At 70.2% G+C, this 53,975-nt stretch carries 58 protein-coding genes and 1 pseudogene; 29 read left to right on the top strand and 30 right to left on the bottom strand.

Annotated features, from left to right (window positions below; translation table 11 throughout):
• Window positions 1-124: 124 nt before the first annotated feature.
• The 4 genes from ETD85_RS18160 to ETD85_RS18145 all read right to left on the bottom strand — a co-directional run bounded on the left by ETD85_RS18160 (window position 125) and on the right by ETD85_RS18145 (window position 3,197).
• On the bottom strand, window positions 125-328 hold the full coding sequence (locus ETD85_RS18160) for a hypothetical protein (protein ID WP_138690904.1): 204 nt from the start codon (window positions 326-328) through the stop codon (window positions 125-127).
• A 349-nt stretch (window positions 329-677) separates the two neighbouring features.
• Complete coding sequence (locus tag ETD85_RS18155) at window positions 678-1,019, bottom strand: hypothetical protein (RefSeq protein WP_138690903.1); 342 nt, start codon at window positions 1,017-1,019, stop codon at window positions 678-680.
• 293 nt (window positions 1,020-1,312) lie between these two features.
• A complete protein-coding gene (locus tag ETD85_RS18150; RefSeq protein ID WP_138690902.1) occupies window positions 1,313-2,257 on the bottom strand; it encodes an ADP-ribosylglycohydrolase family protein in 945 nt (314 codons plus the stop codon).
• Between the two features lie 442 nt (window positions 2,258-2,699).
• Window positions 2,700-3,197 (bottom strand): winged helix-turn-helix domain-containing protein, encoded by a 498-nt coding sequence (locus ETD85_RS18145; protein WP_138690901.1) that lies wholly within the window; start codon window positions 3,195-3,197, stop codon window positions 2,700-2,702.
• Between the two features lie 349 nt (window positions 3,198-3,546).
• Here ETD85_RS18145 and ETD85_RS18140 point away from each other — a divergent pair, with 349 nt between their 5' ends.
• Window positions 3,547-3,960, top strand: coding sequence for an RNA polymerase sigma factor (locus ETD85_RS18140; protein WP_206058386.1), 414 nt, complete (start codon window positions 3,547-3,549; stop codon window positions 3,958-3,960).
• The gene (locus ETD85_RS18135) at window positions 3,957-4,517 is read left to right on the top strand and encodes a hypothetical protein (protein ID WP_138690899.1); all 561 of its coding nucleotides are present in this window, start codon (window positions 3,957-3,959) and stop codon (window positions 4,515-4,517) included. The genes ETD85_RS18140 and ETD85_RS18135 overlap by 4 nt, the downstream gene beginning before the upstream one ends.
• A gap of 337 nt (window positions 4,518-4,854) precedes the next feature.
• On the opposite strand, the gene ETD85_RS18130 is transcribed toward ETD85_RS18135, so the two are convergent.
• The 3 genes from ETD85_RS18130 to ETD85_RS18120 all read right to left on the bottom strand — a co-directional run bounded on the left by ETD85_RS18130 (window position 4,855) and on the right by ETD85_RS18120 (window position 8,057).
• Window positions 4,855-5,682 carry a hypothetical protein gene (locus ETD85_RS18130; RefSeq protein WP_138690898.1) on the bottom strand — a complete coding sequence of 276 codons (828 nt, stop codon included), beginning with the start codon at window positions 5,680-5,682 and terminating at the stop codon, window positions 4,855-4,857.
• Window positions 5,683-6,026: 344 nt separating this feature from the next.
• A complete protein-coding gene (locus ETD85_RS18125; protein WP_138690897.1) occupies window positions 6,027-6,452 on the bottom strand; it encodes a hypothetical protein in 426 nt (141 codons plus the stop codon).
• 309 nt (window positions 6,453-6,761) lie between these two features.
• Window positions 6,762-8,057 carry an MFS transporter gene (locus ETD85_RS18120; RefSeq protein ID WP_206058385.1) on the bottom strand — a complete coding sequence of 432 codons (1,296 nt, stop codon included), beginning with the start codon at window positions 8,055-8,057 and terminating at the stop codon, window positions 6,762-6,764.
• Between the two features lie 159 nt (window positions 8,058-8,216).
• Between ETD85_RS18120 and ETD85_RS18115 the strand changes: the two genes are divergently transcribed.
• Window positions 8,217-9,089, top strand: a complete 873-nt coding sequence (locus ETD85_RS18115; protein ID WP_138690895.1) for a winged helix-turn-helix transcriptional regulator — start codon at window positions 8,217-8,219, stop codon at window positions 9,087-9,089.
• 156 nt (window positions 9,090-9,245) lie between these two features.
• A pseudogene (locus ETD85_RS65790) lies at window positions 9,246-10,355 on the top strand (BTAD domain-containing putative transcriptional regulator); the annotation flags it as partial.
• Between the two features lie 2,043 nt (window positions 10,356-12,398).
• On the opposite strand, the gene ETD85_RS65785 reads toward ETD85_RS65790, so the two are convergent.
• Complete coding sequence (locus ETD85_RS65785) at window positions 12,399-13,235, bottom strand: ABC transporter permease (protein WP_138690894.1); 837 nt, start codon at window positions 13,233-13,235, stop codon at window positions 12,399-12,401.
• A complete protein-coding gene (locus tag ETD85_RS18100) occupies window positions 13,232-14,266 on the bottom strand; it encodes an ATP-binding cassette domain-containing protein (protein ID WP_138690893.1) in 1,035 nt (344 codons plus the stop codon). Before ETD85_RS18100 ends, ETD85_RS65785 begins: the two co-directional genes overlap by 4 nt.
• 250 nt (window positions 14,267-14,516) lie before the next feature.
• Between ETD85_RS18100 and ETD85_RS18095 the strand changes: the two genes are divergently transcribed.
• The 3 genes from ETD85_RS18095 to ETD85_RS18085 all read left to right on the top strand — a co-directional run bounded on the left by ETD85_RS18095 (window position 14,517) and on the right by ETD85_RS18085 (window position 16,962).
• A complete protein-coding gene (locus tag ETD85_RS18095) occupies window positions 14,517-15,620 on the top strand; it encodes a serine hydrolase domain-containing protein (protein WP_170246732.1) in 1,104 nt (367 codons plus the stop codon).
• Between the two features lie 42 nt (window positions 15,621-15,662).
• A complete protein-coding gene (locus ETD85_RS18090; RefSeq protein ID WP_138690891.1) occupies window positions 15,663-16,274 on the top strand; it encodes a hypothetical protein in 612 nt (203 codons plus the stop codon).
• Window positions 16,275-16,359: 85 nt separating this feature from the next.
• The gene (locus ETD85_RS18085; protein WP_206058383.1) at window positions 16,360-16,962 is read left to right on the top strand and encodes a hypothetical protein; all 603 of its coding nucleotides are present in this window, start codon (window positions 16,360-16,362) and stop codon (window positions 16,960-16,962) included.
• 336 nt (window positions 16,963-17,298) lie between these two features.
• Here the strand turns inward: ETD85_RS18085 and ETD85_RS18080 are convergent, their stop codons facing one another.
• The 3 genes from ETD85_RS18080 to ETD85_RS18070 form a co-directional block, all read right to left on the bottom strand.
• Window positions 17,299-18,726, bottom strand: a complete 1,428-nt coding sequence (locus ETD85_RS18080) for a caspase family protein (RefSeq protein ID WP_138690890.1) — start codon at window positions 18,724-18,726, stop codon at window positions 17,299-17,301.
• Window positions 18,723-19,070, bottom strand: a complete 348-nt coding sequence (locus ETD85_RS18075; protein ID WP_138690889.1) for an effector-associated constant component EACC1 — start codon at window positions 19,068-19,070, stop codon at window positions 18,723-18,725. Before ETD85_RS18075 ends, ETD85_RS18080 begins: the two co-directional genes overlap by 4 nt.
• A 574-nt stretch (window positions 19,071-19,644) precedes the next feature.
• Window positions 19,645-20,481, bottom strand: coding sequence for a helix-turn-helix transcriptional regulator (locus ETD85_RS18070; protein WP_138690888.1), 837 nt, complete (start codon window positions 20,479-20,481; stop codon window positions 19,645-19,647).
• A 102-nt stretch (window positions 20,482-20,583) separates the two neighbouring features.
• On the opposite strand from ETD85_RS18070, the gene ETD85_RS18065 reads away from it, so the two are divergent.
• From ETD85_RS18065 to ETD85_RS18055, 3 genes are all read left to right on the top strand, one after another.
• Window positions 20,584-21,309 (top strand): SDR family oxidoreductase, encoded by a 726-nt coding sequence (locus tag ETD85_RS18065; RefSeq protein ID WP_138690887.1) that lies wholly within the window; start codon window positions 20,584-20,586, stop codon window positions 21,307-21,309.
• An 8-nt stretch (window positions 21,310-21,317) separates the two neighbouring features.
• The gene (locus tag ETD85_RS18060) at window positions 21,318-21,689 is read left to right on the top strand and encodes a hypothetical protein (protein WP_138690886.1); all 372 of its coding nucleotides are present in this window, start codon (window positions 21,318-21,320) and stop codon (window positions 21,687-21,689) included.
• A gap of 188 nt (window positions 21,690-21,877) precedes the next feature.
• A complete protein-coding gene (locus ETD85_RS18055) occupies window positions 21,878-22,837 on the top strand; it encodes a TAXI family TRAP transporter solute-binding subunit (RefSeq protein ID WP_138690885.1) in 960 nt (319 codons plus the stop codon).
• Window positions 22,838-22,853: 16 nt separating this feature from the next.
• Here the strand turns inward: ETD85_RS18055 and ETD85_RS18050 are convergent, their stop codons facing one another.
• Together ETD85_RS18050 and ETD85_RS18045 are read right to left on the bottom strand one after the other, a co-directional pair.
• Complete coding sequence (locus ETD85_RS18050) at window positions 22,854-24,374, bottom strand: HAMP domain-containing sensor histidine kinase (RefSeq protein ID WP_138690884.1); 1,521 nt, start codon at window positions 24,372-24,374, stop codon at window positions 22,854-22,856.
• 6 nt (window positions 24,375-24,380) lie between these two features.
• Complete coding sequence (locus tag ETD85_RS18045; protein ID WP_138690883.1) at window positions 24,381-25,064, bottom strand: response regulator transcription factor; 684 nt, start codon at window positions 25,062-25,064, stop codon at window positions 24,381-24,383.
• A 143-nt stretch (window positions 25,065-25,207) separates the two neighbouring features.
• On the opposite strand from ETD85_RS18045, the gene ETD85_RS18040 reads away from it, so the two are divergent.
• The 4 genes from ETD85_RS18040 (at window position 25,208) to ETD85_RS18025 (ending at window position 28,919) form a co-directional block, all read left to right on the top strand.
• Window positions 25,208-26,245 carry a tripartite tricarboxylate transporter substrate-binding protein gene (locus ETD85_RS18040; protein ID WP_206058381.1) on the top strand — a complete coding sequence of 346 codons (1,038 nt, stop codon included), beginning with the start codon at window positions 25,208-25,210 and terminating at the stop codon, window positions 26,243-26,245.
• 1 nt (window position 26,246) lies between these two features.
• Window positions 26,247-26,708, top strand: a complete 462-nt coding sequence (locus tag ETD85_RS18035; protein WP_138690882.1) for a tripartite tricarboxylate transporter TctB family protein — start codon at window positions 26,247-26,249, stop codon at window positions 26,706-26,708.
• Window positions 26,709-26,729: 21 nt separating this feature from the next.
• Window positions 26,730-28,235 (top strand): tripartite tricarboxylate transporter permease, encoded by a 1,506-nt coding sequence (locus tag ETD85_RS18030; protein WP_138690881.1) that lies wholly within the window; start codon window positions 26,730-26,732, stop codon window positions 28,233-28,235.
• Between the two features lie 75 nt (window positions 28,236-28,310).
• Window positions 28,311-28,919, top strand: coding sequence for a helix-turn-helix transcriptional regulator (locus ETD85_RS18025; RefSeq protein ID WP_170246731.1), 609 nt, complete (start codon window positions 28,311-28,313; stop codon window positions 28,917-28,919).
• A gap of 3 nt (window positions 28,920-28,922) precedes the next feature.
• Here ETD85_RS18025 and ETD85_RS18020 read toward each other — a convergent pair whose 3' ends face one another.
• Window positions 28,923-29,831, bottom strand: a complete 909-nt coding sequence (locus tag ETD85_RS18020) for an alpha/beta hydrolase family protein (protein WP_138690879.1) — start codon at window positions 29,829-29,831, stop codon at window positions 28,923-28,925.
• 265 nt (window positions 29,832-30,096) lie between these two features.
• On the opposite strand from ETD85_RS18020, the gene ETD85_RS18015 reads away from it, so the two are divergent.
• Entirely contained in the window at window positions 30,097-30,684 is a 588-nt protein-coding gene (locus ETD85_RS18015; RefSeq protein ID WP_138690878.1) for a hypothetical protein, read from the top strand.
• Between the two features lie 2 nt (window positions 30,685-30,686).
• Here the strand turns inward: ETD85_RS18015 and ETD85_RS18010 are convergent, their stop codons facing one another.
• Window positions 30,687-31,076 (bottom strand): YybH family protein, encoded by a 390-nt coding sequence (locus tag ETD85_RS18010; protein ID WP_138690877.1) that lies wholly within the window; start codon window positions 31,074-31,076, stop codon window positions 30,687-30,689.
• Window positions 31,077-31,176: 100 nt separating this feature from the next.
• On the opposite strand from ETD85_RS18010, the gene ETD85_RS18005 reads away from it, so the two are divergent.
• Window positions 31,177-31,716 (top strand): GNAT family N-acetyltransferase, encoded by a 540-nt coding sequence (locus ETD85_RS18005; protein ID WP_138690876.1) that lies wholly within the window; start codon window positions 31,177-31,179, stop codon window positions 31,714-31,716.
• Between the two features lie 44 nt (window positions 31,717-31,760).
• Here ETD85_RS18005 and ETD85_RS18000 read toward each other — a convergent pair whose 3' ends face one another.
• From ETD85_RS18000 to ETD85_RS17980, 5 genes are all read right to left on the bottom strand, one after another.
• Window positions 31,761-32,006 (bottom strand): DUF6289 family protein, encoded by a 246-nt coding sequence (locus tag ETD85_RS18000; RefSeq protein ID WP_138690875.1) that lies wholly within the window; start codon window positions 32,004-32,006, stop codon window positions 31,761-31,763.
• A 38-nt stretch (window positions 32,007-32,044) separates the two neighbouring features.
• Entirely contained in the window at window positions 32,045-32,281 is a 237-nt protein-coding gene (locus tag ETD85_RS17995) for a DUF6289 family protein (RefSeq protein ID WP_138690874.1), read from the bottom strand.
• Between the two features lie 325 nt (window positions 32,282-32,606).
• Entirely contained in the window at window positions 32,607-34,835 is a 2,229-nt protein-coding gene (katG, locus tag ETD85_RS17990; RefSeq protein WP_138690873.1) for a catalase/peroxidase HPI, read from the bottom strand.
• Between the two features lie 32 nt (window positions 34,836-34,867).
• Window positions 34,868-35,305 carry a Fur family transcriptional regulator gene (locus tag ETD85_RS17985; RefSeq protein ID WP_138690872.1) on the bottom strand — a complete coding sequence of 146 codons (438 nt, stop codon included), beginning with the start codon at window positions 35,303-35,305 and terminating at the stop codon, window positions 34,868-34,870.
• A 56-nt stretch (window positions 35,306-35,361) separates the two neighbouring features.
• Window positions 35,362-35,631: a hypothetical protein gene (locus ETD85_RS17980; protein ID WP_138690871.1), complete on the bottom strand. Its 270-nt coding sequence runs from the start codon at window positions 35,629-35,631 to the stop codon at window positions 35,362-35,364.
• 77 nt (window positions 35,632-35,708) lie between these two features.
• Between ETD85_RS17980 and ETD85_RS17975 the strand changes: the two genes are divergently transcribed.
• A complete protein-coding gene (locus ETD85_RS17975) occupies window positions 35,709-36,557 on the top strand; it encodes a hypothetical protein (protein ID WP_138690870.1) in 849 nt (282 codons plus the stop codon).
• A 37-nt stretch (window positions 36,558-36,594) separates the two neighbouring features.
• On the opposite strand, the gene ETD85_RS17970 is transcribed toward ETD85_RS17975, so the two are convergent.
• Window positions 36,595-36,981: a DUF5655 domain-containing protein gene (locus ETD85_RS17970; protein ID WP_138690869.1), complete on the bottom strand. Its 387-nt coding sequence runs from the start codon at window positions 36,979-36,981 to the stop codon at window positions 36,595-36,597.
• A complete protein-coding gene (locus ETD85_RS17965) occupies window positions 36,968-38,203 on the bottom strand; it encodes an MFS transporter (protein ID WP_138690868.1) in 1,236 nt (411 codons plus the stop codon). The genes ETD85_RS17970 and ETD85_RS17965 overlap by 14 nt, the downstream gene beginning before the upstream one ends.
• Before the next feature lie 203 nt (window positions 38,204-38,406).
• Between ETD85_RS17965 and ETD85_RS17960 the strand changes: the two genes are divergently transcribed.
• Window positions 38,407-39,465, top strand: coding sequence for a Glu/Leu/Phe/Val dehydrogenase dimerization domain-containing protein (locus ETD85_RS17960; protein WP_138690867.1), 1,059 nt, complete (start codon window positions 38,407-38,409; stop codon window positions 39,463-39,465).
• Between the two features lie 62 nt (window positions 39,466-39,527).
• Window positions 39,528-40,112, top strand: coding sequence for a cadmium resistance transporter (locus tag ETD85_RS17955; RefSeq protein ID WP_138690866.1), 585 nt, complete (start codon window positions 39,528-39,530; stop codon window positions 40,110-40,112).
• A 6-nt stretch (window positions 40,113-40,118) separates the two neighbouring features.
• Here ETD85_RS17955 and ETD85_RS17950 read toward each other — a convergent pair whose 3' ends face one another.
• From ETD85_RS17950 to ETD85_RS17940, 3 genes are read right to left on the bottom strand one after another with little or no spacing between them, the layout of a single operon-like run.
• Window positions 40,119-41,078, bottom strand: a complete 960-nt coding sequence (locus ETD85_RS17950) for a hypothetical protein (protein WP_138690865.1) — start codon at window positions 41,076-41,078, stop codon at window positions 40,119-40,121.
• On the bottom strand, window positions 41,075-41,410 hold the full coding sequence (locus ETD85_RS17945; protein WP_240779214.1) for a PadR family transcriptional regulator: 336 nt from the start codon (window positions 41,408-41,410) through the stop codon (window positions 41,075-41,077). The genes ETD85_RS17950 and ETD85_RS17945 overlap by 4 nt, the downstream gene beginning before the upstream one ends.
• Window positions 41,411-41,453: 43 nt before the next feature.
• Window positions 41,454-42,791, bottom strand: a complete 1,338-nt coding sequence (locus tag ETD85_RS17940; protein ID WP_138690864.1) for a hypothetical protein — start codon at window positions 42,789-42,791, stop codon at window positions 41,454-41,456.
• A gap of 150 nt (window positions 42,792-42,941) precedes the next feature.
• Here ETD85_RS17940 and ETD85_RS17935 point away from each other — a divergent pair, with 150 nt between their 5' ends.
• From ETD85_RS17935 to ETD85_RS17910, 7 genes are all read left to right on the top strand, one after another.
• On the top strand, window positions 42,942-44,801 hold the full coding sequence (locus ETD85_RS17935) for a flavin-containing monooxygenase (protein WP_138690863.1): 1,860 nt from the start codon (window positions 42,942-42,944) through the stop codon (window positions 44,799-44,801).
• Between the two features lie 18 nt (window positions 44,802-44,819).
• Window positions 44,820-45,272 (top strand): hypothetical protein, encoded by a 453-nt coding sequence (locus tag ETD85_RS17930; RefSeq protein ID WP_138690862.1) that lies wholly within the window; start codon window positions 44,820-44,822, stop codon window positions 45,270-45,272.
• Window positions 45,273-45,325: 53 nt separating this feature from the next.
• The gene (locus ETD85_RS17925; RefSeq protein WP_138690861.1) at window positions 45,326-45,970 is read left to right on the top strand and encodes a TetR/AcrR family transcriptional regulator; all 645 of its coding nucleotides are present in this window, start codon (window positions 45,326-45,328) and stop codon (window positions 45,968-45,970) included.
• 3 nt (window positions 45,971-45,973) lie between these two features.
• A complete protein-coding gene (locus ETD85_RS17920) occupies window positions 45,974-46,402 on the top strand; it encodes an acyl-CoA thioesterase (protein ID WP_240779213.1) in 429 nt (142 codons plus the stop codon).
• A gap of 87 nt (window positions 46,403-46,489) precedes the next feature.
• Window positions 46,490-46,660: a hypothetical protein gene (locus tag ETD85_RS63170; protein WP_170246730.1), complete on the top strand. Its 171-nt coding sequence runs from the start codon at window positions 46,490-46,492 to the stop codon at window positions 46,658-46,660.
• Window positions 46,661-46,706: 46 nt separating this feature from the next.
• Window positions 46,707-47,873, top strand: a complete 1,167-nt coding sequence (locus ETD85_RS17915) for a sensor histidine kinase (protein WP_138690860.1) — start codon at window positions 46,707-46,709, stop codon at window positions 47,871-47,873.
• A complete protein-coding gene (locus tag ETD85_RS17910) occupies window positions 47,861-48,502 on the top strand; it encodes a response regulator (protein ID WP_170246729.1) in 642 nt (213 codons plus the stop codon). Before ETD85_RS17915 ends, ETD85_RS17910 begins: the two co-directional genes overlap by 13 nt.
• On the opposite strand, the gene ETD85_RS17905 is transcribed toward ETD85_RS17910, so the two are convergent.
• Window positions 48,503-48,934 (bottom strand): VOC family protein, encoded by a 432-nt coding sequence (locus ETD85_RS17905; protein WP_138690859.1) that lies wholly within the window; start codon window positions 48,932-48,934, stop codon window positions 48,503-48,505. It lies immediately after the preceding gene.
• 42 nt (window positions 48,935-48,976) lie between these two features.
• On the opposite strand from ETD85_RS17905, the gene ETD85_RS17900 reads away from it, so the two are divergent.
• On the top strand, window positions 48,977-49,768 hold the full coding sequence (locus tag ETD85_RS17900) for an MBL fold metallo-hydrolase (RefSeq protein WP_138690858.1): 792 nt from the start codon (window positions 48,977-48,979) through the stop codon (window positions 49,766-49,768).
• Window positions 49,769-49,809: 41 nt separating this feature from the next.
• Window positions 49,810-50,769: a GNAT family N-acetyltransferase gene (locus ETD85_RS17895; RefSeq protein WP_138690857.1), complete on the top strand. Its 960-nt coding sequence runs from the start codon at window positions 49,810-49,812 to the stop codon at window positions 50,767-50,769.
• Here ETD85_RS17895 and ETD85_RS17890 read toward each other — a convergent pair.
• The 3 genes from ETD85_RS17890 to ETD85_RS17880 are packed head-to-tail and all read right to left on the bottom strand — an operon-like array spanning window position 50,756 to window position 53,479.
• Window positions 50,756-51,184, bottom strand: coding sequence for a Rieske (2Fe-2S) protein (locus tag ETD85_RS17890; RefSeq protein WP_138690856.1), 429 nt, complete (start codon window positions 51,182-51,184; stop codon window positions 50,756-50,758). The two genes, ETD85_RS17895 and ETD85_RS17890, sit on opposite strands and share 14 nt — an antisense overlap.
• A gap of 46 nt (window positions 51,185-51,230) precedes the next feature.
• Window positions 51,231-52,811: a sensor histidine kinase gene (locus ETD85_RS17885; protein WP_206058380.1), complete on the bottom strand. Its 1,581-nt coding sequence runs from the start codon at window positions 52,809-52,811 to the stop codon at window positions 51,231-51,233.
• On the bottom strand, window positions 52,808-53,479 hold the full coding sequence (locus tag ETD85_RS17880) for a response regulator transcription factor (RefSeq protein ID WP_138690855.1): 672 nt from the start codon (window positions 53,477-53,479) through the stop codon (window positions 52,808-52,810). The genes ETD85_RS17885 and ETD85_RS17880 overlap by 4 nt, the downstream gene beginning before the upstream one ends.
• A 133-nt stretch (window positions 53,480-53,612) precedes the next feature.
• Between ETD85_RS17880 and ETD85_RS17875 the strand changes: the two genes are divergently transcribed.
• The coding region (locus tag ETD85_RS17875; RefSeq protein ID WP_206058379.1) for a hypothetical protein at window positions 53,613-53,975 on the top strand (363 nt) is incomplete at its 3' end.

Raw genomic sequence — 53,975 nt, 5'->3', positions numbered from 1 at the left:
CCGCCTGCACTCGGCCATCGGACACCTTCCACCTGAGGAATTCGAGGCGATCTACTACGCTCAACACCAGCCCAACGATGCCCTGACCATCAACCGCTGAGGTCTCCATCAAACTCGGGGCGGTTCATTGCGGTTTTGGCGCCGCCAACGCTTCCCTCGCCTGCTGCCCTCCGCAAACCCAGTTCTCCTGGAGATCAGCAAATGCGTCAGCGAGTGCCTGGACTCCGGCGCCGTCTTCACGGAAGCGCAGCGCGATCTTCTTGGCGCCCGAGTAAGCGAGCTTGAGCAACGTCTGGACTCGGGGGATCTCTTGCTCGTCGTTCGGCACATCAAGGTGGCATCGGGCCTGCGGTAGCTCGAAGCGACGAGAGACCGAACCGAACCGTGCGGTTGAGGCGGTGGGCTCGGCCGGCGCATCGTCAGACGGTGTCGGCGTTCGGGCGTGCCGGGAGAGTCGTGAAGGTACACATTGAAGCGAGTGCTACCGCCGCCCGGGGTGGCCAACAAGACGGCCTGGGCGCGTGAGCGGGAACATACGACAGTGAGGATCAGCTTGTACTGCGGGCGAGACGGCGACGACCATGGACCATCTCAGCTGAGATCGTCGCTGAATAGCGCCTATAAGGATCAAGCGGCAGCGCGCCGCGCCGCTGAGGGCCCTCCGCCGCATCGCCGCACTAGTCTTCGGACTCGTCCGGCCAAGCAGTCCAAGTCAGCGACTCCCGCCACCCAGGCAACCGGTAGAGCCACATGGTGAAGATCTGCGCCAGAATCGGCAGTGTCCGGCTGGAAGCGCGAAAGTGCGCCTCTACGCTGCCGTCGCGATACTCCAGCCGGTAGGCCCCGTCGTCCCGTAGGTAAGCCTGCATGTAGTAGTCATCATTTTCTGCGTCCAGGCGCTCGACCACGAGGAACCGGTTGGACATGGTCAATCCGCGCAGCAGAGCATGCAGGTCGTCAGAGATCGGGTTCTCCACAGAATCGCCGCGTTCATTGAACGCCCGCGCCGTTAAACTCATGGCGCTCAAGGTAACAATGCTCTATGAACCAGGGCGTGAAATAGCAGGGCGGTCAACGGCCCGGCGAATGCATGCGGTCGTGGCACTGGGAAAGCCATCCTCGGAAGGGATGGCCATCAGCGATCAATCTTGTTCCAGCGTTCTAGATGATCTTCTGGGTGCTTGGGTGCCCCGCATGTCTGCTCTGAGGACACTTCGCTGTAGATGGTCATGGTCACCGCGAATCAGGGATCCAACAAAGCGACCAACTCCAGTCCGACGAGCACCCACGCCTAAGAGGTCAGGCTCCGTCGTCAGTCTGTACTCTGGCGCTCTGCGAGGTCGCGAGCAAGATTGAGCAGGTGGGGCAGGCGCAGGGTTCGCCCGCCGCTTCCGGGGAGCGGAACGTGTAAGGGTTCGGTCCAGTTGGCTGGTATTGCTGCCGGCCCGTAGACGGCTCCGGCCAGGCCGCCGGTGACCGCGGCGACTGTGTCGGTGTCGCCGCCCAGGTCGATGGCGGCGCGGATGGCATCTTCATAGCTCTGGGTCGTGCGCAGTGCCCAGACGGCTGAGCCGAGACAGGGCCAGACGGCGCCGTTGAACTCGGTGGCGTGATCGGGATGCCAGTCGGCTGCGAGGACGGCGGCGTAGCGTCGACGATGGTCGGGTTGGACAGCGGTGAGGGTCTGCGAGAGCTGGTCCAAGGGGTCCCCGCCGTTCAGGGCGACGCGTATCAGGTCGTGGAAGATCGCGGTGCCTTCCCATGCCGCCGGGTCGCCGTGGGTGAGGGCGGCGATGTGCCGGGCGGCGGCCATGGTGGTCTGCCGGTCGTCGCGGGCGAAGTACACCGCCGATGGGGTGGCGCGCATGAGCGCGCCGTTGCCGGCGGCTAGGTGGCTGCTTCGGTAGTGGGCGGCGGCGGCCTGGTCCCAGGGCAGGCCGCGGGTCAGAACGTCTTCGGTCTGCAGCCCGATGTCTTTGGGATCATCGGCCGCCCACCGCTGGAAGCGGGCGAAGATGTCCGGCAGGTTCAGGCGGCCGTGCTCCAGCAGCGACTCGGCTACGTGTACGGCCATTTGCGTATCGTCGGTGGCCTCGCCGGCGTCCCAGCCGCCGCCTCCGCTCATCTCGCCGCCGGCACCCGGTAGCGGGAAGCGGGAGGAGAACGCTCCCGCCGGGCCGAACTCGAATGGCGCACCCAGCGCGTCGCCCACAGCCGAGCCGACGACCGCACCAACGGCACGCTGCGCGAGGTTCACTACAGCAGGCTACCGAGCTGGTCGAAGGAGAGGGCAGGCGGCGAGATCAAGTCAGGTCACGTCGCCGGGCGGAGGGCTGTGTACGGCAGCGGAATTCAGCAGCAGCGTCGGTGACTGCACACCGTCCGACAGAGGTCCGGCGGGACAGACCCCGTGACCACACGTGATTGCCGCGCGCGCCATCAGCGTGTTAGCGAGGGTGGTCAGCAGGGGCTGGTCACGGTCACTGGCGGACTGTCGGTCGCCCAGGTGGAGGCCGTAGCAGTCGAGGGCCGGACCGACCTGGAAGCAGGAAGCCAGGCGACCCTAGCTGGGCCGCGCGCTCGCCGTACTTCCCGCCTCGGCGGTTCTCGGCCCGCTGCCGAGCCGCGCTTACGATCAAGTCGGCGACGCGATCGGGCCGTGATCTGCCCGGCCGTACGTCGTCTTCCTTACCCTCGTGTTAGTTCGAGCCGTCGTCCCCATCGCGCCAGCTAGAGGACATATTCATCCGTGCTGGGAAGAGATCATCCGTATCGCAGAGGATTCCCTGCTGGAAACGGGGCAACTCATCGCGATGTTGGGGGACGATGCCCAGCTCATCGATGGCGAGTTGATCGCCTGCAACGCAGACGGGACGAGCGCCGGCCTGGCAGTACGCGCCTCGGACAGCACCTGGTGGGACGTGGAGACATCCATGCAGAAGGTCTTGGACAGGGTCTCTCTGCTCTACCCGGACGCGGAGGAGGTTCTGCCCGCGCACCTGCTTGATGGTGGCTGAACTCCGTCCCGGACCGGGGGCGATCGACGGTGCAGGGCGTCGCTCCTCAGCCACGGCCAACCAGACCCCGAACTCGTGGCGATGCGGCAGCTTGCCCATGCCTTCGATGGTGCAGCCGATGGGAAACAGCCGCCCGATCAGCGTCTTGACCTGGCCCGGCCTCCAGCGCTGGTCGTCCATGTAGCTCCAGGCCAGCGGTCGCCGCCGTAACTCGACGTCCAGCTGCGCCCACTGTAGCCGTGCGGCGACTGCCCTGACGCTCCCGCCGCTCCTGCTCCGCGGTGACGCGAGCGCGGCGATCCCTGGACGCGCTCTGAACCGGTTACCAGCGGATATGTCCCGGCGCCATCGACAGCCAGAATGTCCTGACCCAGTGGTTTGTGAGCCTTCGGCCGGTTCTCACCAAGTACGGGTGTAGATCGACGAAGGGGAGCAAGGCCGGTGCGTCTCAGACGGGGGAAGCTCGCCACCGACCCCGCGGCGTTCGAAGCCTTCTACCGGAGGCACGGTCGCCGACCTGACGGCCGATGTGTTCCTCGCGGTGTTCGACTCGGCGCACACGTACCGCCCGGGCAAGGGCAGCGAGATCGCGTGGCTGTACGGCGTCGCGCGCAACACGCTGTCGGCCGAGCGGCGGCGGGCGCTGCGGGAGTCCCAGCTCACCCATCGAGCGAGCGGGCGGCGTCCGCTCGACGGCGACGACGTCTCCCGGCTGGAAGAGCAGATCGACGCGGAACGGCCCGCCAGGGCGGCCTTCCACGCCATGGCCGGATTACCCGACGGAGAGCGCGCTGTCCTGGAACTGGTGGTTCTGGAGCAGCTCACGCCGTCGGAGGCGGCGGTGGTGCTGGGCATCCGGCCGGGGACCGCCATGGCACGGCTGCACCGCGCCCGCAAGACGCTCCGCGACCTGCCCTTCGTCATGGAAGGAACCCCACGATGAGATTCGAGGAGCAGTTGCTGACGGACCTCAAGAACGAGATGAACGCCCGGAACGAACGCAGCCGCCGCGTCGGCCGCCGCCTGCTCACGGGGGCGGCGGTGGCCGGACTGGCGGCGGTGGCGGGGGTGGCGGTGCCGCTGCTGACCGGGTCTGAGCCGGCGTACGCGGTGAGCAAGAACGCCAACGGCACCGTCACGGTGGAGCTCAAGGAGTTCAGGGATGCCGACCAGCTGGAGCAGGACCTCAAGGACATGGGCGTGACCGCCGACGTCACGTACCTCAAGCCCTACACCAAGTGCCAGAGCGACCGGGGCACGCTCGTCGGCGGCGGATACGACACTCCGGAGGAGTGGCGCGAGTCCGTGCACTACAAGGTCGCCAGGCCGGGACCGAAGAGCTTCGTCATCGATCCCCGCTATGTCGGGAAGGGGCAGACGGTGGTGCTGGAGTTCACCGAGAACCCGAAGGGGCCGATCAAGGCGCAGCTCAATGCGTCGGTGATCGAGGGCTCGGTCAAGCCGTGCGTCCCGGCGCACGAGCCGACCCAGCTCGGCTGACCTGCGGCGGTACGACGCTGGACGTACCGCCGCCCGGCCGCTCGCCACGACCGGCCTCCGCCGACCCGCTCAACCGGCGTACGGCGCTCTTGCCGGCGGACTGGGGCAGGGCCTCGTAGGCCCGCAGGGCGTGGTGCCGGGGGCCGGTAGCCGGTGTGTCGTTCCGGGAAGGTGGCGGCGCGTGGCGAGGTCCTGTTCCGGGACGTTCGGTGGAGGGTGCGGGCGGGGATCCGACGGTGATGGTGTCGCCGTCCCGGACGAGGGCCAGGGTGCCGCCCGCCCCTCGGGAAGGATGTACGCGGGTCGCCCGCCGGCGTCGGTTCCTTCTTGGCGCAGGTCAGAAGGGGCCGGTCTCCGGATAGCCGGCCTTGATGACGGCCTTGCGGGTCTTCGCGTTGAGTCTCTTCTCGCTGATGACCTTGCCGGCCGGTGGTGCGGAGATCTTCACCTTGGCGCCCCAGCCCGAATACTTGGTATCGGAGTGGAAGATCATCTGGTCATAGGCCGTGGTGTCGCCGTCCGGCAAGATCGTCGTGTCGACGACCGAGCGGGTGAGCAGGTTGCGCTTGTCGAAGTACAGGTGGAACTTGACGTCGCCTTCCCCGGCGGACTTGTCGTGCCGGAACTCGGCGAGTGTGGCGGTGCCCTCATATTCGCCGGTCGCCACTTCTGATGCGTTGCTCAGCATGAACTTCAGGTCCGCCGGAGTGACGCCCATATCGAGGATGACGTTTTCGCGCGCACTGGTCTTCGACTGGATCCAGGACCGTCCGGAAGGCAGTGCATTGGCGATGCCGGCGTTGGTCACGTAGGCGTTTTTGCCCTCGGCGATGACCCGATAGGGAGCGCGGGTCACTTTCGGGCGCGAGGACGTGCGGACACTGAGGTCGGCAGCCGCTACATTGCCTTTACCGAAAGCCAGGGTGCCGACCGTGCGGGTGTTCACCCGTACCTGCATGGTTTGGTCGTCGACGGTGAAATCGACGGTGATGCCGCTTGACTCGGTTACTTTTACGCCTTTGCCCGGGACCAGCTGGGCTTTCAGGGCTTTCACCGGATCCACTGGAGCGGCCTGCACGGATGCGACGGATGCCGCCTGAGCGGGTACGGCTACCGCGCTCACGGTCACGGCTGTTGCTATGAGGCCTGCGAAGAAGAGCTTCATCAGCGTCCTTGCTCGGGGGGATACAGCAGGAAAAGATTAGGAGGGTGCTGTCAACGAGATAAGAGATATCTCGTAACGATCCGATGCAGGCTGCTGATGCGAAGTGGTGGTGATGACCGTTGTTGACGGCGGAAAGGGGGGGTCTTTTGCGTCCGCTCGTTGTTCAGCTACACGCTCCGCTCGGTCGGGCGATCGCGGAGCTTCTACTTCTCGGGCCCGGAGGCCCTGCCTCCAGGCCCGGCGAAGGGCCGGCGAAGGGCCGGGTAGGCCGGCCCATGCCTACCCACCCGTTGCCTGTCTGTATGGGTTGTTCCCGGTAGAGGCAGTTGCGTATGCCGGGCAGCTCAGTTGTAGGGATTGTCGTAGGTCACGGACTTGGTGCGGCTGTTGTAAGTGTTGCCGGGGTAGAACCAGCCGCCCGTCACGTACAGAGTGACGTTCGCGAGGGTGGTGGAGTGGGTGTATTCACCGTCGTAGAGGAATAGGTACAACTGGCACCCGGCGGGAGCGGTTGTCGTGCCCGTCTGGCTCGGATAGAAGACGCTGCTGCCGTTGACGGAGACGTAGAAGTTCGGCATGGGATAGGACCCGCTTCCCCAGCAAAGCCGGAGCGAGTACTTGAACTTCGTGTTCCCGTCGTCGAACGCCAGCGTGCCGGTCAGCTGGGCGAGCATGATTGACGGTCCGGCGTTCGAGGTCACCGTGAGGGACACGGGCTGGTCCGGGCCGTAGGCGGCGTGCGCGGGAGTGACGGGGAGCAGAAGTGCCACGAGCGTTGCGATGGCGATGGCGACAGAGCCGGCCGCACGACGTGCTTTGGAGCGTGTCAATTCCAACCTCATCTCTTATGATGTCGGCGGAGCCCGCACGGAGACTATTGTCGAGGCCCTCAGGCGTCCAGAGAGACGATTTAGCGGCACTGATTCGGTCCGGTAGTAATTTGTGTCATGGCAGCTCTCGCCAGGATGAACGAGGCGTGTCACCAGGGCTGGGATTAGCTCGGCAGAGCCGTAATGCCGGGCCTGCCGGGTGAAATTTTCATTCCATCAGGACGTGGCCGGCTCCGGTGCCGGAGACGACTACGCCGATTCGGCTGTGGGCCTCGACGACGCCGTTGGTGAGCCGGTCGCTTCGTAATCAGTCAGATCGCGCAGGTGCCGGACGGGGGAGGCCAGCAGGACCAGCGGCATGCAGGCGGCCGCCGCGACGAAAATGATCAGGGTCACCCGGCCGCTGAGGATCCCGGCAATGGCTCCGGCGATCAACCCGCCGATCGGGATCGCGCCCCACGACACGAACCGGACCGTCGCCATCACCCGGGGCAGCAGCTCGGGCGGGCTGGCGATCTGCCGGTAAGTACGGGTCACCACGCTGATCACCACCACACCGATGGAGAAGACGGCGTTGCCGATGGCGAAGGCGGCGAAGCCCTGCCAGCCGGTGCCGAGCGGGACGACGAGCGCCCCGGCGACCGAGACGAAGCCGGCGACGATCAGGGCGCGGGCGGTCCCGAGCCTGGCCGTGATCCGGTTCGTCAGGGCCGCGCCGATCAGCGTGCCGGCCCCGTCCGCCGCCAGCAGCAGGCCGACGAGGCCGGGCGCAGCGTGCAGCTCCCGCACGAGGTACAGCGCGTAGAGCGCGAACTGCGCTCCGGAAACCGTGTTCGCCGCGGTGGCGGCCCACATGCACGGGCCCATCACCGGATGGCGTACGACGAAACGCCAGCCTTCGCGGATCATCGCGCGCACCGGCGGCCAGCTGTCGGGGGCCTCGGCACGGCGTTCCGGGAGGGTGCGCAGCAGAAGGGCCGAGACCAGGTAGCTGACCGCGTCGAAGAGGAGGGTGGGCACCGCCCCGAGCACCTGGACGATGACGCCACCGACGGACGGGCCGCCGAGCTGGGTGGCGGCCTGGGTGCCGGAGGTCAGGCTGTTACGGGACTGCAGCTGCTCCTTGCTCACGATCGACGGCAGGAAGGTCGAGTTGGCGACGTCGAAGATGACGTTCGCGAAGCTGATCACGAGGGCCACGATCACCAGCTGGGCGATCGTCAGGCAGCCCAGCCACCAGGCCGGCGGGATGGAGCTGATCGCCGCGGCGCGGGCCAGGTCGGCGCCGATCTGGACCCTTCTCATGGGCAGGCGCTGGACCATCACCCCGGCGGGCAGGCCGATCACGATCCAGGCGACGTAGCCGGCCGCGGCGATCAGGCCCATCTCGAACGCGGAGGCGTCGAGCACCGTCAGCGCCGTCAGCGGCAGCGCCACCGCGCCTACCGCCGAGCCGACCGCGCTGGTCGTGCCCGCCGTCCACCACCGCCAGAAGACGGACGACCCATGCGCGCCGGTCGTCCACCGCCGCCATAGGACGCTCACGCCACGCGCGCCGGTCGTCCACCGCCGCCAGAAGGCGCTCGCCCCACGCTTCCCGGTCGTCCACCGCCGCAATAAGGCGCTCGCCCTCCGCGCACTGTCGACTGCCATCTCAACGCCCTTCGAGTAAGTTCCAAAATGGAACGTACTATACTGATGCGCGTGAAGCGAGCAGATCTGACCGACGCCGACTGCGGCATCGCGCAGGCGCTCGGAGTGATCGGCGACTGGTGGACGTTCCTGGTGGTGCGCGACATCGCCGGCGGCACCACCCGCTTCGACGGCCTTCAGCGTGAGCTCGGCGTCAGCCGCCGGGCTCTGGCCGAGCGCCTGGCCGGTCTCGTCGAACATGGGGTGCTGGAGAAGCGGCCCTACTCCGATCGCCCCCCGCGCTTCGACTACCTGCTGACCGCGAAGGGCGAGGGCCTGTTGCCGGCGCTCATCGCGCTGCAGGACTGGGGCACCCGACATGTGATGGGCGACGGGGCACTGACCGCGACCAGCGAGGACGGGTCGGCGGAGAGCCGTCGCGTGCATGAGCTGATCAATCGGAAAGTGCCGGATCTCATGCTGGAACGGCACGACGGCGAGCGGGTCGCACCCGGCGTGCCGGGCGTCTGGACCGTGCTCTACTTCTTCCCTGGCGCCTTCGCCCCCGGAGCCCAGAGCTATCCGCCTGGCTGGGGCGACATCCCGGGTGCCCCGGGCTGCACTTTGGAGTCCCTCACCTACGCCTCGCGGCATGCCGACTTCGAGGCGTCCGGTGCCGCGATCCGCGGCGTCAGCACCCAGCGGCCCGACCAACTGGCCGCCTTCGTCGCGCACGCGAGGTTGCCCTACCCTCTTCTGTCCGACCAGGACAGCAAGCTCGCGGCCGGGCTGCTGCTGCCGACCTTCCGGGCGGCCGGCGTCGACCGCTTCAAGCGGCTCACGTTGCTGGCCGACCCCGACGCGATCATCCGGGCGGTGCAGTTCCCGATCAGCGATCCGGCCGGCTCGGTGGAAGAGATGCTCGCCCTCGTCCGCGGTCGATGACAAGGCGGTGGCGCCGGCCTGGTCGGGGGTGCGGAAGTGCTGAAAAGGGCAAAGGCGTACAGAAAGGTCGTATTACCCAATCACCTGGCACTCTTCGGGAAGCACATGTCCTCGTGGTCACGCTCCCCACTCACCACTCGTCCGTAAGCTGGAGCTATGTCCCCCGCACTCGTCCTCCTCGACGGCGTTCGCTGGCGGGGTGTACGCGTGGTCGGCGATCGCGCGCACACCCTGCTGTCCGTGCTCGCCCTGCAAGGACGTGCGGGCGTAAGTGACGAGCGCCTGGTCGAGGAGCTGTGGCCGGACGAGGCGCCGGCCAACCCGACGAAGGCGCTGCAGGTGGTCGTCTCGCGGACCAGGGCGGTGACCTGCGCCGACGTCGTGGTACGGATCCCGCGTGGCTACCGGCTCGGGCTGCCCGCCGATCAGGTGGACGTGCTGCTGCTCGGCGCGCTCGTGGAGCAGGCGCGGGCCGCACTGGGCGAGGACGACATGGCGCTCGCGTCCCGCCGCGCCGAAGAGGCCGTGAACCTCCTGAACGGCGGCCTGGACGGCGCCACGGGCGCCCTCGCCGCGCTGCGGGACGTCGCCGCGAAGGCGGTGGCCGAGGCACGACGGGTGGCGGCGATCGCGCGGGGCCGCAGCGGCGCGCACGAAGGCGCGCTGCCGCTGCTGGAGGAGGCCGCGGCCGAGCGGCCGCACGACGAGGAGCTGCTCGTTTGCCTGCTGCGCAGCGAGGCCGCCGTACGGGGTGCCGCCGCCGCTCTGGAGCGTTATGAGCGGTATCGAGCGGACCTGGTCACCCGGCTCGGCACCGACCCAGGGCCCGAGCTCGCCCGCGTGTACGCCGAGCTCCTCGTCGCCGATCGGCCGGTGCGCGCGGGCATCCAGTTCGACGGCTCCTCGCTGCTCGGCCGCGACGGCGACATCCGTGCGGTGCACGCCCTGCTGCAGACCAACCGGGTGGTCTCGATCATCGGCCCCGGCGGACTGGGCAAGACGCGGCTGGCCCATGTCGTCGGCAGGAACGCCACGCAGCCCATCGCCCACTTCGTCGAGCTCGTCGGCGTCTCCTCGCCGGAGGGCGTGGTGGGGGAGGTGGGCTCGGCGCTCGGGGTCCGGGACTCGGTCAGCGGCCGGCACGTCCTGACCGCCGAGCAGCGTTCCGACGTCCGTGCCCGGATCGCCCAGCATCTCGACCAGGCTCCGGCGCTGCTGATACTGGACAACTGCGAGCACGTGATCGAGGCCGTCGCCGACCTGGTGGCGTTCCTGACCGTGACGACCCGCGACCTGCGGGTGCTCACTACCTCGCGCGCCCCCTTGTCGATCCCCGCCGAACGCGTCTACCTGCTCGGCGAGCTGCCCACGGGCGACGCGGTGGAGCTGTTCCGCCAGCGCGCCACGGCCGCCCGCCCGGGGGTGCGGATCGACGAGGCAGCGGTGGGGCAGGTCGTCGCCCGCCTCGACGGGCTGCCGCTCGCGATCGAGCTGGCCGCGGCCAAGGTGCGGGTGATGTCGGTGGAGGAGATCGCGCGGCGCATGGCGGACCGGTTCGCCCTGCTGCGCGGGGGGAACCGTACGGCCCCGGACCGGCACCAGACGCTGCTCGCGGTCATCGACTGGTCGTGGAACCTGCTGGCCGAGCCCGAACGGCAGGCGTTGCGGTGGTTGTCGCTGTTCGGCGACGGCTTCACGCTGGCCGCGGCCGAGCAGGTGCTCGGCCCGGACGCCCTGCACGTCGTGGACGCGCTGACCGAGCAGTCGATGCTCAGCGTCCGCGAGGCGGCGTACGGCCTGCGCTACCGGATGCTGGAGACCGTCAGGGAGTTCGGGCGGATGCGGCTGAAGGAGGCCGGGGAGGAGGAGCCCGCCCGGGCGGCGCAGCTGGCCTGGGCGACGGCGTACGCGCTCGAACACGCCTCCCGGCTGTTCGGCCCGGCGCAGTTCGCGGCGGCCGACGCGCTGCACGCCGAGGAGAGCAACCTCGCCGAGCTGCTCCGGCAGGCTCTCGGCGAGTCCGATCGCGTCACGACGTTCCAGCTGCTGGCTGGGGTCGGCGCGCTGTGGTCGATCCGAGGCGAGCACTTCCGGGTGTTCGTGCACCGGGAGGCGATCACCCAGCTGGTCATCGGCTGGATGCCGCCGCCGTACCTCGCCGATGTGGTCAGGGCCGGCCTGCTGATCACGCTGATGAACATCATGATGGTCACCGACCGCCGCGACGATCCGCTGCGCGATCTCCTCCGCAGGCTGCCCGTCACCGAGACGACGAATCCGCATCTGACGGCGCTGGCCACGGTGCTGGTCGCGTGCGACGTGGCCGATGGCGCCGACATGCGCCACCAGCTGGCGGAGCTGTGCCGGAGCGCCGACCGCGACCTGGCCCGGGCGGCGATGCAGACGTACGTCCACGTCCTGGAGAACGCGGGAGACGTGAGCGAGGCGATCGAGACCGCCGAACGAGCCCTGACGCTGCTCCGCGAGGACGACGGGCCGTGGGCCGCCTCGATCATGCACGCCGTGCTGGCCCACCTGATCATGCAGCTCGGCGATCGCCGGCGGGCGATCGGGCACGCGCGGGCCGCGCTCCCGGTGCTGAGCCGGCTCGGCGCGACGGACGACGAGACCCAGCTCCGCGCGCTGCTTCTGGTCTCCGCGCTCGCCGACGGCGACCTCGGCACCGCGGAGGCCGAGCTCGCCGAGATCACCCGGACCCACGACAACGAGGCGGTGTTCGGCGGGGTGGCGATCGTCTCGTTGTGCGCGGCCGAGTTCGCCCTCGCCCGCGGCGAGACGGCCGCCGCGCTCGCGGAGTACCGCCTGGCCGTCCAGCGGGCGTACGACCTGCGCGTGCCCGGGGTGCCGCACACGGAGCCCACGCCGTGGTCGCTCGTCGCGGTGTCGGTCACCCTGACGGCGTACGCGCACTACGCCCGTCCGGAAGACGTCTGGTACGGCGCGGAGTTGTTCGCCACCGCCCGGGGCTATGACCTGCTGAGCGCGGCGAACCCCAACCTCGACTACCCGGTGTGCGGCTCGATGCTCTTCGCGCTCGGTGCCTGGGGGCTGCTCCGGGGAGCCATGGCCCCCCGGGACGCGATCGCGTTGCTGGTGCTGGCCGAGCGGTTCGCGTACAACGCCAGCATGCCGTGCATGACCTTCGAGCGGATCGAACCGCACGCGGAGCGGATCGCGCCCGGGACGATCGCGGCCGTGCGGGCCGAGTACGGCGATCGACGTGGCTCGGACCTGCTCGACGAGGCGCGCGGTCTCGTGGAGCAGGTCTCCGGACGGAACGGGCGGAGGTCACATGTGCCGCTTGTAACTGCGTACCGACAGCGGGGCGAAGATCGCGATGACGATCAGGCACGCCAGGAGCGTCCAGGCCACCTCTCCGCTGACGAGGGCGTTGTTGGCGAGGTCGCGGGCGGCCGTGACCAGGTGTGAGACCGGGTTGATCCGGACGAACGCCGCCAGCCACCCGGGCAGGGTCTCGACGGGGACGAACGCGTTCGACAGGAACGTCAGCGGGAACATGATCATCATGGAGATGCCCTGGACGGCCTGGGCGCTCCTCGCGATCGTGCCGACCCAGGTGAACACCCACGCCAGCGACCAGCCCGTGATGATCGACAGCAGGATCGCGGCGAGCACGCCGCCCGCTCCGCCGCCCGGGCGGTAGCCCATCACCAGGCCCATGCCGAAGGTCAGGGTGGCCGCGGTCGTGTAGCGCAGCAGGTCGGCCACCATCGGGCCGGCCAGCGGCGCGATCCGGGCGATCGGCAGCGACTTGAACCGGTCGAAGACGCCCTTCTCCATGTCCTCGCGAAGCTGCGTGCCGGTGGCCATGCACGTCGTCAGCACGGTCTGGGCGAGGATGCCGGGGATCATCAGGGGGAGATAGCTCTGTACGTCGCCCGCGATGGCGCCGCCGAAGATGAAGGCGAACATCGCGGTGAACAGGATGGGCTGCAGCGCCACGTCGAAGAACTGCTCCGGGTTGCGGCGCATCTTCTTGACCGCCCGCCACGCCATCGTCAGGGTCTGGGCCAGTGTCTCCTTCATGGAGACGCGCCGCCGGGCGGCCGCCACGCGATCGGCGGCCCGGACCGCCTCGCGAGGGGGCGCGATCATGGTGCTCATCGGTTCTCCTCCGCGAGGTCCGCGCCGGTTTCGTCGTTTCTGTCTGTCTCGTGGCCGGTGAGGGCGAGGAACACCTCGTCCAGGCTGGGCTTGGCCACGCTGACCGAGGAGATCGACACCCCGGCGGTGCGCAGCGCGATCAGCACGTCCGCGGCCAGGTCGGCCTGGTCGAGGGCGACGTTGAGGCGGCCCTGCTCCGGGCTGAGCACCGGGTCGGAGCCGAGGACGCGCCGTACGACCTCCACGGCGACGGGCACCTCCTCCGGCCTGGCGAGCAGCAGCTGGAGGGCGGAGTTGCCGACCGCGGTCTTCAGCTCGTCGGGAGTGCCCTCGGCGACCTTGCGGCCGTGGTCGATGACGGCGACGCGGTCGGCGAGCTGGTCGGCCTCGTCCAGATATTGCGTGGTAAGCAGCACGGTGCAGCCGTCGGCGACCAGGCCGCGGATGGTGTCCCACATCTGGCCGCGCGTACGCGGGTCGAGACCGGTGGTCGGCTCGTCGAGGAAGATCAGCGGCGGCCTGGTGATCAGGCTGGCTGCCAGGTCTAGGCGCCGGCGCATGCCACCGGAGAACTGCGCGATCGGTTTGTCGGCGGCCGCCTCCAGGCCGAACTGGCCCAGCAGCTCGCCGGCGATGCGCCGGGCGCGCGGCGCGGCGATGCCCTGTAGACGGCCGAAGAGCCAGAGGTTCTCGCGGGCGGTCAGGTTCTCGTCGACCGACGCGTACTGTCCGGTGACGCCGACCAGCTGGCGGATCATGTGCGGGTTGGCGGCCACGTCGACCCCGAAGATCTCGGCGCGGCCGGCGTCGATCTTCAGCAGGGTGGCCAGCATTCTCAGGGTGGTGGTCTTGCCCGCGCCGTTCGGGCCGAGGACGCCGAAGATCTCACCAGGGCGTACGTGCAGGTCGATCCCGTCCACGGCCCGGTGCCCGCTGAACGTCTTCACCAGCCCTTCCGCATGTACGGCCAGGTCGGTGCCCCCGTCGGAGGGCGGGCCGCCCCCGAGACGTCCGAGTTCTGTGATACTCATGGCTCCACTTTCGGGGGTGCCGGTTTCACGGTGCCCTCAGCCGGTTTCACCGGTTGCCGGGAGCCGGGAAGTCGCCTTCGGGGCCAGGCCCGGAGCCGGTAGCCGCCTCCGTGGGCCATGCCCGGAGCCGGAAGCCGTCTCAGGGGCTAGGCCGCGGAAACGGTGCGGAAACACCGCCCTCGCTAGAACTTGTGGTCCGACAGCCGAGCATTCGGACTTCGAAGAGGGAGAATTCGTGATTCTGCGTCGAGTGACATCGACTGGCGTGGCCTCGCTGGCGTGCGCGGCGCTGGTCCTGAGCGCGGCCACGCCCGCCACCGCTGCCAACGTCAAGGTGGGAGACGTGCAGCAGGCGCTGGAGGCCCTGGTGAAGACGGGCCACGTGGTGGGCGCCATCGGCGCGGTGTACGTGGACGGCAAGCGGATCAAAACGGGATCGGCCGGGTCCCGCCTGCTGGGCGGCAAGGGCGGCGCGATCCCACCGACCGCCCGCTACCGGATCGGCTCGCAGACCAAGGCCATGACCGCCACCGCGGTGCTGCAACTGGTCAGGGAGGGCAAGCTGAGCGTGGACGACAAGCTCAGCGCGGTCCTGCCGGAGGTGGCGGAAAAGGACCTGGTGGAGCGGGCCGACGAGATCACGGTACGCAACCTGATCCAGCTGACCTCGGGCATCCCCGACTACCTCGGCCCGGACACCAGCAGCCCCACGCGTGACTACCGACCGGCCGACCTGCTGGCGGCCTCGCGCAGGAACCCCCGGCCCGTGGAGGTCGGGACCTTCAACTACTCCAACACCAACTACATCCTGCTCGGCATGATCGTCGAGAAGCTGTCCGGCCGGTCACTGGCGGCCGAGCTCGACCGCCGGCTCTTCGCCCCGCTCGGAATGCGCGCCACCTACCTTCCTACCAAGGCGACCGAGGGCATCAAGGGCCCGCACGGGCACGGCTACGCCCCGGACGCGTCGGGCACGATGCGCGACGCCGACCAGCTCAACGCCACCACCATGCTCGGCGCCGGCGGCGTGGTCTCCACCCTGCACGACGTCAGCGCCTTCCAGCGCGCCTTCCGCCAGGGCAGGCTCCTGCCGCAGTCCCTGAGCAAACTGATCACCGACCCGCCGCCCGGCCAGTCGCCGCCGCCGTCGGGCGGCCCGTGCGCCGGCAACCCCGAGTTCGCCGCAGGAGGTGGGGGCAGCGCCCCCGGCTTCACCGCCGCGACCATCACCTCCTCCGACGGCCGCCTGCAGTTCGCCGTGTCCCTGACGCTGGCCATGGACGATGCCGAGCGCGCCAGCACGCCGTCACGCATCACCAACGCACTCAAGTCGGTGTTCTGCCCCGCGACCTGACATCGCTCCCGGCCCGCTCGTGCGGCGTGTTTCACTGATGGGGTGACCTCGCCCGCATCCGACGAGGAGCTGTCGGCCCGGCAGGCGGCCCTGCGGGCCGAGGCGGCCGAAGCGCTCGCCGAGCTCGACCTGGCCGCGCTCGTGGCCGGCACCGGCCCGATGCTGTTCACCGGCAGCTACGTCTCTCACCTGATGTGCTGGCCCGAGGTGGACGTCATGGTGCACGCGGGCGCCGGGTTCGCCCCGGACGATGTGCTGCGGTTGCTGCAGCGCATCGTCGAGCATCCCGGCGTGGTCGGGTTCGACTACCGTGACGAACGCGGCCCACGGTCGCCGACCGGGACCACTCGTGACGAGCGCTACCACGTCCCCATCGCCTTCGCCCGCAACGGCCGGGACTGGCGTATCGACCTGACCCTGTGGCTCAACGACCCGCACACCAACCTGCCGGCCTGGCACGAGACCCTGCGCGACACCATCACCGCCGGCCAGCGCAGCGCCGTCCTGCGGATCAAGGACGTGTGGCACCGGCTGCCCGGCTACCCGGACCGGATCGGCGGCCTGCAGATCTACACCGCCGTGATCGACGACGGAGTCCGCACTCCCGAACAGTTCGGCACCTGGCTGGTCGCCCATGGCTACCCCGAGTCCTGATGCCTGCCGAAAGGGCGTACCCGGCTGATAGAACTGGGACGGCGCGAAGCCACAGCGCCGGTCTACAGCGCGGAGGAAGCCCGGCATGAGCCTGAAGTATCCGCTGGCGCTGGCCGGAATGCTGCTGTTGACGGCAGTCGCGGGGTGCGGCGGTCAGGATCCGGCGATCACGCGGACGGATCCCACCCCATCGGCAGCCGAGCCGACCACCACTCCGACTGCGAAGGGCTATTCGTACGAGCTACGCAAGAGCGACATTCCATGGCCCGGCTCCGGAGACCCGTACAACGCCGTGGTCGGGCTGGACGACGGGCGACGGGTGGCCATGCACTACCGGCGCGGCAAGGGTCTCTACGAGCAGCACTCCAGCGGGCAGGCCGGCGGGTGGACGGAGCCGCGCCTGATCTACGGCACGAAGACCGAGGCGTGCCAGGGAATCCACCTGCGGGCCTTCGGCGGGACCGTTGCGGCCATCGCGGACTTCGGCCAGTACTGCTCGGACGGCGAGCCACCGATGGAGTCCGTCGCGGCCGTGGCCGCAGGGAACCTGCGCTCCTGGGACCTCAACCTGAGGAGAAGCTTCGACGGCTGGGAGCGGGTCTCGGCGGGCGAGGACGGGACGGAGATCACCTTCCGACGCGGGTCCTCCACGCTGGTGTGGCGCAGGTCCGGCGGGTTCTCGAAGTAATTCGGCACCGGGCCGGTGCCGGCGCAGGAAAGGGGCCCTCAATCCGGCGACCGCTCGTACCAGGGGCCGATCGGGCCAGGGATGTTGACGCTGTCAGCAACACCGATCGCGTCCTCCGCCGCCTCGGCGTGCCGCCGGAACGCGGCGACCGGCTCTCCCCCCCCCCCAGAAAGATGGGGCGACGAGACTGCGAAACTCTCGGGCACCGGCGTGCCGCCGCTCGTGCTCCTTCACCGGCATCAACTGGCCACGCCCTCGCCCAGTGGCTGCAGGACTCTTCCGGACCAGTCGCCGGGGTCCACCTCGCGGGGCTCAGGAGTCCGGATCGCCTTCTCATCAAGGCTCGCTCGATCGGACAGAAGCCTCGTCCGCTCGGGAAGCGCGGAGCTTGTGGAGGGCGCGCTGGCACACGGCGTGCCAGGTCTCTCCACCCCGATCACGAACCAGGACACTGGCCACAACTTCATCGTCGCAAGTGCTTCCATGCCAGGAACACTTCGCCTCGGCTGCCCGCGGGCCGCCCACGTGATAGGCGGCGTCGAAGTCGCGCTCCTGAACCAGCTGTGATTTCACGGCGGCTTCGGTCCTCGGCGGATCAGGCGGCACGTAGCCATACTCTTCAAGACGTGCCCGCGCCTGTTCTCGCTCGTCCTCGGTGAACAGCGATGCGAACCTGCTCTGCAGGACGACAGCTTCCACACTGAGGTCAAGACGGTTGCGCTCCCATAGCGCGGTGAATCCATCGGAGACGCTGGATGCGCACAGCAAGTGGCGTGCGCTGGCGAGCCCGCCACGCTCGGAGATCATTTTGAGGAAATAGGTCGCGGGATATCCTGCCTCCTTTTTGGCGCGCTTGTAGACCTCGACCATGGCCGCGTGGAATTCGCGCTCCAGGCCCTGATCGTTCGTGGCGGGAGAAGTACTCGGCCTGGGCCTCGACCTGATCAAAGGGGGGCTCGATGGACCTGTCCTCAGCTGTGCCGAGGTGACCGGAGGCGGTTGCTGCGGAAGAACGGGAGCGCTGTGCGACGCGTAGGCTCTGTTCCGGATCAGAGTCAATTGCCCTGCGGTGTTGCGATCGCGCTTTTGCGGTATCGGACGTCCCTTGCCGCGCATGACCGCGCGGACGTGGTTGTAGATGGTGTCCAGGTCCAGCAGTGGGCCTCGCCCGTCAATCCCGTTCTGGAAGATTCGCAGTAGTTCGGCGGTGAAAGCGGTATGGGACTCGCCCGCGGGTGCGAGCGCCTTCTGATTCTCTGCCGTTGCGGCCAGAACGTAGGTGCCCTCGGCGCTGGCCTCATCGACGGCGGCAGTGATGGGGTCGGCCATCGTTCCCAACGCCCGCCCGCTGTAGCAGCAGTCCAAGATGACGATGCGGCGGGTAGCACGGCTCCCCAGCAGTGCGTCTCTGATGTGAGCATAGGCCACGGCCGTGTACATGCGCTGAGAATCGGACCCCACCAAGGCCAGGTGCAGGTCTCCACGCAGATGATCGATCAGTCCGTGACCCGCGTAGTAGAGGACCACGGTGTCGGTGGCCTCGTCCGCCGCGCGCACAACCGGATCCAGCAGGTCTGCGCTCGTCAACGGATCAGGAACGATCGCCACATGTGCGGCGGGAAGCCCCCAGACCTCATGCGCGGTCAAGACTTCGGCGAGGGACAACAGGTTGTCCTCCACCGAGGCCAGAGCGGGAAGGAGGTCATAGCGAGCCGTCCCGATCAGCGCGACCCGAGATCGGCTGGGATCCGGAACCACATTCATGATTGACCTGATTCAAGCATGCGGACGATCTTTTCGACTGCCTCAGGATCGCTATCCGATAAGACGATCTTCATCCCGTTGTGCTCAATGGTGACGGATGGCTTTGCCGGGCGGGTTGAACGCCAGGAAACATAGGCGAGCGCAAAGGTGAGCGCTTGAAAGCCGCTGTTCGTGATCAGCTCGATCACTTCCAGCGCGGAGCCCATCTCCCCGTCTTCGATGGGAGCCGCGCTCAGCCGGATCTTTGCATGCGTGCGTACCTCCGGGTCATCCATCAGCCACCCGCGGAAGGAGCGTAGCTCCTGTTCGGAACCGCTGCCATCGAATTGAATGCAGATAGACATGCTGATCCCTCTCTACGCCGTGACCAGACTACGCTCGATCGACTTTTCCCGCAGGACATCATGTCTCTCACACCTATCGGCGCAAAGCCCGAATGACGTGGTCGCCGGCGGAAAGCCGTGTCGGAAACCTGCGGATTACAAGAACGCCCACTGTCCGGGAAGTGTTGAGTCTCGTCACCATTCAGGCAGGGCTGGTTGGGTTCGGATGGTATGTGTTTCTCTGCCTTGAGAACGTGAAGCCGGCGGACGTCGTGGCAGGCGTCGGCGTCGTAGGAGATGCGCGGCGCGGCTGAGGCGCCCCGGCCGATCAGGTCGTAGCGCAGTACGCGACAGCCGCTGGCGGTGTCTCCCAGACGGCCGGCTGCGGAACGCCGTGGCCGCGCATCCTGGCCGAGAGTGACGTTTCCGCCGGCTCCCGAGCAGACATCATCTTTGCGGACCATGGTGGGCCGTCCGATCGATCGACGCCCCCCGAAAACCCGGAAGCCGCTACCAATCAGCGCGAACTCCCGTGGCAGCCGCTTGACCGCCGCCACGCTCGTGTTCGACTCAAGGGCGGTACGAGTGTGGCGACTCAGAACCGCTGTAATCCGGTCACCCGCAGGAGATCGAGCGCTGCCGCTTCGGAAGAACCCGGTTCGGCGGAGTACATCAGCACCGTCTGGTTGTCGTCGGGGAGCAGGAGGGTGTCGCAGTCGAGTGTGATCGTACCGAGCGCCGGATGGTTGATGCTCTTGGCCGCCGAACGCCATGCAGCAGAGCGTCCCTCCTGCCAGAGCTCGTCGAAGGGCTTGCTTCTGAGCCGCAGCTCATCGATCATCCGGGTGAGGTCCGGGTCCTGGGGATAGCGGGCCTGGGCGGCACGCAGGGTGCCGACCGAGGCGCGGGCGGCGGCGTCGTCATCGCTCGCGCTCAAAGCGGCCTGGCAGCGGCTGCTGCCGAGGAATCGCTGCCAGATGAGGTTGCGCCGGTGGCGGGGCCAGGCGGACATGTCACCCTGCAGCGCCGCCGCCAGCGGATTCCAGGCCAGTACGTCGCCCTTGGCGGACAGCACCAGTACGGGCAGGTCCGACATGCGATCCAGCAGCCGCAGCACGCTCGGCCGGACGACCATCTGGATGCGCCCGGACTGGGGCGGCTCGTGTCCGGCCAGCCGGAACACCAGGTCGCGGTCGTCGTCGTCGAGCCGCAGCGCCTGGGCCAGCGCGGCGACGACCTGACTCGACGGCCGGGGACCGCGGCCCTGCTCCAGGCGTACGACGTAGTCGACACTCAGGCCCGCGAGCATGGCCACCTCCTCCCGGCGCAGACCCCGCACCTGGCGACGCGGTCCCGTCGACAGCCCGACGTCCTGAGGACGCAGGCGCGATCGAGCCGTACGGAGCACTGCGGCGAGTTCGGCTCGGTTCATACCTCGATCATGCCTCAGCGTCCGGCCCGGCCGGGTGGTACGGCGAGTCCCAGGCCACACCGGTCCTGGCAGGCCACGCGGGGCTGCCCCATGATCGAACCCATGACAGCAGACCTGAGAACGGTGGCCCTGGTGACCGGGGCGAACAAGGGGCTGGGCCTGGAGACGGTACGCCACCTGTCGAGCCGCGGCTGGCGCGTCTTCCTGACCGCCCGCGACCCGGAACGGGGCAGGCAGGCTGCGGACTCACTGGCGCGCGAGGGCCTCGACGTCGCGTTCGTCGAGCTGGACGTCACCTCGGACGATTCCACCGCGACGGCCGTGAAGGCGGTGACCGAGCAGGTGGACCGCCTGGATGTCCTGGTCAACAACGCGGGAGTCGGCGGCCCGCTCATGAGTCCGGCCGACATGGACGCCGGCATGCTGCGGCCTTTGTACGAAGCCAACGTGTTCGGTCCGGTACGGGTGACGCACGCGTTCCTTCCCCTGCTCCGCCGGTCGGAGCACCCCCGGGTCGTCATGGTTTCCAGCGCTCTGGCCTCCCTCGCCAACGCCGCCGACCCCGCCCGCCCTGAGCACGGTTTCCTGGCCTTGGACTACGCCTCGTCCAAGACGGCGCTCAATATGATCGTGTCCCAGTACGCCCGGGCGCTGCCCACGTTCAGGATCAATGCCGCGGACCCGGGCAACCCCGCCACCGACATGAACCATCACACTGGCATCCACACCGTGGCCGAGGCCGCGGAGGTGGTCGTCCGGTTGGCGACCCTGGACCCGGACGGGCCGACCGGCGGCTTCTTCGGCAGCGACGGCCCGATCCCTTGGTAGGAGACGACATGACCAAGATCATTTCTATTGGCCTGCACCCGAGTGCGATCGACTACACCGGGCTTCCCGGGCTCGACGAGCAGACTCTCGCGGCCCGCATCGAGCAGGGCGACGCGGCCCTGCGAGCGGCAGGTCTCGACGTGACGTCCTGTCTGGTCGAGGCTGACCCGGAAGCAGCGGAGAAGACCGTGCGCGAATGGCTGCGGTCCGAGCCGTCCTTCGGCGTGGCCATGATCGGAGCGGGCGTACGGACGATCCCCGAGCACACCCTGCTCTTCGAACGGCTGATCAACGTACTGGCCACCGCGGCGCCCGGGATCCGGTTCTGCTTCAACACCTCGCCAGAGACGACGATCGACGCGATCCGCCGCCAGCTGTAGCCGCGGGCATGGCCGTCGTGCCGGGCGAGGCATGTACGGCGGCTCGAAGCCCGAGGCCGGTGCTGAGATCGCGACTGCCGGGCAGCTTTCGGGTGTGCCCTCGCCGAGATCCCTTTCTCAACGCTCGGCACGCTTCACAGCGGCCCAGCGTGCTGCTCATCCAGTAGCGCCGTCCGTATCATCTCGGCATGGTGCTGAACCGGGAGCCGCGGCTCGGCCGGCGGGTGGTGCTCCTGGCCGCCGGAGGGTTGCTCGCCGGTTGTTCCCGGGAGCCCGAGGTCGGCAAGGTCCACCTGCGGCTGGCCACCGGGCCGGCGGGGGCGGTGTACCGGCGCATCGGCGGCGCGCTGGCCGTGCACATCTCCGAGCAGGTGCCGGGTGCCACGGTGAGCACCGTCCCGAGCGGGGCGTCCACCGACAACATCCGGATGCTGCGGGCCGGCGAGGTGCACCTCGGGCTGACGAGCCTGGACGCGCTGATCACGACCGACGGCAGCGTGCCGGACGGGCTCTCGGCGATCTGCCGGCTGTACGACAGTCACCTGCATCTCGTGGTCATGGCCGGTTCGGCGATCGACGAGTTCCGGGACCTGGCGGGAAAGCGCATATCGCTCGGAGCCCGCGACTCCGGCACCGAGTTCACGTCGTTACGGGTTCTGGAGCTCGGCCGGGTGAAGGCCGACGGCCGGTATCTCAGCCAGGCCGAGTCGGCGGCGGCACTGCGGGACGGCGAGATCGACGCGATGTTCTCCCTGACCGGCGTCCCGACCCCCGCCATCACCGAGCTGGCGCAGCGGCACCCGATCCGGCTGATCCCGCTGGACGCGCAGGCGGACGCGCTCTTCACGGCGTTCCCCGGCCCCTACACCCCGGCCATGATCCCCACGACCGCCTACCCCGGCGTCCCGGCCACCCGCACCGTCGCCGTCCCGAACGTGCTTCTCGTACGCGACGACCTGCCCGGCGACCTGGTCCACGCCATCACCGACACGATCTTCACGCACACCGGCACGATCACCTCCGGCGGTCGCGACGACGCGGAGGCCGTTCCGGAAGCGTGGCAGATCAATGTGCGGACCGGGATCTCCACGGCGTCCATCCCGCTGCATCCCGGCGCGGCCGCCTGGTTCCGCGACCGCAAGCGCTGACTCGGGACACCCGAAGTCAGGACGCCCGGCCGGGTGGGTCCGGATCGGACGACGACGATGATGATGATGAGGCCGTGCGCGGAACGACGGGCAGCGCGACCACCGCGGCGAACCCGTGCCCGGACCCGTCCGGCCGCGGCAGGCCGTCCTCCAGCCGCAGCTCGCCGCCGGCCGCCCCGACCAGGTCGGCGCAGATCGCCAGCCCCAGGCCGGTCCCGGACACGTTCTGATGCCGCGGCGACCGCCAGAACCGCCGTAGCGCCTGTGCCCGCTCGGACGCGTCGATCCCCTGGCCGTCGTCACGGACCGCGATCGTGACCACGCCGCCGGCCGCGAAAGCATCAGTGCCCCCGCCGCCCGCCGCGGCGTCATCATTGCTCCCGCCGGCGGGGACGACCCGGGCGCTCACCTCCACCACCTGGGCGCCCGACAGCCGCAACGCGTTGCTGATCAGCTCGTCCAGGATGCTGCCCAGCCCGCCCGTCGGCTCCAGCAGCCGCAGCCCCGGCGGCACGTCGACCGTCAGCGCCTGCCCCGCCGTCGCCGTCAGCGCCCGCCACCGGTCCACCCGGGTCGCCAGCACCGCGTCGAGATCCACCGGCGACGACGTCCGTATGCTCTCCATCCGCGCGCTGGCCTGCAACGAGTTCAGCAGCCGCTGCATCGCCTTCAGCTCGTCGACGGCGACGTCGTACACCTGACGCCCGCCCCCCGCCGCGCGCAGGTGCGGTTCGAGGCTCTCCACGGCGAGCCGGAGGCTGGTCAGCGGATTGCGCAGCTGGTGCGAGGCGTCGGACACGAACGCCCGCTGCCGCTGCACGGCGTTCTCGACCGCGTCCATCATGGTGTTGAACGACTCCGCCAGCCGCCGCAGCTCGACCGGCCCGGCCTCGGCGTCCGCCCGGATCGTGAGGTCGCCCCGCGAGATCCGCGAGCTCGCCGCGTCCAGCTCCCGCACCGGCCGCAGCACCCACGCCGACACCGGCCAGGCGACGGCGACCAGCGCGATCAGCGGCAGCAGCCCGAGCCCGGCGAGCTGGGCCCATCGCACGAGGATGCGCCAGTGCGTCTTCGACAGGTCGGAGATCGTCACGACGGCGCCGACGACCTCGCTGTCACGGCCCACCGGCTCCGCGACCACGAGGGCGGAGTCGTCCCACGGAGCCCAGTCCCCGGACGGCTCGGGTCTCGTCCCGGCCAGGGCCGCGGTCACGATCCGGGGCAACGCCGGCTCGGCCCGCGCCGCCTCCCGGTAGGCGCCGGCCGGTCCGAGCAGCACCGTGCCCGAGGTGTCGATCACCGCGACCGCGATGCCGTACAGCTCGTGGTAGCGCACCAGCTCCTGCTGCAGCGCCTCGGTCCGCCCGGCCGACAGCGCGGTCTCGGCCAGCGACGCGAACCGGCCGACGTCGTTGAGCCGGTCGACGTACGTCTCCTGCATCTCCCGCTCGGCCACGCTGACACTGAGCGGCACCCCGAGCGCCGCGACGAGCAGCACCGCCAGCGGCACCAGGACGACGAGCAGGCGGCGGTGCACGGCGCGTCAGCCGAACAGCTCCGGCCGGTCGGCCAGGAGCCGATAGCCGACCCCGTGGATCGTGCGGATGAGGACGGCCGGCCCGAGCTTGTGCCGTAACGCCGCGATGTGGGTGTCGAGGGTGCGGCTTGCCGACTCCCAGGTGGCGGCCCAGATCTGGTCGAGGATGACGTCGCGGCTCACCACGTTCGGGGCGCGGCGGGCCAGCAGCAGGAGCAGCTCGAACTCCTTGCGGGTCAGCGCCACGGACGCGTCGTCGACGGTGACCTCGCGGGTGCCGACGCCGATCCGCATCGGGCCGAGGACGAGCGGCTCGTCGGGATGGCTGAGGGCCCGTGCCATCCGGGTGCGCCGCAGGACGGCGTCGATCCGGGCCAGCAGCTCCGGGATGCCGAACGGCTTCACGATGTAGTCGTCGGCGCCGGCGCGTAAGCCGCGGACCCGCTCGTGCTCCTCCGACCGCGCCGTCACGGCGATGACGGCGGTCTCGGGGCGGTCACGCAGCTTGCGGATCACGTCGAGCCCGTCGCCGTCGGGCAGCCCCAGGTCGACCAGGACCACATCGGATGGGGCGGCGCATACGGCCTCGGCGGCGGTGGCGATGCGGTGCACCTCGAACCCCGCCTGGGCCAGGACGGTCACCAGGCCCCGCGCGACGCGGTCGTCATCCTCGATGATGGTGATCCGCATACCGGATTGTAAAGCCCGGATCGCCGCTCGTGTCAGCCCTTCAGTTCTTGGGATTCCTCTGACACCATCCGCGCCCCCGCTGTCCGAGACTGAGGCCGCGCACTCACCGACGGATGCGCATGCGCTGAGGAGGAGGCTGCGATATGAGAACGACCAGCCGGTACCGGGCCGCCGCGCGGATGATCGCCGCGATCGGCGTCGTTTCGCTCGCCGCCGCGTGTTCCGGCAACTCGGGCACCACCGGCGGAGCCACCTCCAGCGGCGGCGCCACCGGTGGTTACCCGGAGCAGAACATCACGTTCGTCGTCCCGTTCAGCGCGGGCGGCCCGACGGACACCGTCACCCGCATGATCGCCGAGCCGATGGCCGCCAAGCTCGGCACCAAGATCGTCGTACAGAACGTCGAGGGCGCGGGCGGCACGGTCGGCGCCGGCGAGGTCGCGCGGGCCGATCCGGACGGCTACACCGTCCTCATGCACCACATCGGCATGTCGACGGCCCCCGCCCTGTACCAGAACCTGGGCTACAAGCCGCTTGAGAGCTTCGAGATGGTCGGGCTCGTCACCGAGGTGCCGATGACGATCGTCGCCCGCAAGGACTTCGAGCCCAAGACGCTCCAGGAGCTCGTCACCTACGTGAAGGCGAACGCGAACAAGGTCACGCTCGCCAACGCCGGCATCGGCGCCGCCTCCCACCTGTGCGGGCTGCTGTTCCAGACCGCGGCCGGGGTCAAGCTCCAGGAGGTCCCGTACGAGGGCACCGGCCCCGCGCTGACCGACCTCGTCGGCGGCCAGGTCGACTTCATGTGCGACCAGACGACCAACACCAGCGGCCAGATCTCCGCGGGCGAGGTGAAGGCGTACGCGGTCACCACGCCGGAGCGGGTGAAGAGCCTGCCCGACCTGCCCACCACGGCCGAGGCCGGGCTGCCCAAGCTCCAGGTCAGCGTCTGGCACGGTCTCTACGTCCCGAAGGGCACGCCGCAGGACGTCGTCCAGAAACTGTCCGAGGCGCTGAAGACGGCACTGGCCGACCAGAAGGTCATCGACCAGATGGCCAAGCTCGGCACCGCGCCGGTCCCGGCCGGGGACGCGACCCCGCAGGCGCACCGGACCAAGCTCGAAGAGCAGCTCGGCACCTGGGCGAAGGTCATCGCCGACGCCGGCGTCAAGGCCTCCTGAGGTGGAGCGCCGCCGGTCCTTCCCGGACGTCCTGGCCGGGGGGATCTTCATCCTGATCGGTGGCGCATTCGTGGTGGGGGCGCTCGGCTACGAGCTGGGCACCCCGCTGCGGATGGGCCCCGGCGCCTTCCCGCTGCTGGTCGGCGTGCTGGTGGCCGCCATGGGCCTGGCGATCGTCATCAAGGGGCTCATCGCCGGTGAGGTGATCTCGTTCGGGCCGATCCCCTGGCGGGCGGTCGGCGTCATCGTGCTCGCGGTCCTGTTCTTCGGATTCACCGTGCGCGGCCTCGGCTTCGTGCCGACGTCGGCGGTGACCGCCCTGCTCACCACGCTGGCCAGCACGCGCGTACGGCCGCTCACGGCCCTGGCCGTGGCGGCCGGGCTGACCCTCGCCAGCACGCTCATCTTCGTCGTCGGACTTCAGCTGCGGATCCCGTTATGGGGCCCCTGGCTGGGGTTCTGACGCGGCACCCCGGATTGAGGCATGGAACTACTCGACAACCTCGCCCTGGGCTTCTCCACCGCCCTGCTCATCCAGAACGTCCTCTACTGCTTCGTCGGAGTGCTGCTCGGGACGATGGTCGGCGTGCTGCCCGGCATCGGGCCGACGGCCACGGTGGCGATGCTGCTGCCGATCACGTTCAACTTCGAGCCGGTGACGGCGCTGATCATGCTGGCCGGCATCTATTACGGCGCACAGTACGGCGGCTCGACGACCGCCATCCTGATCAACCTGCCCGGCGAGTCGTCGGCCGCGGTCACCGCGCTGGACGGGCACGAGATGGCCCGGCAGGGGCGGGCCGGCGCGGCGCTGGCCGCCGCCGCGATCGGGTCCTTCATCGCCGGTACGGTGTCCACCGTCGTGCTGGCGGTCGCCGCTCCGCCGCTGGCCCGGGTCGCGTTGCAGTTCGGGCCGGCCGAATACTTCTCGCTGGTGCTGGTCGGCCTGATCGTGTCGATCGCGCTGGCGCGCGGCACGGCGCTCAAGGCGCTGGCGATGATCGCGCTCGGCGTGCTGCTCGGGACGGTCGGCCAGGACATCTACACCGGCACGCCCCGCTTCGTGTTCGACCAGCGCGAGCTGTACGGCGGCATCGACTTCGTGTCGGTCGCGGTCGGCATGTTCGGGGTGGCCGAGATCCTGCGCAACCTGGAGAACGAGCACACCCGCACGGCGGTCATCAGCAGGGTCAAGAACCTCTGGCCCACCCGCGAGGACCGGCGCCGGATGGTCGGCCCGATCCTGCGGGGCACCGGCCTGGGCGCCGCGCTCGGCGTCCTGCCCGGCGGCGGCCACGTGCTGGCCTCCTTCACCTCGTACGCCGTCGAGAAGCGGGTCTCGAAACGGCAGCAGGAATTCGGCCACGGCGCGATCGAGGGCGTCGCCGGCCCCGAGTCGGCGAACAACGCCGCCGCGCAGACGTCCTTCATCCCGCTGCTGACCCTGGGCCTGCCGGCCCACCCGGTCATGGCGCTGATGGTCGGGGCGTTCATCGTGCACGGCATCACCCCGGGGCCGAACGTCATCACCGACGAGCCGGAGCTGTTCTGGGGCCTGATCGCGTCGATGTGGATCGGCAACGTGCTGCTCGTGCTGCTGAACCTGCCGCTGATCGGCGTCTGGGTGCGCATGCTGCGCATCCCGTACCAGGTGCTGTTCCCGATGATCATCCTGTTCGCGGCGATCGGCACCTACTCCCTGGGGTTCAACGCGTTCGACGTCTACGCGATCGTGTTCTTCGGGATCCTGGGCTACATCCTGATCAAGTGCGGCTGCGAGCCGGCGCCGCTGCTGCTCGGCTTCGTGCTCGGCCCCCTGCTGGAGGAGAACCTGCGGCGGGCGCTCATCATCTCCCGCGGCGACGCCTCGGTCTTCCTGACCCGGCCGATCTCGGCGGTGCTCCTGGCCCTGGCCGTGGCGGCGCTCGTCGTCGCCGCCCTCCCGGCGATCCGCAGGCGCCGCGAGGTGGTGTTCGCCGAGGAGGAGTAGGGGCTGCTGATCCGCGGGGCGTCCGATCTTCCCCAGGCCATGGATGGAACGTCCGGGGCAGATTATGGTGCGGTCATGAAGGGCTCGTACCAGGTGTACTTCGAACGCGCCCGGATCCCCATCGCGGCGGTGGACGGGCTCGGCCGGATCAGGGAGAGCAATCCCGCCTTCCACGCGGCGATGGCCCGTACGGCCGAGGAGCTGGGCGGCATCCTGGCGGAAGAGCTGCTCGCGCCCGGCGAGATCGACACTCAGCGGCCCTACTGGCGGATGCTGGCCTTCGGGCAGCTGGCGGTCTACCGGACCCGGGTGCGGCTCGTCCGCGGGGACGGTGCCGTGATCTGCGCCCGGGTCAGCGCCTCCGTCGAACACCGGGCGGACGGCCTGCCGTGGCGGGCCGTGGCGGTGCTGGACGAGATGTCCTCCGTGGCGCCCGCGCTGGGCTCGCTCCAGGGAGAGGTGCTGCGGCTGGTCGCCGCGGGCGCGTCCAACGCGCAGATCGCCCGGCGGCTGTACCTGACCCGGCAGGCGGTGGACTATCACCTGGTACGGCTGCGCGCCAAGCTCGGCGCGGAGAGCCGGTCGGCGCTGGCCGGGCGGGCGTTCGTGCTGGGCCTGTTCGTGCCCGGCGTGTGGCCGCCGGCCCTGCACCCGCCCCCGGCGGGGACGGGTGCGCCGGAGTAGGGGTCACTGCACGCCGAGGAACTGGACGGCCGGGTCGGTCTGGGCGGAGGTGCCCCAGACGGCGTCGTACTGGGTGGTGTCGTCGTGGAGGTAGTACAGCAGCCAGGCGGTGGTCACGCGGCGGGTGATCGCCTGCTGGGCGGCCCGGGTGATCGAGCCGCTGTCGCAGCCGAGGCCGCCGGAGTCGGTGAAGCCGCAGTGGAAGCCGCCGACGATCGTGCGCAGCTGCTTGGGGGCGAGCTTGGCGTTGTAGATGGGGATCTGGTTGCCGGACGGGCCCGCGACGGTGTCCGCCGAGCCGGCCACCAGCTGCATGGGGACGGAGGTGGTCGCCGCGGCGGCCTTGGCCGACGGGTTGGTCTCGGCGGCGGCGAGGTTCGTCACCGTCCGCACCGAGGAGTTGCGCGCGGCGGCCAGGACGCTGGCGCCGCCGCCCATCGAGTGACCTGACAGCCCCAGCCGGTTGGTGCGCACGTGGGCGTTGAACCGCGACCCGGCGGTGGTGTTCTGCGCGACCATCCAGGTCAGCGCGGCGTTCAGGTCGTCGGCGAAGGCGCTGTGGCTGGGGAACAGGCCGCCCTGTGAGGTCGGCAGGATCGTGATGGTGCCCCAGGAGGCCCAGTGACCGCCCAGGGAGGCGTACTTGCTGATGCTCTGGAAGAACCCGTGGCCGAAGGCCGTCACCGGAAACTGCCCGGCGGCGACGGCGGTGCCGCTTCCCGCCGAGGTCGCCGGATAGTAGACCCGGGCGCTGAACGAGCGGCCGGAGGCGGAGACGCTGACGTCGGCGTATCCGACGGCGTACGAACCCGGCGCGGAGAGGTCGGCGGCGGCGGCCCCCGCGGGGGCGGCCGTGAGGAACAGCAACGGGATCAGGAGGGCCGCGCAGATCCTGATCGACCAGGAGCGCATGATGCTTCACCAGCTTTCACGCGAGGCGACTGTCACCCGGATTGTGGAAACAGTGATTCCCCTATGGCAACAGTGCGCCGCGGGGACTAGGCAAATGCCAAAGGTCTGAGTCACTCTGGTTACGCCTGAAGAAACGGCGTTTCCACGGGAACGCCCCGGTGGCTTGCGCGGATGCCGAGGAGGCGATGGTGCTGATGAGGTGCTCCGGATCTCAGGAGGTCCCGGCGGCCGGAGACCTGCCCCCGCTCGTCGCCGGCCGTCACTCGTGATCTCGGTCCTGTACGGCGGGCTCGCCCTGATCCAGGCGGTCCTGGCCGTACGACTGGCGCGCCCGGGGTTATGGATCCCGTGCGTGGTCGCGGTCGGCGTCGCCTACGACTCGGCGGTCGTCGGAGCCGGGCGGCTGATCGGCGAGGGGCCGGCACTCGAAGCGCTCAGCACCGGCCGCTTCGCCGCCCACGCCGTCCTCACCCCGCTGCTCATCGTGCACGCGGCCGTCCTCGTGCGCCGCGGGCTCGTCGTACCGGCCTGGGTGCTGGCCGGGGCGCTGGTCGTCCTCGACGCCGTGGGCCTGGCGAGCCTGCGGCTGGAGCCCCGGTGGTGGGCCGACGTCTTGCGCTACGCCTCCGCGGATCCGTCGGGGCCGCCGGTCGCGGCGCTGGTCACCACCGTGATCCTGCTGGCCGCCGGGGTCACGCTGTGGGCACGCCGGCGCACGCCCTGGCTCTTCGCCGGCGCGGCCGTCCTCCTGGTGACCGCGGGCGCCGCCGTGGTGTGGCCCATCCTGGGCAACGCGGGGGAGGCCGTGCTGATCGCGGCCATCGCGGTGACGGGCCGGCGCGATCTGCCCTGATCTCACTGATCGGGACCGGGCAGGTGCTGCTCCGTGGCGTGGTACTGCTCGATGAGCCAGCCGCCTCCCGGCGTCCGGCCGGCCACGACGGACAGGCGCACCCGGCGGATCCCGCCGGTCGGCGCGGTGAAGGTCACGTCGGCGAACCCGCCCACGATCGCCGGGCCCGGCCGGGTGGCACGCAGCACCTCGGCCACGGCGGTCGTACCGGGGACGACGCCGGTGTAGTACTCGCGGATCTCCGCGTGACCCACGCGCAACCGCGGGTCGACGCCCTGGAACAGCGCGTCCGGGCTGAACATGGAGACCAGCTCGGTCAACCGGTGTCCGCTGAAGGCCCGCTGCCAGCCGTCCATCAGCTCGACGAGAACGCCGGTGGCGTCGATGCTCATTTTCGCCCTTTCGGATCGCGACAACCCGTGACGTTAGGGCGTCACATCATGTGAAGGTCAACCAGGGCGGAGGCGCATGGCGGGCAGATAGGGTCGCATCATGCCTGACCTGATCGAGCCCACCGCGCGTCTGTACGCCGCCTGGCTGGAGGCGCATGCCGAGTGGGGGCCCGGCGTCCACGAGGACGGGTTCGGGCTGCTGCCGACCGACGCGGTCGAGTCGCCGGCCGGGTTCGCGGCCTGGGTGGCGCGGCTGGCCGGGGAGTCGGACCGGGCCAGGGCGGCCGGGGATGGCGGGGTGCTGTGCACGTACCGGTGGATCGTCGAGGACGATCAGGTGCTCGGCGGGATCGCCCTGAGGCACGGGCTCAGCCAGTACGTGCAATGGGCCGGCCACATCGGCTACGGCGTCCGGCCGTCCGCGCGCGGGCGCGGACTGGCGACCTGGGCGCTGAGCCGGATGCTCGACGAGGCGCGGGCGCTCGGCATGCGGCGGGTGCTGGCCGTCTGCGCGGCCGGCAACGTGGCCTCGGCGCGGACGATCGAGCGCAACGGCGGTGTCCTGGAGAGCATCCAGGACACCGAGCTCGGCCCGGCCCGGCGTTACTGGCTCGAGGTCGGCGCGCTCGAAGAAGCGTGATCGGACAGGTGACGGCGGCCGCGCGACGGCGGCCGCCGGCACGCTCAGCGGGAAGACGAGCAGGGGCTCGCGGACCACTTGAGGTAGCCGGTGACCCGGCCCCAGGTCGAGACCTCGCCGCTGCAGAATTCCGTCTTGACCCCGACCAGGATGGTGCGGGCGGAGTCGGAGAAGTACTGGGTGTTGCACAGGTAGCCGGCCTGGCAGGAGGGGGCGGCCTGCGCGCCGGCCGGGACGGTGGCGAGCGCGGCGGTGGTCAGGGCCACGACGGCCAGTACGCGACGGATCATGAAGGGTCCTTCCTCGATCGCGGGGGAAACGCTGAGCGTCAGCTGCAGGGGGTCTCGGTCCAGTCCTTGTACACGGTGCGCACGCCCCACTCGTCGTAGGAGCCGTCGCAACCCTCGAAGCGGCCGCCGACCACCTGGGTGGCGGTGTTGTCGGAGTAGTACGTGGTGACGCACTGGTAGCCGAGCGCACAGGCCCTGGCCTGCGCGGGACCGGCGGGGAAGGCGACGAGGGCCGTCGCGGCCAGGGCGGCGGCGATGAGTGCACGACGGATCATCAACAGTCCTTTCCGAGCGTGGAGCAGGGGGTGTACCCGAGCCCCGCGACCCGGCAGGCAGCCCTGTGCGGTCTCCTGGGGGAGCGGGGCCGGCGGATGGGGTGGCCGTAGGGGCAGGAAGGGAGCGTCGTGGACGATCTTTCGAAATGATCCGTCGTATGGGACAAAAGCGCAAGAGGGGCTCATATTCCGCCGCACCCCGGAGAAAACCGCTCGCATTTGTCGCGACATATTATCCGCGCAGGAGCTGTCCTTATTGAGCCGGAAAACGAAACGTCCAGGCCGGTCCATGTGGACCAGCCTGGACGTTATTCGGCAGACCTGATCAGGCGAGGTCGAACCGGTCGAGCTCCATCACCTTGGTCCACGCCGCGACGAAGTCCCGCACGAACTTCTCCTTCGCGTCATCGCTCGCGTAGACCTCCGCCAGCGCCCGCAGCTCCGAGTTCGACCCGAAGACGAGGTCGACCCGGCTGCCGGTCCACTTGACCGCTCCGGCGGCGTCGCGCGCCTCGAACGTGTTAGCGTCCTCGGCCGTGGACTTCCACGTCGTGCCCAGGTCGAGCAGGTTGACGAAGAAGTCGTTGGTCAGCGTCCCGGGGTTCGCGGTCAGGACGCCGAGCGCCGACTGCTGGTGGTTCGCGCCCAGGACCCGGAGGCCGCCGACGAGGACGGTCATCTCGGGGGCGGTCAGGGTGAGCAGGTTCGCCCGGTCGAGCAGCAGGTACTCGGCCGGCAGCCGGTTGCCCTTCCCGAGGTAGTTGCGGAACCCGTCGGCGGTCGGCTCCAGCGCGGCGAACGACTCCACGTCCGTCTGCTCCTGGGAGGCGTCCGCACGGCCCGGCGTGAAGGGGACCACGACGTCGAAGCCGCCCTCCTTGGCGGCCTGCTCGACCGCCGCGCCACCGGCGAGCACGATCAGGTCGGCCAGCGAGACCTGCTTGCCACCGCTCTGGGCGGCGTTGAAGGACTGCTGGATCCCCTCCAGCGTGCGCAGCACCGTCGCGAGCTGGTCGGGGTCGTTGACCTCCCACCCGCTCTGCGGCTGGAGGCGGACACGCGCGCCGTTGGCGCCGCCGCGCTTGTCGCTGCCGCGGAAGGACGAGGCCGACGCCCACGCCGCGGACACGAGCTGGGGCACCGACAGGCCGGAGGCGAGGACCTGGGCCTTGAGCGCCGCGACGTCGCCGGCGTCGATGAGCTCGTGCGTCACCGCGGGGAGCGGGTCCTGCCACAGCAGGGTCTCGGCCGGGACCTCCGGGCCGAGGTAGCGCACGACCGGGCCCATGTCGCGGTGGGTCAGCTTGAACCACGCGCGGGCGAAGGCGTCCGCGAACTCGGCGGGGTTCTCGTAGAAGCGCCGCGAGATCTCGTTGTAGATCGGGTCCACGCGGAGCGAGAGGTCGGTCGTGAGCATCGTCGGGGCGTGGCTCTTCGACGGGTCGTGGGCGTCGGGAACGGTGCCCGCCCCTGCGCCGTCCTTCGGCCGCCACTGGTGCGCGCCCGCGGGGCTCTTGAACAGCTCCCACTCGTAGCCGAACAGGATCTCGAAGAAGCTGTTGTCCCAGGTGATCGGGGTGTTCGTCCAGATGCCCTCAAGGCCGCTGGTGATCGTGTCGCCACCCTTGCCGGTGCCGAAGGTGTTCTTCCAGCCGAAGCCCTGGTCCTCGATCGGGGCGGCCTCGGGGTCGGCGCCGACGTGATCGGCCGGGCCCGCGCCGTGGGTCTTGCCGAAGGTGTGACCGCCCGCGATCAGGGCGACCGTCTCCTCGTCGTTCATCGCCATCCGGCGGAACGTCTCGCGGATGTCGCGAGCCGCGGCGAGCGGGTCCGGGTTGCCGTTCGGGCCCTCCGGGTTGACGTAGATGAGGCCCATCTGCACCGCGCCGAGGGGGCTTTCGAGCTCCCGGTCGCCGGTGTAGCGCTCGTCGCCGAGCCAGGTGGACTCGGGGCCCCAGTAGACGTCCTCGTCGGGCTCCCAGACGTCCGCGCGGCCGCCGGCGAAGCCGAAGGTCTTGAAGCCCATCGACTCCAGGGCGACGTTGCCGGCCAGGATCATGAGGTCGGCCCACGAGAGCGACTTGCCGTACTTCTTCTTGACCGGCCACAGCAGGCGGCGCGCCTTGTCGAGGTTGCCGTTGTCCGGCCAGCTGTTGAGCGGGGCGAAGCGCTGCTGGCCGGCGCCGGCGCCGCCGCGGCCGTCACTGATCCGGTACGTGCCCGCGCTGTGCCAGGCCATCCGGATGATGAACGGGCCATAGTGCCCGAAGTCGGCCGGCCACCAGTCCTGCGAGGTCGTCAGGACCTCCGCGATGTCCCGCTTGACGGCCGGGAGATCGAGGGACTTGAAGGCCTCGGCATAGTCGAACCCGTCGCCGAGGGGGTTCGCCACGGCGGGGTTCTTGGCGAGGATCTTCAGGTTGAGCCGCTCAGGCCACCACTGGCGGTTGCCACCGCCCTGAGTCGGGTGAAGCGCGCGCTCGTGCGCGACAGGGCAGCCATCCGCGCCCTCCGACTTCGGGTCTGTGACGATTGCATCATGGTTCTCAGACATGAGAATCCTTCCGAACTAAGGGGATACGGCCCTCAGGAGCTACGGGCGGTGGAACAGCCGGGGCACAGGCCCCAGTAGATGACCTCGGCCTCGTCGATCGTGAAGCCGTGGTCTTCGGACGCATGCAGGCAAGGGGCATGACCGACCGCGCAGTCGACGTCGGCGACGGCACCACACGACCGGCACACGATGTGGTGGTGGTTGTCGCCCACGCGTCCCTCGAAGCGCGCCGGGCTGCCGGCGGGCTCGATGCGGCGTACGAGCCCGGCCGCGGTGAGGGCGTTGAGTGCCTCGTACACGGCTTGCAGGGAGATGTGGCCCACGCGATCCCGCACTCCGGAGGCGAGTGCCTCGACGCCGAGATGGTCGCCGTCCCGGACGGTTTCGAGCAGCGCGACGCGCGCGGCGGTCACCCGGAGGCCGGCGCCGCGCAGCTCCTCGGCGGTGGTCGGAGTCCTGGATGCGGTCATGGTGTCCAACTTAGCCACATAAACACGAATGATACAAGATAATGAATGATGCAAGCTTACGCCAGGATCGTCCCCACCTGGGCTGGGGGCTGGCCAGGCTCGGGCGGCAGGGGACCTGGCAGGCGGCGCTCGCGGCGCTCGCGGCGGACGCGCCGGCGGTGGCGGTGGATCTCGGGTCGGGTCAGGGCGGGCTGGTTGAAAATCCCATCAACGCCTCTCCCATCACGAATAATGGTCATCCCAGCGTTGGTGAGAAAGAGGATCGATGCCCACCAGGGGTGAGCGAAGGCCGCGCCCGAAAAGGCCTCGTGCCAGATCATCGTCAACCAGGCGATCGTCGTGGTGGAGAAGGCCCGCGGCTAAATGGGCAGGGACTGCGCTGCTCGTCCCGATTGTGGTGACGGTGATTGCCAGCCTGGCTTCCAAGGGTGGGGAAAGGGCGTTGGGCTGGAGCGAGGACAAGGGGACGGGTCAAACCCGTAGCCCGTCCCCGACCGCGTCAGCGCAACCGTCCGGAGCGGCGGTCAAGGTCAACAAAATTACCTTCGTGCCGAAGGTGAACGATAATACGTACGTCGTTCCCGGGCTCGTGGCACCGGACGTCGTTCATAAGCTCAATTCGGTATTCGAACCGGAAGAAGACCCTGAGGCGGCGACGGCTGCCATGCGGGCATTGGGCGGTGTGGAGACCACGGAGTCCACCATCGAGCTGGAGCTGGAAGGCAACCGCCAGAAGCCGGTACGCATCACCGGCATGAAGCTGGATGCCGACTGCCGCGCGCCGTTGACCGACACGCTGTTCTTCTCACCGCCACAAGGCGATCTCCCGACGGTCAAGATCGGTTTCGACCTGGACCGCCCTTACCCGATCGCCCAGTACGCCAAGGAGCACGAGCAGGGCCCCGGCCTGCCGACGCAGTTCTCCGGCGACTACTTCGCCGATCGCAAGTACGAGTTGAAGCCGGGCGAGCAGGCAACCTTCCGCCTCACGACCAGGACGTACAAGCACTATTGTGAATACGCGTTCAAACTGGAGCTGCTGGTCGACAGCAAACCCGAGACACAGACCATCGACAACGATGGGCAGCCCTTCCGCATTTCGGCGAAGATAGCGCCCAAGAGGGTCCGGTTCAACGAGTGGGCGACCTGCTCGGCCTACAAGCGCGTATATCTCGGAGGCGCGCTCAACGCGATGAACTCCCAGGGTTGGTGGACGACCTCGCCCAGCAGAGGAAAGGAAGACTTCTGCTGAGGGCGAGCACCCCTTCGGCCGCGGGCCGGGATGCGGCTCACCGGAGCGGCGGTCCCGAAAGGTGCGCTCCCCCGCCCACCGCGTACGCCTCCCGCAGCCAGCCGGCGAACTCGTCGTCCAGGTCCTCGGGCGAGCCGGCCTGCCAGTGCAGCACGAACAGCCGCTTGGTGTACGGGTAGGACCGGACTATCCGCCGATCCTCGATCGTGCGTTGCAGGTCAAGATGGCCGTGGATGCCGGCCGCGGACAGCGCCACGCCCGCGAACCCGCGGCGCTCGCCCTTCAGCACGATCGCCGACTTCGCCACCGAGTAAGTGAAGGGGCCGCATCTGCCGGCCAGCTCGATGAAGCGGTCGTAGAGGGCGATTACCTTCTCCGGCTTACCTTGCAAATGCCGCTCGACAGTCCATTCATCGTGATCCATGCGAAAAGGTTAGAGAGGTGCTGAGTAACACCGCCAGGGAAACCGAGGCGGCCAGGACGACGCTCGCGAGGATCCACGTCAGCGGGATGCCGACCGCCCCGGCGGCGAGGCCGGCCATCGTGGCGCCGAGCGCCGTGGCCCCGCGGGCGACCGATCGGGCGCCGGCGGTGACCCGGCCCAGCAGCTGCGGCGGGGAAAGGCGCTGGCGGGCGCTGAGGATGATCACGTTCAGCACGGCTGTGGCGGCGCTGTTCAGGGTGATCAGGCCCGCCGCCAGCGGCCACCAGGTCACGAAGGCCAGGCCCAGGCAGGTGGCCGAGAGGGCCGCGATGGAGGAAATCAGCGCGACGCGGTGGCCCAGCAGGCGCAGCAGGGCGGGGGCGGTGTTCGCGGCGACCAGGCTGCCCACGCCGCCGGCGATCAGCAGCCAGCCGTAGGAGTGGCCGGGCAGGCCGAGCACGGCCGAGGTGTAGAGGACGAGCAGCGAGAACGCACCCTGGTTGGCGAAGCAGGTGGCCGACATCAGGACGATCAGCACGCGCAGGGTCCGATGGCGGACCAGGTAGCGCAAGCCCGCCAGCGTCGATCTGAGCAGCCCCGCCGACACCGGGCCCGCCGCCGTACCGACGGTGACTCTGGAGATGATCGCGGCCGAGGCCAGGAAGCTGGCGGCGTCCAGCAGGAACGCCGCAGGGGTCCACATCGTCCAGAGCAGCAACCCGAGCGGCGGGCCGACCAGCGTCAGCCCGACGGCCTGCACCGTCACCAGCCGCGCGTTCACCCGCTCGAAGTCGCGGTCGGTCACCAGCGACGGCGCCAGCGCGTGGCCGGCGGTCTCGAAGAACACCTCGGCCACGCCCGCCGTCAGCGCGACCACCAGCAAGATCGCGATCTCCCGCCATCGGAGCAGCGTCACCCCCGCGAGCAGGAGCATGACGGCGGCGCGGGTCAGGTCCGCCACCACCATCACCCGGTGCCGGCTGAGCCGGTCCACCGCCGCCCCGATCACCGGGGCCAGGATCCACGGCAGGCGGGTGGCCGCCACCACGGCGGTGATCTGGACCGGGTCCGCCGTCGTCGCCACCGCCGAGAGCGGCAGTGCGACGAGGCGTACGCCGTCACCCACGGCGCTGAGGCAGCCGGCGATGGACACGCGCCAGGCGTTCGCCCCCAAGGAGCTGCGGTGCGGGAGGAAGCGGCGAATGGCGAAGGGGTTCACCATTCGCCTCCCGATCAGCACGCCGGGTCGCCGCCCGCGGCTCAGCCTTGGCCGGCGCGTCGGCGATCTCAAGGTGGCAGAAGTACCACCAGCGTCTCACCGCGTCACCATCCATGCCAGACCGTCCGAAAGGAGGCGGCAGACGGTTGTGGTGAGCGGGCACGGCATGGCGTACTGGGCGCAGGCGACGACTCCAGGGGACGCACATGAAGGTCGTGGAACTCACTTCGGTCGACGGCTTCGTGGCCTTCGACATGGACTGCGCGACGAGCGCGGGCGGGACGCGGCTCGCCCCCGACGTCACGCCGGAGGAGGCGCGGCTGCTGGCGCGGGCGATGACGTACAAGCTCGCCGTGCTCGGCCAGCGGATCGGCGGCGCGAAGGCGGTGCTGCGGGGCGGGGCGGAGGAGCGGGCCGCCCTGGTGGCGAGGTACTGCGCGGAGATCGGGCCGCTCGTGGCGAGCGGGTCGTTCCTCACCGCCTCCGATCTCGGCACGCGCACGCAGGACTTCGCCTCACTGCCCGACTACCGGCCGGACTCGATCATGCATCAGGAGATCGACGGCGAGCTGGTGGACACCGTCGTCACCGGCCTCGGCGTGGTCGCCGCCGCGGACACGGCGCTCGGCGGGTCGGCCGGCCGCACGTTCGCCGTGGAAGGCTTCGGCAAGGTGGGCGGCGGCGTCGTGCGCGAGCTGGCGCGGCGCGGCGGGCGGCTGGTCGCGCTGTCCACGATCCACGGCTGCGTGGTGGACGAGTCGGGGCTGGACGTCGCCGCCTTGTTCGAGCTGCGCGCGGAGCACGGCGACGCCTGCGTCCTGCGGCTCGGCCGGCCCGTCCTGCCTCCCGAGAGCCTGTACGAGGTCGCCGCCGACGTCATGGTCCCCGGCGCGCGGACCGGCGTCCTGCACCCGGGCCGCGCGGCGGAGGTGCGCGCCGGAGTCGTCGCGCCCGCGGCCAACGTCCCCTACACCGCCGGCGGCCTGCGCACGCTCCTGGCGCGCGGCGTCGTCCCGCTCGCGGACTTCGTGTGCGGCGCCGGCGCCACCATCGGCTACCTCGCGGAACGGGCCGGCGAGGTGACCGACGCCGAATCGACCGGCGCGCTGGTGGACGAGCGGGTCAGCCGCCTGACCGCGGCCAGCCTGGAGCACCCTGACGGCCCCTTCGCCGGCGCGGCGGAGCTGGCGGCGGCGTTCCTCGGCACCTGGTGCGAGCCCCCGGAGCTCCCCGACGGCCCGCCGCTCGCCCCGGAGCCCGCGTAGCCGGCACGGAGCCTTCTCGCACTACGCTGGGGCCCCATCGCCGCAGAAAGGGTCGCTCTTCCGTGAACGCGGGCATCATTGGGCAAGCCGCCGGTCTGTTCGCCGTCACGAACATCGACGACATCGTGCTCCTGGCGCTGTTCTTCGCCCAGGGAGCCGGCCACCGCCACACGACCCCGCGCATCGTCCTCGGCCAGTATCTCGGCTTCTCCGCGATCCTCGCCGTCGCCGTGGCCGCCGCGGCCGGGGCCACGTTCCTGCCCGAGTCCGTCATCCCGTACCTCGGCCTGCTGCCCCTGGCGCTGGGGCTCAAGGCCGCCTGGCAGTCCTGGCGGAGCCAGGGGGACGACGACGTCGCGCCGGGCGCGCCCACGGCGACGGCCGTCGCGGCCGTCACCTTCGCCAACGGCGGGGACAACATCGGGGTCTACGTCCCGGTCTTCGCCACGTCCGGCGTCGCGGGCATGAGCGTCTACGCCGCCGTCTTCCTCGTCCTGGTCGCCGTCTGGTGCCTGGCGGGCAGGTACGTCGCCACCCGGCCGCCCGTCGCCAGGGCGCTGCGCCGCTGGGGCCACCTCCTGCTGCCGGTCGTCCTGATCGGGATCGGCCTGCTCATCCTCGTCGAAGGCGGCGCATTCGGGCTCTGAGCCCGGTCACAGCCTCGGTGGCCGGCGCCGCCGCTTCATCGGCACGTGCCAGCGCTTGCGCAGCCACTCGACCCCCGCGTAGAACCCCACCATCCCGGGCAGCGTGTAGAACGCCGATCCCCACCCCTGCGCCAGATAGACGTTGTACGCCGCCGCGATCATCGACGGCCCGAGCAGGCTCCACGTCCGCCACTCCGAGGCGAGCACCCACGAGGCGGTACGCCGTACGCGGTAGAACCGGCCCCGTCCCGACAGCGCCAGCCGGAGCTGGAGCACGTGACGCAACTGGTGCACCGAGTACCTGAGCTGCGTGGACGAGCTGGCCTTGGCCGTGGCCAGCTCGTACAGCTCGGCGTGCAGCTCCTCGGCGTACCGGCTGCGGTGCATGGCGGGCAGCAGCCGGGTCATGGCCTCGACCAGCAGCTCGGCCGAGCGGGCGACGTTGTGCCGCCTGGCGATGACGTGCGCGGGCTCCTGGTGGTAGAGCCACTTGGACAGCTCGTACACCAGCCGCACGGCCTTACCGAGGTCGCGGTCGAGCTCGCGGGCACGGAGCTGGACGTCGCCGAGCGTGGTCGCGAGCGTAAGCGCGGGCCGCAGGATCCGGTCGCACGCGCGCGCCGCCGTGAGCGCGCGTGCGCGCCGGCGCGCGCCGCCGATGACGCGCTCGTCCGCGAGCCCGCGCGACAGGATCCTGGCCTGGTCGAGGCCACGGTCGAGCGCGGCGAGCGGGGTCGTGGTGAGGTCGGGGATGCGGGCGTCCTCCAGAGTGCCGGCCAGCCGGAGCGCACGCCTGCGGGCACGGTCGAGCAGCAGGACGGCCTCGCGCGAGTACGCCAGGTCGCGGCAGCGCTCCAGATCGATCAGGAGCTCGCCGGCGTGGGCGCGGGCGCGCTCCAGGACCCGGGTGAGGTCGAGTACCCCGGTACTCTGCAGAATGTCCGTTTCACTGCGTAAATCGCTCACACCGCACCATCCGCGAAGCCGGGCCGCACGACCGGCAGTCTGCCGATCTTGGTGTGTGCCTTGGCGAGCGCTTCGCGCGCAAGCTCGGCACCGTCCGCTGTCAGCCGGTAGTAGCGACGGCGGGGACGGCCCTCTTCGCTCGGATCGATGTCTTCGAACCTCGACTGGAGCCAGCCGATGCCCTCGAATCGGGCGAGTATGGGGTGAATCGTGCCGCTGGCCAGGCCGGCGGCATCGCAGATCTCCAGCCCGTACATCTCGCGCGTGGGGTTTTCGAGGAGTGCACGGAGGACCAGCTGCGTCGGCAAGGTCATGCGCGGATTCGCACCCATGGTCTAACTCTACCTAGGGGCTAGGTAGAGAACAAGCAACCTCTCAGCCGACGTTGAGCGCTTCCCGCTCGGGCTCGGCCGGCTCCCGCCGGGACGGCGAGCGGGCGGCGAGCGCCAGCCCCAGCGACAGGAAGACCAGCGGGATCGCCGGGATCACGTAGCGCACGTCAAAGGCGGCCAGGAAGGGCGGCGAGACGACCAGCGCGAGCGCCGCGACCCCGGGCAGCAGCGCGTCCCACCGCCGCCGGACCGGCGCGGTCACCAGCGCGCCGCCCAGTGCCAGCATGAGCAGCGGGAACGGGACGTAGCCGAAGCGCTGGTAGGCGCGCAGCCAGCCGGCGAACGGCTCGACGACCCGCGTGGCGGCCGGCCCCTGCTCGTAGGACTCGGCGACGCCGCGCACGGACTCCGTCAGCGGGCGCTCGGCCGCGGGCAGCTTGTACGGCGTCTTCTCGGACACCCCCGTACGCTCCCAGCGCAGCAGCTGCCCGAGATCGGTCGCCACCGAGCCCAGGTACGCCCCGGGTTGCGCCAGGATGGCCTCCCTGGCGAACTCCCCGGCCAGCTTGTTGCGATTGGCCGCCCCCGGCACCTTCAGCAGCGGCGAGAAGCTCTCCCACAGCCAGTGCGGCGGATACGGCCGCTCGGCGACCGGCATCGTCGGGCAGAGCACCGCCAGCCGCTCGGGAGGTTTGATCACCGCGCAGTCGGCGAAGCTCATGGTCCTGGACCACAGGAAGTTCCCGTCCGCCTCGGTCAGCGCGAACTTGCCCTTCTCCACCTTCGTCCACGTCGCGTACGCGCCCAGGGGGATCGCCCCGGCCACCAGCAGCGCCAGCAGCGGACGCCAGCCGTGGCGCCTGATCAGCAGGTACGCGGCGGTCAGGATCAGCAGCGGCAGCCCGACCGTCCTGGTGATCCCGGCCAGCCCGAGCAGCAGGCCGCCGATCGCGGCCGTGGCCGGACTGACGCGCCACACGATGAGCACGATCGCGCCCGTGACCAGCACGACGAAGACCGCGTCGGCCATGATCATGTGCTCCAGCAGCACCAGGAACTCGTCGAACAGCAGCGGGGTCACCAGCAGCGTGGCGCCCCAGCCGGGCAGGCCGCGCCGCCTCAGCAGGGCGTACACGGCCACCGCGAGCGCCAGCCCCAGCAGGTGCTGCAGGACCGTGACCAGCGTGAGGCTGTGCGCGGGCCGCAGCAGGGCGAGGAACAGGGAGTAGCCCGACGGCCTGGACGTGCCGGGGGAGAGCTCTTCGCGCAGGAAGGCGAACGAGTCGCCGTAGAAGAGCAGCGCGGGCGGGAACCCGAGCACGGCGAGCACACGCAGCCCGATCGCGGGCAGCATGGCGATGACCAGGGCGCGATGAGCCAATGTGCTTCAGCTTCCTCGTGTGTCCGGCATTTCACCATAGTGCCGGTGCCCGGCGCTCGGGTCATCAACGCCAGGGCAGGCTTGCCGGAGCTCACAACCGAATGACATTCTGAAATTGAGCTCGGGTTCAAGCGTCTCTACGGAGGGTGCATGACCACCGCCGATCGCCCTGCCATCGACAAAGAGTCCCTTCGCGCGAAATATCGTGAAGAGCGCGACAAGCGGCTCCGCCCGGACGGCAACGACCAGTACCTGCGCCTGACCGGCCGCTTCGCGCACTACGCCGAGGACCCGTACACGCCGGTGACCGAGCGGGAGCCGAAGACCGACCACGTGACGGTAGCGTTCGTCGGCGGCGGCTTCGCCGGGCTCGTCACGGGCGCGCGGCTGAAGGAGGCCGGGGTCGAGGACGTGCGCATCGTGGAGAAGGGCGGCGACTTCGGCGGCACCTGGTACTGGAACCGCTATCCGGGCGCGCAGTGCGACACGGCCTCGTTCGTGTACATGCCGCTGCTCGAAGAGACCGGCCACATGCCGACCGAGAAGTACGCGCACGCGCCGGAGATCCTGGAGCACTGCCGCCGGATCGGCAAGCACTTCGGCCTGTACGACAACGCGCTGCTCCACACCGGGGTCCAGAGCCTGGAATGGGACGAGGCGCGCTCCCGCTGGATCGTGCGCACCGACCGCGGCGACGCCTTCACCGCCCAGTTCGTCGCCATGGGCATCGGCCCCCTCCACGTGCCCAAGCTGCCCGGCATCCCGGGCATCGAGGAGTTCGGCGGCCACAGCTTCCACACCAGCCGCTGGGACTACGCCTACACGGGCGGCGACCCCTCGGGCGCGCCCATGGACCGGCTGGCCGGCAAGCGGGTGGCCCTCATCGGCACGGGCGCGACGGCCGTGCAGTGCGTGCCGCACCTGGCGCGGGCATGCGGGGAGCTGTACGTGTTCCAGCGCACGCCGTCGTCGGTGGACGTGCGGGACAACCGGCCGACCGATCCCGAGTGGTTCGCCGGCATGGCGACGCCGGGCTGGCAGCAGCGCTGGCTGGAGAACTTCACCGCCAACCAGACCGGCGCCCTGGTGGAGGACGACCTGGTGATGGACGGCTGGACCGACCTCGCCACCCGGGTGCGCTCCAGGATCATGGCGCTCCCGCCGGAGGACTTCACCCCGGAGAAGATGCAGGCCGCCTACGAGGACTCCGACTTCGAGAAGATGGAGGAGATCCGCGCCCGCGTGGACGCCGTGGTCGCGGACCCGGAGACGGCGCACAATCTCAAGGCCTGGTACCGCCAGCTCTGCAAGCGCCCGTGCTTCCACGACGAATATCTGCAGGCCTACAACGTCCCCGGCACGCACCTGATCGACACCGACGGCAAGGGCGTGGAGCGGATCACCGAGCGGGGAGTCGTCGTCGCCGGCCGCGAGTACCCGGTCGACTGCGTCATCTACGCCTCCGGCTTCGAGGTCGGCACCGACTACACCCGCCGGGCGGGCTACGACCTGGTCGGCCGCGGCGGCGTCCGGCTGTCGGAGCACTGGTCCGAGGGCATGCGCACGCTGCACGGCATCCACGCGCACGGCTTCCCGAACGCCTTCCTCGTCCAGCCCACGCAGGGCGCGAACCTGATCTCCAACATCCCGCACAACCTGACGGAGGCGGGACGGACCATCGCCGTCATCGTCAAGCACGCCCTCGACCACGGGTTCGACGAGATCGAGGTCACCGAGGAGGCCGAGGACGCGTGGGTGGACCTGCTGCTGTCCGGCCCCGGCATGCTCCTGGGCTCGCCGGACTGCACGCCCGGCTACTACAACAACGAGGGGCAGGACCCCGGCCCGCGCGGCCGGCTCAACGTCGGGCACCCGCAAGGGGCGATGGCGTACTTCGCCTACATCGACGAGTGGCGGACGTCCAAGGCGTTCGACGGGCTGGAGTTTCGCAGAAGCCGTCACGACCCGGGAAGTCCGGAAAACTCGGAAAACCGGGAAACAGGGCGCTGAATAGTATTTTCGTCCAGCATGAGCTACGACCTTTATTTCGCGCGCCGGGAGCCCGGCCAATCCTGGGATCAGGTGCTGGAGGCACTCGACGCGCGGGAGGAGCCGCCGCCCGCCGACCCGGCGGCCTGGGACCGCGTGGTCGCGCGCGCCCGGGAGCTGCTCGGCGAGGTGCGGACCGTCGAATACCCGCCCAACTGGGAGCTTGACCACGAGGCGACCGGCATCTCGGTGAACCACTGGGAGGGCGACTGGGAGATGAGCGTCCCGTACCGGACCCATGGTGACGACGCGCGGCAGGCGCTCGACCTGCTCTACCGGCTGGCGTCGATCGTCGAGCGCGAGTCCGGGCTGGAGTGCTTCGACCCGCAGCTCGGCCGGCCGCTCGCGGAGATCGCCGACCGCGAGCCCGCCGTGGCGATGTTCGACGCCGTGGCCGACCGGTTCGGTCGCCGCACGGAGACGCCGGCCTGAGGACACCGGGACGTAGCTACATGACCGATCGGTCGTTAATGTAGACTCGCGGTGTGACGGACACCAGAGAAGACGGCCGCCTGGTGCGGGGCCGGCGCAGCCGGGAGGCGATCCTCGCGCAGGCGGTCGCGCTGGCCTCGGTGCAAGGGCTCGACGGCCTGACCCTGGGCCGGCTGGCCACGGCCGCCGGCGTCAGCAAATCAGGCTTTTTCGCGCACTGGCGCGACAAGGAGGAGCTGCAGCTCGACGCCATCGAGTGGGCCGGCCGCCAGTGGGTCGACGAGATCGTCAAGCCCGCGCTCCAGAGCCCGGCCGGCGTGCGCCGCCTCCTGGCCCTGCACGAGGCCCGCCTGCGCTTCTACGCCGCCAAGATCCTCCCGGGCGGCTGCTTCTTCTTCGCCGCCCAGGTCGAGTTCGACGACCGTCCCGGGCCGGTGCGCGAGCGCGTAGCCCAGGCCCTGGGCGACTGGCTCCGGCTCATCGAGCGGCTCGTTCGCGAGGCCGTCGAGCTCGGCGAGCTGCCCGACGGCACCGACGCCGCCCAGCTCGCGTACGAGATCGACGCGCTCGGCGAGACCGCGATCACGCACGCCCGCCTCCTCGGCCACGGCACCACCGCATACGACCGGGCCCGCCGTGCCGTGCTCACGCGGCTGCGCGACCTGACCACCGACCCCACGCTTCTCCCGGAGGACTGAACGTTGCCCGAAACCCGCCCCGCCCAGGTCCACTTCGACGATCTCGACGCCATGGGCCTGCTGCACAACTCGCGCTACGCCCTGCTGGTCGAGCGCGCCATCTCCGCCTTCTGGGCGGAGCAGGGGTGGAGCTTCGACCCTGCGCTCTCCCGCTTCAAGGACATCTACCTCGCCGTACGCGAGTTCAAGATCACCTACAACGCCCCCATCGTCGGGGCCGGCGAGGTGCTGGTCGACTTCTGGATGGACCGCATGGGCCGCACCAGCGGCGTCTACGGCTTCCGCGTCCTGTCGCCCGACCGGTCGATCGTGCACGCCGAGGGCTACCGGGTGAACGTCAACCTCGACCCCGCCACGTTCCGCCCCGCGCCGTTCAGCTCGGAGCTGCGCGCCGCCGCCGAGCCGCTCCTGCTCCCGGCCGTCGCGAGCTGACGGGATCCTGACCCGGGCGTGCGAACACCGTTTCCCCGGGTGCGGTGCGCGCGGTGATCCGCCCGGGTAAAACGCGCCATGTGACGAATGGAAGCCGGAAGCCCCCGCCCCAAGGCGACGACCGTCGTCCCGTGCGACGTCGTACGCTCACCTGACCCCGGCACGATCATCTACGAGGACACCTTCCAGATAGGCGTCCTGCCCTGCGCCAGGATGACCGGCGAGCCCGCCGGGCGGCGTCAGGCCGCGGAAGGGTAGACCCAGCACTACTGCCCGGCCGTCCACCCCCGGATACCGTCACAAGGTGCTCAACAGGACAGCGCTGGAGGCGCTCACCCAGCGGCCGCTGGCTTTCCTCGGATCGGCCTGGCCATGGCGGTGTGCGGCGTACCTGCTGGCCAGTGCCCTGCCCGGTGCGGTCGTGACGGGCGTCATCGTGGCCGCGGGCGTCGCGTTCGAGGTGACGCCGCTGAGCGCGCTCGCCGGGCCGGTCGTCCTGGCGCTGGCGCTCCCGCCGCTCGCCGGGTTCGAGCGCCGCCGGCTGCGGCTGGTGGACGGCGTGCCGTTGCCCCGCGTGCCGGACCGGCGCCGGCGGGAGCTCGGGCTGGCCGTCATGACGGTGCTCGCGATGTGGTGGATCGACCTGGTGCTGGTGGCGTTCACCATCGGCGGCCCGCTGCTCCTCATGCTCTCGCCCGCCGTCCAGCCGGCGGGGGAGCCGCTGCTCGCCGGGGCCGCCGGCGTCGCGGGAGTGCTGCTGCTGCCCGTCACCGCGTACACGATCACCGCCTGGGCCGGCGCCAGGGGCGTCATGGTCAGGGCGATGCTCGCGCCGCAGGGCTCCGAGCTCAGCGAGGTGCTGCGGTCGCGGGCGCGGCTGGTGGAGGCGTACGAGCTGGAGCGCCGCAGGATCGAGCGGGACCTGCACGACGGCGCGCAGCAGCGGCTGGTCTCCCTGTCGATGCGGCTCGGCCTGGCGCGGCTCGACCTGCCGGACGACTCGCCCGCGGCCAGGATCGTCGACCTGGCCCACGAGGAGGCCAAGGAGGCGCTGGCCGAGCTGCGCGAGCTGATCAGGGGCGTGCACTCGCAGGTGCTCACCGACCGCGGGCTGGCCGCGGCGGCCGACGACGTGGCCGGTCGCTCGCCGGTGCCCGTGGACGTGGACGTCGAGCTGCCCGGCCGGCTTCCCGCGCCGGTGGAGGTCACCGCGTACTACGTGGTCAGCGAAACCCTCGCGAACCTGGCCAAGCACAGCGGGGCCACCAGGGCCTCCGTGACCGGCCGGGTCGAGCGCGGCACGCTGGTCGTCGAGGTCCGCGACGACGGGACGGGCGGCGCGGACCCGGCCAGGGGGTCGGGGCTGACGGGCCTGGCCGACCGGCTGGCCGTGGTGGGCGGAAGACTGTCCCTGTCCAGCCCGCCGGGCGGGCCGACCCTGGTGCGAGTGGAGATACCGTGCGCGTCGTGATCGCGGAGGACTCCGTGCTCCTGCGGGAAGGGCTGGCCGGGCTGCTCGAACGCTTCGGCCACACCGTGCTCGCCGCCGTCGGCGACGCTCCCGCGCTGCTCGCCGCCGTAGCCGAGCACCGGCCCGACGTCGTGGTGACCGACGTGCGGATGCCGCCTGGCTTCACCGACGAGGGGCTCAGGGCCGCGCTGGAGCTGCGTGGTCGCCGTCCCGAGCCGGCCGTGCTGGTGCTCAGCCAGTACGTCGAGCAGACCTACGCGGCCGAGCTGCTGGCCTCGGGCGACGGCGCGGGCGTCGGCTACCTGCTGAAGGACCGCATCGGCGACATACGCGAGTTCGCCGGCGCGCTCGACCGCGTGGCGGCGGGCGGCACGGTCGTCGACCCGGAGGTGGTGCGCCAGCTCCTCCGGCGGCGGCGCGACCCGCTGGCCCGGCTGACCCCGCGCGAGCGGGAGGTGCTGGGGCTGATCGCCGAGGGGCGCTCCAACGCGTCGATCGGCAGGGAGCTGGTGGTCACCGAGGCGGCCGTGGCCAAGCACATCGCGAACATCTTCGCCAAGCTCGACCTCCCGCCGGCCGCCGACGGTCACCGGAGGGTGCTGGCGGTGCTGGCGTACCTGCGGGCTTGATCAGGTGATGCAGAGCTCGTTGCCCTCGGGGTCGGCGATGGTGACCCACCAGTTGGGCCCCTGGCGGCCACGGTGCAGCACGGTCGCGCCCTTCGCGGTCAGCCGCTCCACCTCGGACTCGATGTTGTCGGCCCCCGCCCTGATGTCGAGGTGCACGCGGTTCTTGACCGTCTTGGGCTCGGGCACGAGCTGGAACAGCACGCGGGGGGCGCGTTCGAGGCCGTCGGGGTGCCGGATGGCGGTGCCCGACTTCCACACCAGCGCGCCGTTGTGCCGGGTCGTGTCGTCGTCGGTGGCGTAGCCCTTTTCGATCATCCCGCGGATGAACGTCTCGTCCTGCGGCTCCACCCGCCATCCGAGCGCGTCGGCCCACCAGTCGGCGAGCGGATGCGGATCGCTCGTGTCGATGACGACTTGGAAGTCATATGCCATGTACTGATCCTAAAAGTAGCGGTGTAAGTAGAGTCAGTCGGCATGAACGAGTGGCAGGAGGTCGGCGACCGGGTCTACGTCCGGCGTCATGAGTCCTTCGACATGAACGTGGGCCTGGTCGTAGGGGATGGGCACTGCCTGGTGCTCGACACCCGGACCTCGCACAAGGAGGCGGCGGACCTGATCGCGGCGATCAGGCGGATCACCACGAGCCCGTGGACGGTGGTCAACACCCACTCCCACTTCGACCACTACTTCGGCAACGCGCTCTTCCGCCCCGCCGAGATCTGGGGCCACGCCAGGTGCGCCGAGGAGATCGAGCTGTACGGCGAGCAGCAGCGCGCGACCGTCATGGACAGCCGCCCGGACCTGCGCGCGGAGCTGGAGGAGGTGACGATCGTGCCGCCCGATCACACCTTCACCGTCACGGCCGGCCTCGACATCGGCGGGCGCATCGTCAACCTGCGACACTTCGGGCTCGGGCACAGCAGCAACGACATCGTCGTGCACGTCCCCGACGCGGGCGTGGTGTTCGCCGGCGACCTGGTCGAGGAGGGCGCGCCCCCGGCGTTCAGCGACTCCTACCCGCTCGACTGGCCGGCCACCACGGCGGCGATGCTGGCGGAGATGCCCGAGCAGGTGATCGTGCCGGGGCACGGCGCGGTCGTGGACCGGGCCTTCGCCCAGGCGCAGCACGCCGAGCTGGAGCTGATGGCCGAGCTGGCCAAACGGGCCCACGTGGAGGGGCTGCGCGATGTGATCAAGCTCTTCCCGTACCCGGAGGACGTGTCCAGGCAGGCCATCGCCCGGGCGTTCCTGCAGCTGGACGCTTAGCGGTTTGAGGTGCTTCGCCGGGCTCGCCTAGGCTGCGGTCCATGGAATGGGGACCGCTGACCAGGCAGGACGTCCAGCCGCTGGCCGAGCTCTGGGCCGCGATCGAGGTCGCGGACCGGACCGGCGTGATCTACGCTCCCGGCGACGTCGCGGAGCAACTGTCCCATCCCCTGGTCGATCTGCCCACGGGCACGCTCGCGGCCAGGGAGGGCGACCGGATCGTGGCCGTGGGATACCTCCCGGTCCGGCAGACCGCCGACGACGTGCACCTCATGCGCATGTGGGGCGGGGTGCACCCGGACCACCGGCGGCGCGGGCTCGGCCGGCGGCTCGTGGACTGGGCCGCTCGGACGGCGCCGGAGCTGAGCGGGAAGGCCTTCCCCGGCCGCCCTCTGGAGCTCCAGCTCGACGTCCTCGACAGCCAGGCGGGGCTGGTCGCGCTGGCGGAGGCGTCCGGGTTCGAGGCCGTGCGCTGGTTCGCCCGCATGGAGCGGAGCCTGTCCGGCGACCTGCCCGCGACCAGGACACCGGACGGCATGTCCATCGTCGCCTGGACGCCGGAGGTGAACGAGGGGGCTCGCCACGTGCGCAACGAGTCGTTCCGCGACCACTGGGGCAGCGTGTCGCACACGGCGGAGAGCTGGGCGAGCTTCACGACCGGGTCGCGGAACTTCCGTCCTGACGCCTCGTTCGTGGCCCTGGACGGCGATCGCGCGGTGGGCGTGCTGATCACCCACTTCTTCGACGCCAAGGCCGAGAGCCTCGGCGAGCGCCAGGCGTGGATCCAGATCATCGGCACGCTGAAGGAGTGCCGCGGCAAGGGCGTGGCGAGCGCGCTGATCGCGCACGCCCTCGCCGCCTTCGCCTCTCAGGGGTACGAGAGCGCCGGGCTCGGCGTCGACGCCGACAACCCCACGGGGGCCGTCAGCGTCTACTCCCGCGCCGGCTTCGAGATCACCAGGCGTAACACGTGCTACTCCCGGCCGATCACGCCAGCCTGATCTTCCCCTTCGAGATCTTGATCTTCTTGCGGGTGAGCGGCCGCTTGGCGGGGCCGTTCACCACCGCTCCCGTCGTGGCACTGAACTTGCTGCCGTGGCACGGGCAGTTGATCGTGCCCCGGCTCACGCTCGCCACCGTGCAGCCCTGGTGGGTGCACTTGGCGGTGAAGCACTTGTAGACGCCCTTCTTCGGATGGGTGATCACGTACTTGTTCTTGATGATCTTGCCGCCGCCGAGCGGGATGCTCTTGGTCGTGGCGAGCACGGGCCCGGCCGCCACCGACTCCGACCCGGCCTCTGCTCTTGCCTCTGCCTCTGCCGCTGCCTCCGCGTCCGCGGCCTGGCTCGGCCACAGGAACACGACTGCTGCGCCCGCGGCGCCACCTCGGGTGATCAATGCACGGCGTGTGAGCATGGTTGCCTCCTTCAACCATCCACACGTCCGTGGATCACCGAGTGGTTCAGATGCGTTTCAAGGGAAATTTCGCGACGAATCCTGAATCGGCGTACACGAGGGTGCCCTCGTGCAAAACCGCGATGTCCCGCGCGATCGGCAGCCCGAGCCCCGCGCCGCCCGCGTCCCTGGCCCGGGCCTCATCCAGCCTGGTGAACCGGTCGAACACCGCCTCGCGCTGCTCGGGCGGGATCCCCGGGCCGTCGTCCTGGACGTGCAGGACCGCCTGGCCGTCCTCGGCGTGCACCCGCACCCGTACGGCCGAGGCGGCATGGCGTACCGCGTTGTCGGCCAGGTTGGTCACCAGGCGGTCGAGGTGCGCGCGGGAGCCCTTCATCACCACGTCCGGCTCGATGTCCAGCTCCACCCGCACCTCGGGCCGCCGCCGGGCCCGCAGCGACTCCTCGGCCGCCACCTGGCCGAGATCCAGCTCGCTGGCCCGCAGCGGCTCGCCCGCGTCCAGCTTGGCCAGGATGAGCAGGTCGGCGGCCAGGGACTGGAGGCGTTCGACGTCGGCCAGGGCCTCCTTGGTGAGCTCGCTCTGCTCGGCCAGCTCCAGGCGGGCGCGCAGGGTGGCGATGGGGCTGCGCAGCTCGTGCGCCGCGTCCGCGACGAACCGCTTGTGCGTCTCCACGGCGGTCTCCAGGCGGTCGAGCGTGCCGTTCACGGTGGTGGCCAGCGCGGCGACCTCGTCCTTGGAGCCCGGCACCGGGACCCGCTGGTGCAGGTCACGGGCGGTGATGTCGGCCACCTTCACCCTGATCGCGGCGACGGGAGCCAGCGCTCGGCCCACGGAGTACCACGTCATCAGCGCCACCACGAGCAGCACCGCGGGCACGCCGGGCAGCAGCGCGCCGTACAGCGTCCGCAGCGCCTGCTCCGCGCCGGACAGCGGGACCCGCGACCAGACCATGGCGGGGCCGCTGACGGTGTTCACCTGCACCCCGGCGACGGCGTACCGGCTCGGCTCGGCCCACCCGGCGGTCGAGGCGGCCTTCTCGCTGGTCAGCATGACGTCGGGATCCGCGACCCGGGCGATCGTCCCGTCGCGCATGTAGACCATCCCGCCCTTGTTCTCCACCGCGACGGCCTTGCGCCCGATCCCCGTGGGCGCCTTCTCGGCCTCGCCCTCCGAGAGGATCTTCTTGAGCTCCACGCTCGCCGTGGGGCGCGCCTCGGCGGGCTGCTTACCGGGCTGCTCGTCGGGCTGCTGGTTGGGCTGCTGGTCGGGCTGCTCGTCGGGAGGCGCGCCGGGGAGCCGCTCGGCTGCCGTGATCTCCAGGGTCTGGGCGAACGGGGCCGCGGCCGTGGCCTTCCTGACGGCCTCGGCGTCGGCGCTGTTCGCCAGGCTCCCGCGCAGCGCCACCACCAGCACCAGAGCCGCCAGGCCCAGCGCCAGGGCCACCACGAGCGTCGCCGCCGCGGTCGCCCGCAACCGCACGGAGGACAGCCCGGCGGTCACCCGCCCCCAGCTCGCCGCACCTCCACCCGACCCGAGCTCGCCCAGCCCGAGCTCGCCCGACCCGCGCCGGCGCGCCGGCCGCAGTCGTCGCGCGCGGCTCAGGGCCGCGGACCACAGCCCGCTCATGCCGCCTCCAGCCGGTAGCCCGCTCCGCGGACCGTCATGAGCGACGTCCTGCCGAAGGGCCCGTCGATCTTGCGCCGGAGCGCGCTGATGTAGACCTCGACGATGTTCGGGTCGCCGTCATAGGAGAAGTCCCACGCCTGGGCCAGCAGCTCGCTCTTGGAGACCACCTCGCCCGCCCGGCGCGCGAGCGCGTGCAGCACCGCGAACTCCTTCGGCGTCAGCGAGATCGCCGCCTCGCCCCTGCGGCACCGTAATCCCGCCGGATCGATCACCAGGTCGCCCACCGTGATCGACACCGGCCGCTCGTGCCCGCCCCGCCGCACCAGCGCGCGCAGCCTGGCCAGCAGCACCACGTACGAGAAGGGCTTGGCCAGGTAGTCGTCGGCCCCGTTGTCGAGCGCCTCGGCCTCGTCGTAGATGCCGTCCTTGGCGGTGAGCATCATGATGGGCGTCCAGTCGCCCGCCTCGCGCAGCTTGGAGCAGACGGCGTACCCGTTCATCCTGGGCAGCATCACGTCCAGGACGATCACGTCGTAGGTGTTCTCGGTGGCCATCCACAGGCCGTCGCGCCCGTCGTGGGCCACGTCCACGGCGAAGCCCTCGCTCGCCAGGCCGCCCTTGACCAGATCGGCCAGCCGCTCCTCGTCCTCCACCAGTAGCACTCGCACACGACCAGGGTGCCTCAGGCCACCTAAAGCCAACCTGAAGATCATTTAGGCCCTCTTCAGGATCACTTCAGGTCCGGGGGGCCATTGTCGGAGGCGTTCGTCCCCAGTGAATCCACCCCGTTGAGGAGAATCCATGTTCAAGCGACGTCTCGCGGTGCTCGGCGCGGCCGCCGTACTCGCCGTCACCGGCCTGGCCGGCTCCGCGATGGCCGACGAGACCCCCTCCCCGACCGCAGGTGCGAAGGTGACCTGTGTCACCTCCGACGGGAAGACCATCGAGCTCGCCGAGGCCCTGCCCGCCGAGGCCCTGCCCGGCAAGGCCGTGGCCGGCAAGGCCAAGGGTGGCGTGGTCGTCTCCCCTGACGGCAAGGTGACGCGGTTCGGGCCCGACGAGGGTCCGCTCAAGACCGAGGCCCTGCCCGAGGGCAAGGTGCCCGAGGAGGCGCAGAGCGCGCCGATCCAGGAGGGCGCCGTCGAGGCGCTGCCCGCCCTGCCC

Source organism: Nonomuraea zeae, from assembly GCF_005889725.1.
Classification (GTDB): Bacteria; Actinomycetota; Actinomycetes; order Streptosporangiales; family Streptosporangiaceae; genus Nonomuraea; species Nonomuraea zeae.
The sequence above is the reverse complement of the archived record's forward strand: the minus strand, read 5'-3'. Positions and strand labels throughout refer to the sequence as shown.

Excerpts from the sequence above, each read along its gene's own strand:
- ETD85_RS18145 (WP_138690901.1), bottom strand. The coding sequence starts at position 3,197 with ATGGACGACCAGCGCTGGAGGCCGGGCCAGGTCAAGACGCTGATCGGG.
- ETD85_RS17945 (WP_240779214.1), bottom strand. The coding sequence starts at position 41,410 with ATGGGTGCGAATCCGCGCATGACCTTGCCGACGCAGCTGGTCCTCCGT.
- ETD85_RS18135 (WP_138690899.1), top strand. The coding sequence starts at position 3,957 with ATGAGATTCGAGGAGCAGTTGCTGACGGACCTCAAGAACGAGATGAAC.
- ETD85_RS18000 (WP_138690875.1), bottom strand. The coding sequence starts at position 32,006 with ATGATCCGTCGCGTACTGGCCGTCGTGGCCCTGACCACCGCCGCGCTC.
- ETD85_RS63170 (WP_170246730.1), top strand. The coding sequence starts at position 46,490 with ATGGAAGCCGGAAGCCCCCGCCCCAAGGCGACGACCGTCGTCCCGTGC.
- ETD85_RS18065 (WP_138690887.1), top strand. The coding sequence starts at position 20,584 with ATGACAGCAGACCTGAGAACGGTGGCCCTGGTGACCGGGGCGAACAAG.
- ETD85_RS18070 (WP_138690888.1), bottom strand. The coding sequence starts at position 20,481 with ATGAACCGAGCCGAACTCGCCGCAGTGCTCCGTACGGCTCGATCGCGC.
- ETD85_RS18085 (WP_206058383.1), top strand. The coding sequence starts at position 16,360 with ATGAGCCTGAAGTATCCGCTGGCGCTGGCCGGAATGCTGCTGTTGACG.
- ETD85_RS18080 (WP_138690890.1), bottom strand. The coding sequence starts at position 18,726 with ATGAATGTGGTTCCGGATCCCAGCCGATCTCGGGTCGCGCTGATCGGG.
- ETD85_RS17905 (WP_138690859.1), bottom strand. The coding sequence starts at position 48,934 with ATGGCATATGACTTCCAAGTCGTCATCGACACGAGCGATCCGCATCCG.
- ETD85_RS17930 (WP_138690862.1), top strand. The coding sequence starts at position 44,820 with ATGAGCTACGACCTTTATTTCGCGCGCCGGGAGCCCGGCCAATCCTGG.
- ETD85_RS18030 (WP_138690881.1), top strand. The coding sequence starts at position 26,730 with ATGGAACTACTCGACAACCTCGCCCTGGGCTTCTCCACCGCCCTGCTC.
- ETD85_RS17960 (WP_138690867.1), top strand. The coding sequence starts at position 38,407 with ATGAAGGTCGTGGAACTCACTTCGGTCGACGGCTTCGTGGCCTTCGAC.
- ETD85_RS18155 (WP_138690903.1), bottom strand. The coding sequence starts at position 1,019 with ATGAGTTTAACGGCGCGGGCGTTCAATGAACGCGGCGATTCTGTGGAG.
- ETD85_RS18020 (WP_138690879.1), bottom strand. The coding sequence starts at position 29,831 with ATGCGCTCCTGGTCGATCAGGATCTGCGCGGCCCTCCTGATCCCGTTG.
- ETD85_RS18045 (WP_138690883.1), bottom strand. The coding sequence starts at position 25,064 with ATGCGGATCACCATCATCGAGGATGACGACCGCGTCGCGCGGGGCCTG.
- ETD85_RS17895 (WP_138690857.1), top strand. The coding sequence starts at position 49,810 with ATGGAATGGGGACCGCTGACCAGGCAGGACGTCCAGCCGCTGGCCGAG.
- ETD85_RS17995 (WP_138690874.1), bottom strand. The coding sequence starts at position 32,281 with ATGATCCGTCGTGCACTCATCGCCGCCGCCCTGGCCGCGACGGCCCTC.
- ETD85_RS18040 (WP_206058381.1), top strand. The coding sequence starts at position 25,208 with ATGAGAACGACCAGCCGGTACCGGGCCGCCGCGCGGATGATCGCCGCG.
- ETD85_RS18055 (WP_138690885.1), top strand. The coding sequence starts at position 21,878 with ATGGTGCTGAACCGGGAGCCGCGGCTCGGCCGGCGGGTGGTGCTCCTG.
- ETD85_RS18100 (WP_138690893.1), bottom strand. The coding sequence starts at position 14,266 with ATGAGTATCACAGAACTCGGACGTCTCGGGGGCGGCCCGCCCTCCGAC.
- ETD85_RS17970 (WP_138690869.1), bottom strand. The coding sequence starts at position 36,981 with ATGGATCACGATGAATGGACTGTCGAGCGGCATTTGCAAGGTAAGCCG.
- ETD85_RS17965 (WP_138690868.1), bottom strand. The coding sequence starts at position 38,203 with ATGGTGAACCCCTTCGCCATTCGCCGCTTCCTCCCGCACCGCAGCTCC.
- ETD85_RS17900 (WP_138690858.1), top strand. The coding sequence starts at position 48,977 with ATGAACGAGTGGCAGGAGGTCGGCGACCGGGTCTACGTCCGGCGTCAT.
- ETD85_RS18005 (WP_138690876.1), top strand. The coding sequence starts at position 31,177 with ATGCCTGACCTGATCGAGCCCACCGCGCGTCTGTACGCCGCCTGGCTG.
- ETD85_RS17890 (WP_138690856.1), bottom strand. The coding sequence starts at position 51,184 with ATGCTCACACGCCGTGCATTGATCACCCGAGGTGGCGCCGCGGGCGCA.
- ETD85_RS17935 (WP_138690863.1), top strand. The coding sequence starts at position 42,942 with ATGACCACCGCCGATCGCCCTGCCATCGACAAAGAGTCCCTTCGCGCG.
- ETD85_RS17985 (WP_138690872.1), bottom strand. The coding sequence starts at position 35,305 with ATGACCGCATCCAGGACTCCGACCACCGCCGAGGAGCTGCGCGGCGCC.
- ETD85_RS18010 (WP_138690877.1), bottom strand. The coding sequence starts at position 31,076 with ATGAGCATCGACGCCACCGGCGTTCTCGTCGAGCTGATGGACGGCTGG.
- ETD85_RS18075 (WP_138690889.1), bottom strand. The coding sequence starts at position 19,070 with ATGTCTATCTGCATTCAATTCGATGGCAGCGGTTCCGAACAGGAGCTA.
- ETD85_RS18130 (WP_138690898.1), bottom strand. The coding sequence starts at position 5,682 with ATGAAGCTCTTCTTCGCAGGCCTCATAGCAACAGCCGTGACCGTGAGC.
- katG (WP_138690873.1), bottom strand. The coding sequence starts at position 34,835 with ATGTCTGAGAACCATGATGCAATCGTCACAGACCCGAAGTCGGAGGGC.
- ETD85_RS65785 (WP_138690894.1), bottom strand. The coding sequence starts at position 13,235 with ATGAGCACCATGATCGCGCCCCCTCGCGAGGCGGTCCGGGCCGCCGAT.
- ETD85_RS18060 (WP_138690886.1), top strand. The coding sequence starts at position 21,318 with ATGACCAAGATCATTTCTATTGGCCTGCACCCGAGTGCGATCGACTAC.
- ETD85_RS18025 (WP_170246731.1), top strand. The coding sequence starts at position 28,311 with ATGAAGGGCTCGTACCAGGTGTACTTCGAACGCGCCCGGATCCCCATC.
- ETD85_RS17885 (WP_206058380.1), bottom strand. The coding sequence starts at position 52,811 with ATGAGCGGGCTGTGGTCCGCGGCCCTGAGCCGCGCGCGACGACTGCGG.